The organism is Streptomyces oryzae (assembly GCF_017676365.1).
In the GTDB taxonomy this organism is placed as follows: domain Bacteria; phylum Actinomycetota; class Actinomycetes; order Streptomycetales; family Streptomycetaceae; genus Streptomyces; species Streptomyces oryzae.
This window is the reverse complement of record NZ_JADKMA010000040.1, coordinates 1-42,029: the sequence shown is the minus strand read 5'-3', so window position 1 is coordinate 42,029 and position 42,029 is coordinate 1. Positions and strand designations below refer to the sequence as shown.

Below are 42,029 nucleotides of genomic sequence, written 5' to 3'. Positions count from 1 at the left end.
GGGCTGCGCCCCGAAGGGGCGCGGGGAACTGCGCGACAAGCCACAACGCACCCCGCAGTCTGCAACGGCGAGCAAGGGGCAGCCCCTCGTCAGTTCTCCGTGGTGAGGACCAGCTTGGTGTCGAGCCCACCGGCTTCGCCGGCCGCGTGGGCCCGCGCCGCTTCCGTGAGGGGAAACGGCTCGTGCAGGGGCACGGTGAGGGTGCCGCGACGGTGGAGGGCGAGGGCCTGGTCGAGCGCGGGGCCGGTGCGCTGGGCCTCGCCGCTGGAGAACCGCACCCCGTGCGCCTCCGCGGCCCGCGGGTCGGCGAGGGTGAGCACCCTCCGCGCGCCACCGCTCGCCAGCGCGACGGACTCGCCCAGTACATCGGCGCCCGAGGTGTCCAGCACGGCGTCCACCCCGCGCGGGGCCACGGCCCGTACCCGTTCCGCCCAGCCCTCCCCGTAGCTGACGGGGACGGCACCCAGGTCGGCCAGCCGCTGGTGCACCCGCTCCGCCGCGGTACCCACCACATGCGCACCGCGGGCCACCGCGAACTGGACGGCGAGGTTCCCGACGGCGCCGCCCGCGCCGTGCACCAGCACGGTCTCTCCGGCGGCGACGCCCAGTTCGTCCAGTCCGCGGTATGCGGCCTCCGCGGCAACGGGAAGCCCTGCGGCACGGAAGACGTCCAGACCGTCCGGCCGTACCCGCAGCAGGGCGGTGTCGGCGATGAGGAGCGTGGCGTAGGCGTACTGGGCGCGGCCGAAGACCTCGTCGCCCGGCTCCAGACCGCTGACGCCGTCGCCCACCGCGTCGACGGTGCCCGCGAACTCCAGTCCGGGGATGTGCGGCAGCGGGACGGGCATGACGGCTGCCAGGTTGCCGCTGCGCAGCTTCCAGTCGAGCGGGTTGACGCCCGCGGCGCGTACGGCGACCCGCACCTGGTCCGGGTCGGGCTCAGGGATGTCGATGCCGGTGGGCTGGAGCACCTCGGGGCCGCCGTACGCGGCGAAGGCGATGGCCTGGGGCATGACGAACACCTGCTTCCTGCGCGGGAGGGGGCGTGGGCTCCGGTCCCCGCGTTCCCGGCACGCCCGTTCCCATGCGCGCGCACCCGGTGAGCCCGGCGCGGCTCACTCTTCGTGCCCGGTGTCCCGCAGCCGCCCGAGGTGCCGTTCCTGGATCTCGCGGCTGCGCCGGGCGAAGTCCAGGAGGAGCTCCAGTTCGGGCAGCGAGTAGCGCTCCAGGAGTGCGGCGCCGTCCTGCGCGAGAGGGCCGTAGAGCTCGTCGGCGCCGCGCCGGATCCCGGCGGTGGCGCGGACGACGGACTTGCGGCGGTCGTGCGCGTCGGGCTCGCGGGTGAGGTAGCCGAGCCGGGCCAGCCGGTCGAGCATCGCCGTGACGCTGCCCGTGGTCAGGCCGAGCGCGGCGCCCAGCTGGCTGGGGGTGGCGCTGTCGCGCTGGGTGAGGACGTCGAGGCAGTGCAGGTCGGTGCGGTTGATACCCAGCCGGTCCGCGGTGGCGGCGTCCACGGCGTCGGTCGCGCTCTGCAGGGCGCGGACCTCTTCGCCGAGCTGCCGGCGCAGCTCGGTCTCCTTCGGTTCCTGCGGCGGAGAGACCTGTTCACTTGACATACGAGTATCTCGACTCTCAAACTAATGACTACCCGGTTAGCTTGGCTGCCAAGATAGCCGGTTTCCAAGGCGTTGCCACTATCGGGTTGTTGCCCGGGTTCCAGGAAGGAACACTGCGATGAGCAACCAGCACACAGAGCACATGACCGACCTCCACCCCGAACGCGTCGAAGCCTTCTACACCAGTGTGAAACGGCTGGGCCACTGGACGCGGTCCCGCACCATCGACGTGCGCACCCGGCGCTCCTCCGTCCACCTCGACCTGCGCTCTGCGCAGCTGCCCGACGGCGAGATCGAGCTGCGGCTGCAGAGCGAACGGAGCATGATCAAGCTGCTGCTCCCCCAGGACGCGGTCCTCGATGAGCGGGAACTGGCCCTGGTCGGCCGGTGCAAGATCAAGGACCGCGAGCGGCATGTGGCACACGACGGCCGCGTCATCCGGCTGACGGGCACCCTGCAGCGCGGCGAGATCCGCGTCGCGCGGGGCGGGGTCGCCACGCTGAGCGCGATGTTCTCCCGCGAGTTCATCGAGGACTGCCGCACCGCGCACCGGGACGGCACCTGGCCGGTGCTGCCCGATCCCAGCGGCGTGTACGGGCGGCCGGAGGCGGAGCGGAAACAGCACAAGGCGGCCACGAGCCCGCCCCGGTAAGAGCTCGACGCCTCATCGAGTGCGCCCCCTTAACCTCTCCGCGGATCTCGCTTACCCGGTATGGGGGGCGCCGGAACAGGGGGCGGACCGATGACTCCGGAGCAAGTGCAGTCCTTCTTCATCGGGCTCGCCGCCATCCTGGCGGCGAGCCGGCTGCTGGGCGCCGCCGCGCGCAGGATCGGGCAGCCGCCCGTGGTCGGGGAACTGCTGGCCGGCGTGCTCGTCGGGCCCACTCTGTTCGACGGTGCGCTGGCCCGCTTCCTCTTCCCCGCCGACATCCGCCCGATGCTCTCCGCGCTGGCCGACCTCGGCCTGGTGCTGTTCATGTTCGTCGTCGGCTACGAGCTCGACCTGGGGCGGCTGCGCGGCAAGGAACGCGTCGCGGTGAGCGTGTCCCTGTGCTCCGTACTGGCGCCGCTCACCCTCGGCGGGCTGCTGGCGCTGTACCTCGCCGAGCAGCACGCCACCAGCAGCCGGACCGCTTTCGTGCTCTTCCTCGGCGCCGCCATGGCGGTCACCGCGTTCCCCGTACTCGCCCGGATCCTGGCCGACAGCGGGCTCGGCCGCACCAGGATCGGCGGCATCGCGCTGGCCAGTGCGGCACTGGACGACATCCTCGCCTGGTCGCTGCTGGCCGTCGTCGTCACCGTGGCGGGCGGGGGCGGCCAGTGGCGGATGCTGCTGGCGCCGGTGTACCTCGCCGCGATGCTGCTCGTCGTACGGCCCTGTCTGCGGCGGCTGTTCGCGGGGCGGCGCGGGGCCGCGCGTCGGGCCGGCTGGGAGGGGTGGATGCGCGAGCACGTGACCGCCGACCAGCTGATCGTGGTACTCGGCGGACTGCTGCTCTCCTCGCTGGCCACCGAGTGGATGGGCGCGCACTACGTCTTCGGCGCCTTCCTGTTCGGCGCCGTGATGCCGCGGGACACCTCGCGGCAGTTGCGGCTCCAGATCACCGACCGGCTGGAGTACGTGACCCGGCTGTTGCTGCTGCCCGCCTTCTTCGTCGTGGCCGGCCTCCAGGTCGACCTCTCCCATATGGGCACCCGCGAGCTGGGCGAGCTCGGGCTGATCCTGCTGACCGCGATCACCGGCAAGTTCGCCGGCGCGTACGTCGGCGCCCGGCTGAACCGGGTTCCGCGGGTGCAGAGCGGGGTGCTGGCCGCGCTGATGAACACGCGCGGCCTGACGGAGCTGGTCATTCTCACCGTAGGGCTCCAACTGGAGGTCATCGGGCCTGAGTTGTATGCGCTGATGGTGGTCATGGCGCTGGCGACCACCGCGATGACCGGCCCGCTGCTCTCCGTGCTGGGGCGCCGCCGCGGGGGCGCGGCTGCGCTGGGGAACTTCGCCTTTCCCGCGGAGCTCCGCGGGAGCGCCCCAGTTGCTCGGACTCCCTCCGGCAAGGGCTAGTGGGTGCCCCTGACTGCGGCTCCGTGCGGCACCGGGCTCCCGCCCACCAGGGGCAGGAAGCTCACCGGGCGGGCCGTCCACTCGAAGCGGGCCTCGCCGCACGAGACCGCGAAACCGAACGGCTCGCCGCGGGCCAGCTCCGACTCGGCCGCGCGCGGGTCCGCCGTCAGCCAGTCGAACGCGTACGCCTGTGCGGGACGGTCGAGGGTGGCTGCGATCACGCCGAGCCCGATACGCGCCCACCGCAAGGCGTGCTGCGGAGCAGCGACGGCGAGCGCTTGCAGCCGTTGCGGCGCCTCCGTGGTCCCGCCGTGCGCCCACCACTCGCACCAGTAACCGGTGGCGGCCGGTGCGGCCCCCGTCAGCACGGCTGCTGCGGCCGGACGCGGTCGGAGTCCCTCACATGCACGAACCCGCCTGCATCAGCGAGCGCCTGGCGCCGCCTACGCTCACTCTCGGTGCGCCGGGCCGGAGTCGGCGCCTTCAGGAGTTCACTCTCGATGCTGGTCATGCCCCCATGGTGTCGCCGTCGTCACACATGGTGAAGCGGCCAGTGGTGGGACAGCTACGCGTTGATCCGGCGTCAACTCCTGTGCCCCGTGCGGCTTATGCGACCAACGGCACACCGGTCACTTCACTGAACGCACACCCCGCGCCGTCGAGACCCGAGCTAGCCGCTTGGGGGACAGGGGGTGCGTACGCCTTCGGAGAAGCCGCCCCACCAGGCGCGGAGGCCGCCCCAGGAGCGGGTGCGGGCAAGGGTGAGGAGGGTCCAGGCGGCCAGTAAGGCGGGGACGAGCGGCGCGGGCAGGTGGCGTCGGGCCAGCCGCCGGTCTGCTCCAGCATCCGGGCCGAGAGGGCGTGTCCGCCGCCGAGGAAGGTGGTGACCGGTCCGCCGCGCATCGGGTCAGCGGCCCGCAGCCGGGGCACATGGCGGCGCTGTGTCCGCCCGCGCTCGTCGCAGATCCGGAAGCTGACGATGCCCAGCCGATCGTCCTGCTCGTAGCGGCGGGCAAGGCGGGTGAAGACATCGCGGCTGATCAGCAGGCCGTCATCGTCCAGGTCCACCACCACATCGACGTCCCCGAACTCCGCGAGGCGGGCGAGGGCCGCGTTCCGGCCCCCGGCCACGCCCAGGTTCTCCGGGAGTTCCAGGCCCGTCACCCCCTTGGGAAGTGACGGCTGCGGGGCGCCGTTTCCCACCACCACGACCCGCCGCGCGGACGTCTCCTGCGCGGCAACCGACTCCAGCAGCTCCAGCAGTTCGGCCGGCCGGTTGCCCATCGTCAGGATGGCGACGCCGATGCGCGGGCAGGCGGGGTCAGGAAAGAGCGGCCTCCGCCAGGAGGTCCAGTTGGGCGGGGGCTGCCGTGCAGGGGAAGACGAGGAGTTCGTCGCAGCCGGCCTCGGCGTACGCCGAGGCCGTCTCCCGCAGGGAGTCCGCGTCGGTGATGACGGCCTTGGCGGCCATCTCCGCCTTGGGGCCGATGAAGGCGTAGTAGGCGCGGAGGTAGTGCTCGGCGGTGGCGCGGGCGTCCGGGCCGAGGCAGGCGTAGACGAGGGCGACCAGGCGGGGGCTGTCGGTGCGGCCCTCGGTGTGCCAGGCGGTGCGGGCCTGTTGGGCCAGGTCGGCGTAGGCCGTGGCGGAGCTGCCGCCCGCGATCCAGCCGTCCGCGTGGCGGGCCGCGCGGCGCATGGCCGCGGGAGTGTGGCCGCCGACGATCAGTTCCGGGCCTGGCGGGGCGGGGCGGGGCCCGATGCCCGCGACGCCGGTGTCGGTCTCCTTGCCGTCCCAGATGGCGCGGAGTTCGGTGAGGATGGCGTCCAGGCGGCGGCCCCTGTTCCGGTAGGGCGCGCCGGTTGCCTGGAAGTCGTCCTCGCGGCCGCCCGCCGCAGCCCCGACGGTCAGCCGGCCGCCGGAGATCTGGTGCAGGGTGGCGAGTTGCTTGGCCAGCAGCGGGGTGCCGGGGCGGTAGGCGGCCAGCAGGATGCTGGTGGCGAGGCGGATGCGTTCCGTCACGGCCGCGGCCGCCGCGAGTGCCGTGAGGGGTTCGTAGCTGTCGTAGACGAGCCGGTCGAGTACGCCCAGCGTCGAGAAGCCGTGCTCCTCGGCGCGGGCCGCCCAGTGGACGAGCCGCCGCCCGTCGACGTCCGGCACGGTGGTGGGCAGGCCCACTCCGATCTCCACAGTCGGTCTCCTTACGCGGTGAGGGCTCGGCTCAGGCCGCCCGTTTGCGGGCGATCAGCAGGGTGTTGCCCAGCGGCAGCGGGTGGCTGGTCACGTCGGTGAAGCCGGCCTGCTCCATCCAGCCGGTGCAGTGGCCGGGGTGGTAGCCGGCGCCTGCCGGAGTCATCACCAGCATGTGCAGGCTGGCGATCAGCGAGGCCAGCTCCGGTTTGTCGCCGTTCATCGGGTCGTAGACGAGCAGCGCGCCGCCGTCGTGGACGGCCGCGTACGCCTTCTCGATGAGCGTGCGGCGCTCGTCCCGGGAGAAGTCGGCGAGGACGTGGCCGATGACGACGACATCGGCGGGCGGCAGTGGGTCCTGGAAGAAGTCACCCCCTGAGAAGGTGACGCTTTCCGACACCCCCAGGTCCTTGGTGTGCTCCGCGCACGGTTCGGCGTTCTGCGGACGGTCGAAGACGGTTGCCGTCAGCCCTGGGCGCTCACGGACGATGCGGGATGCGAGGTTGCCGCGGGCCCCGCCCACGTCGGTGAGGGTCGCGTACCCGGACCAGTCGAGCGCGTCCAGCAGGTGCGGGATCAGCGGCTGGCTGAGGGAGTCCTGCATGGCCAGGAACATCCGGCGGGCGTGCGGATCGCTGAGCATGGCCTCGAAGTCGCCCTCGGCCTGCGGCTTTCCGGTGCGCAGTGCCTCGGTGAGCCGGCCCCAGGCCGGGTAGAGGACGAAGCCCGCGCCCTCCAGGAAACCGCCCTGGTAGTCGGGGCCGCGCACCAGATGGCGCTGGGCCGCCTCGCTGTTGCGGTAGCGGCCGTACTGGCGCTCCAGCAGTCCGACGGCGGTCAGCGCGTCGAAGAAGTCGGACGCCGCCCGCGGGTGCAACCCCAGTGCGGCGCGCAGTTCCTCGGCCTCCGCGCTGCCGTCGGCCGTCTCGGCGAGCGCGGTGAACAGGCCCAGTTCGAGAGCGCTGAGCAGCAGCTTGGAGGCGGCGAAGCCGAGCCCGAGCTGGGCGAGGGACGAAGCTTCCGGGGAGTCGAGGGTGGTGGATTCCGGTGCCGGGGACAGGGAAGTCATGCGAGGTCACCTTCCTTGACGGTCGCGGGCGCGGCGTCGGCCTCCCCCTCCGGGGCCAGTCCGCGTGCCACGGTGTGCCGCCGCAGCGCGAGCGTGCCGCCGACGGTCAACGCCAGGACGGCCAGCAGCAGGTAGTACAGCGCCTCGGGGATGACGTCGATCAGCCGTACGAGACCGCTGCCCGCACCGCCGCCGAGCGCGGCGAACAGCCACAGCAGCCCGAGCATGTGCGCGATGAAGCGGCGCGGCAGCACATCGGCGACGGCGGCGATGCCCACGGCGGCGACGATCAGTTCGCCGCAGGCGTGCATCAGATAGACCACCAGCAGCCACAGCGGTGAGACCTTCTCGTCGCCGGAGGCGAGCCCTGCGGCGACCGCCATGATGAGGAAGCTGACGCCGGTCAGCAGCAGCCCGGCGGAGAACTTCGCCGGGACTCCGGCGCGTCCGCCGCCGTGCTTGAGCAGCAGCCAGGCGAACACCGGTGCCAGCACGAGGATGAACAGCGGCGTGGCCGACTGGAGCCAGCTGACCGGTACTTCGAAGCCGAGCACGTCCCGGTCGGTGGAGTGCTTGGCGAACAGCGTCAGGGACGAGCCGTCCTGGGCGATCAGCGACCAGAACAGCGTCGAGCCCAGGAAGATCCACAGGAACGAGCGCAGCCGCCTGCGGTCGCCAGGACCCAGCTCGCGGCTGCGGTAGAGCACGGTGTAGGCGATGACGGGCGCGATGATCGAGGCCATGCCGACCAGGGCGATACCGCTGCCGGCCGTCAGGGCGCCGGCCGCCGCCATACCGCCCAGCAGCAGCGCAAGCGCGCCCGCGACGGTTCCAGCGCGGCGTTTGACGCGGCGCGCGGCCTCCGCCTCCAGCGGCCGGCCAGGCTTCTCACCCACGCCCTGGAACTGCGGCTTGGCCAGTGCTACCTGGATGGTGCCGATGAGCATGGCAGTGCCGGAGACGCCGAAGCCGAGCCGCCAGTCGACGCGTTCGCCGAGGAACCCGGCGATCAGCGGCGAGGTGAGCGCGCTGACCTGGATGCCGACGTAGATCAGCGAGATGCCCGCCTCGCGGCGCCCGTTGTCCTTGAACATCAGGTTGAGCAGCGCCTGGTGGTTGGGCTTGTACAGGCCCATGCCGACTGCCAGCAGGACCAGCGCGAGCGGGGTGAGCCACAGCAGCGGCGTGGCCAGCGCGAAGTGCCCGGCCGTGGTGACGGCGGCGCCGAGCAGCAGCGTACGGCGGGGGCCGAGCAGCCGGTCGGCGATCCAGCCGCCGGGCAGGCACAGCATGAAGGCAAGCCCGATCCAGGCGCCGAACAGCGCGGCGGCGTCCGCCTTGGCGAGCCCCAGTCCGCCCTCGTCGCGGGGCGCGACGGCGAACAGCACGAGGATGGCCTGCATCCCGAAGAAGCCGAAGCGCTCCCACAGGTCGCTCATGAACAGGGTGCGGAACCAGTTGGGCCAGGGGCGCAGCGAGGCGGAGCCGCTGTCCTTCCCCGGCGCCGGAGGGGCGGAGTCGGCGGCGGTCACGCGGGGCCTCCTTCAGCGCCGGTGGCCTGCGTCCTGGCCAGGTGCAGATGCGGACGGAAGGAGAGGTAGAGCCCGCCGACGGCGTTCTGCTCGCTCATGGGGGCCTGCTTCTGCTCGTGGACTTTGTTGAGGTTGGCGAGCGGGTTGGGGTCACCGCTCTCGGCGCCGTTGAGGTGGGCGTGCACGCTCGCGTAGACGTCCTGCGCGTCCTCCATGTCGGCGATGCCGGTGATGATGCGGTCGAAGGCGTCCTGGAGGTTGAGGTTCTCGCGCTGCGAGGAGGTGAGCTTCTGGGCGTTGTAGAAGTGGTGCTCCTTGCCGCGGTAGCTCTCGTAGAAGACGGAGACCAGCACCAGCAGCCGCTCGTAGGCGTGCCGGTAGACGGTGTTGAAGAAGTTCCAGGCTTCGTCCTCCTCGACCTCGCCGCGGATGACGCTGCCGAGGGACGCGCTGGCCAGCATGGCGCTGTAGGTGGCCAGGTGGACGCCGGTGGACAGCAGCGGGTCGAGGAAGCAGGCGGCGTCGCCGCACATCAGATAGCCGGGGCGGCCGAAGTTCTCCGCCGTGTAGGAGTAGTCCTGCTCCACCTTCATGCCGCTGACCTGCTCGGCACCGCCCAGCAGCTTGGTGACGGCGGGGCACTCGGCCAGCACCTGGTCGTAGACCTCCTGGATGCCGCCGAGCCGGTTCCGCTTCTCGTTGAAGATGTCCCGTCCGGTGACCAGGCCGATGCTGGTGGTGCCGTCGTGCAGCGGGATGACCCAGAACCAGCCGTCGGGCGCCGAGCAGACGGCGATGGCGCCCTCGGGCCCGCGGTCCAGCGGCTTGACGTTCTTCCAGTACGACCAGGCAGCCACGTTGCGGAAGATCTCGTGGTACTGGCGGTTCTTCACATGCCGGGCCGCCATGACGCCGCCGCGCCCGGAGGCGTCGATGACGTAGTCGAAGGCGATGCGCCCGCTGGTGGACGGGTCCTTGGTGCCGGCCCACTGCGCGGCGACGGGGCGCTCGCCGTCGAACTCCAGCTCCTTGACGGTGATGTCCTCCACGACCTCGACGCCCAGCGACTCGGCGTGCCGCAGCAGCAGTTCGTCGAACTCGGAGCGGATCACCTGCCAGGCGTTGGTGCCGTCGTCGCCCAGGTTGTCGAACTTGACCTCCCACTCCTCCGGGCCCCAGAAGAAGTAGGCGCCGCCCTTGGGCTGGAAGCCGTGCGCCTCCACCTTGTCCCAGACTCCGAGCAGTTCCAGGATCGGCCGGCACGACGGGAGGATCGACTCGCCGATGTGGTAGCGGGGGAAGCGGTCACGCTCCAGCAGGGTGACCTCGAAGCCCTGCTTCGCCAGCAGTCCGGCCGCCGTGGACCCGGCAGGCCCGCCCCCGATGACGAGGATCTGGGTGGAACCACGCATGAACTTCTCCATTCGTCCTGGGTCCTGGACAGGTCGGGTGCAAGGCGCGGACCCTCCCGGGCACGGTGCGCCGGAGTGCCGGAGCGGCAGTGGAGACGGCCTCGAAACGGAACCGCCCGTACATACGCGGACAGGGGCGCGCCCCGGATCGGGCGCGCCCCTCGGTGGTCGCCGGCTCCCAGCCGCGGCCTGCGCTCAGAGGCCAGTAGCGCTCAGACGCCGACAGCGCTCAGACGCGGGCAGCCGTCACCGGCTCGTCCCACGGCACGCGGTAGGAGTAGACGGGCTCGGTGGCCTTGACGCCGAGCTTGAGGAAGAAGGGGAGCACCAGGTCGCGTACGGCGCGCTGGAAGCCGTTGGTCGCGGCCTTCTGGTTGCCGGTCTTGCGCCCCTCCTTGATGATCTTCTCGACGCGGCCCTTGCGGATCTCCTCGAACGCGGCGAAGGCCCGCTCGGGCGCGGGCAGGTCCCGCAGGCACTTGGCGAGCACGATGGCGTCCTCCATGGCCATGGAGGCGCCCTGTCCGACATGCGGCGAGGTGGCGTGCGCCGCGTCCCCCACCAGGCAGACCCGCCCCTTGTACCAGGTCGGCAGGGACGGCATGTCGTAGATCGGGTAGCCGAGGATCCCGGCCGGGGTGTCCTCGATGAGCTGCGGCACCGGAAAGTGGTCCTTGCGGTGCTTGGCCAGCAGTCGCCGCTGCCACTCCTCGTGGGTGACGGCCTCGATCTCGCCCCGCTCGGGCTCCCGGGCCTGGTGGTAGTTCTCGAACCAGTAGATCTCTCCCCCGGGCGTGGTCTGGTGACCGAAGAACCCGTCGAGGCAGAACGACATCCGCATGGTGCCGTCCTCGGGCGCGCCGTACTTGGAGCGGGTGTAGCCGGCGGTGCCGATGACACCGGTGTACGTCGGCTTGGGCGCGCCGGGCAGCACCGAGTACCGCGTCCTGGAGTGGATGCCGTCGCAGCCCACCATGAAGTCGCCCTCAGCGGTCGAGCCGTCACGGAAGCGCACGGTGACGCCGTCGCCGGTCTCGGTGACGCTCTCGAAGAACTTCCCGAACTCGATCCGGATGCCCCGCTCGACGGCGGCCTCGCGCAGCCCCTTGTTCAGCAGTCCGCGCTTGAGCAGCAGCGTCTCGGCCGGGTTCTCACCGAGCTGTTTCCCGCGGTGGTTGAGGAAGGCCGTGCTGGTGGTGGGCGATCCGTACTGCTCGACGTCCTCCCTGATCCCGAGGGTTTCCAGCACGGCGAGACCGTTGGGTGCGAGGTTGAGGAAGGCACCCACGTCGTCGCGCGGTGCCTCGCTCGCCTCGTGGATGACGGCTTCGACACCGATCCGCTGGAGGAAGAGCGCCAGCACCGGGCCGGCGATCCCGCAGCCGATGAGCAGCGCCCTGCGCGACGGTGCCGGCGCTTGTGGGTTACCCATGCGATTCCTCGCCTCTCGTCAAGCCGGGCAGCGGGGCTGCTGCCGCCGTGCCGGGAGCGTAGGCAAGGGCACTTGCGGACCACTCGAACGCCGGCGCCGTGGGGGCGTACTGTCCAAGCTTCGCCGGGCAGCCATTCAGGGGCGCGGGGAACTGCGCGACAAGCCACAAACGGCCCGCAGTCCGCGACGGCGGGCAAGAGGCAGCCCCTCACCGGAACAAGCCCTCAGTGGTGGCCCCCCGGAACGCGGCGCGGTGCCGAGCGCTCCGTTCCCGGCTTGACGACGGTGAACTGGCCCATCATTCCCTGGTCCTCATGCTTGAGCATGTGGCAGTGGAACATGTACGGGGTGGCCGGGTCGACGTACTCGGGGACCGGCACCGCCAGCCGTACCGTCTCCTGCGGGCGCAGATAGACGGTGTCCTTGAGGCCGCGCAGCCGCTCGGGGGTGGGCCGGCCGCCGTAGGAGACGACGCTGAAGCTGGTGCCGTGCACATGGAAGGAGTGCGGCAGACCGTCGATGCCCTGCACGTCCCACAGCTCGACGGCGCGCGCCGGCGCGACCTGGTCGATACGGTTCATGTCCATGGACCGCCCGTTGATCTGGATGCCGGACAGTTCGAAGCTCCGCCGCTTCGCGGAGTCGGGCGCCGCCACCGGCTCTGGCGCCCCGGACAGCTTCGCGGGCAGCTCGCCGGAGCCGCGGAGCTTCTCCGCGGCGCGGAACTGGATGAGGTCGAAGGTGTCCTCGCCGCCGTCCAGCCGCCCGTTGGGGAAGCCCACGCCGAGGTCCGGCGGGAAGCTGCGCAGCACCACCTTCTCGCCGGGCTCGAAGGGCACCACGATCTCGGCGCGCTCGGCGGGCGCGAGCTGGAGGCGGCGCACTGGCAGGGGCGCGGGCAGCAGGCCGCTCTCCTGGGCGACGAGGTGGAAGGAGCGGCCGTCGGTGAGACCGAGGTTGTAGACGCGGGCATTGGACCCGTTCAGCACGCGCAGCCGCACCAGCCGGGTGGTGACCTGCAGATGCGGGTTGGGAGTGCCGTTGACGAAGATGTTGTCGCCGAGAACGCCGAGGGAGCCGGCGCCGGCCAGTTCTTCCATGAAGGAGACGCCGCGCAGCGACAGCGAGCCGTCGTCGTGGAAGGCGCGGTCCTGGAGGATCAGCGGCACGTCGTCGACGCCGTAGGTGTGCGGCAGGCCGGAGCTTTCGGAGTGCTCGTCCTCGATGAGGAAGAGTCCGGCGATGCCGCGCGTGACGTGGTCGGCAGTCTGGCCGTGCGGGTGAGGGTGGTACCAGAGGGTCGCCGCCGGCTGGTCGAGGCGCCAGGTGGGCCGCCACTCCGCGCCGGGCGCCACGGCCTGGTGCGGACCGCCGTCGAACTCGGCGGGCAGATGCATGCCGTGCCAGTGCAGCGTGGTGGTCTCCGGCAGCGCGTTGCTGAACGCGACGGAGACGGTGTCCCCGCGCCGCGCGCGCAGCGTGGGGCCGAGGAACGGCCCGTTGATGCCCCAGGTGGGTGTCTTCTTGCCGGGGACGAGGGAGCTGGTGCCGGTGCGTGCCTTGAGGGTGAAGTGCCGCCTGCCGCGCTTGTCCTTCTCGGGTTCCAGCAGCCGGGGGATGGCCACTCGGTTGCGGAAGTCCAGCTCGCCGACGTTGGACAGCTTGCGGTCGCGGTAGACCATCGCGAAGGTGACGCCGTAGGCGCCACCGGTCAGCGCGCCCAGGCCCAGCAGTGAGCCCGCGGTGATCAGGATGCGGCGGCGGACGACCCGCTTCCGGCTGCGGGCGGGCGGCCCGTCCTGCGAGCCGGTGGGGTCGGGGGTCGCGCTGTGCGGCGGTCTGGTCATCGCTCCATCATGCCGGAGAGACCTCAACGCTCGTACGAATCCGGGCACTTGACACCCGTACGGTCGAGCGGGACTCCACCGGGACACGGCATGCTGCCGCCGCGGCCTGCGCGGGTCGGTCCGCGTACGCCGGCCAGGCACGGCACGCACGCACAGCACGTTCCGACAACAGGCGGGAGGGCGTTCCCATGGCGGAGGTGTCCAGGACTGCTCTGGTAACCGGCGGCAACCGCGGCATCGGCCACGCCGTGGCGGCGCTGCTGCACGCTCGGGGGCACCGTGTGATCGTCGCGTCGCGGAACGGCGCCGAGGCCCGGTCCGCCGCCGAGCGGCTCGGCGACGGGGCACGCGGCGTGGCGCTGGACGTCACAGACGCCGAAGCGGTGGACCGACTGCCGGCCAGGGTGGGCGAGATCGGCATCCTGGTCAACAATGCCGGGGTGCAGCTCGACTGGGGCGAGCAGCCCACGGGGATCGACCTGGCGCTGGTCGAGAGCACGCTGGAGGTCAACCTGCTGGGCGCGTGGCGGATGGCGCAGGCGTTGGTGCCGGACATGGTGCGCCGGGGGTGGGGACGGGTCGTCAACATCTCCAGCGGCACCGCGTCGTTCGCCCTGGGCCTGCCCGGCGCGTGCCCCGCCTACTCCGTCTCCAAGGCGTCCCTGAACGCGCTGACGGTGCTGCTCGCCCGGGAGACGGAGGGCACCGGTGTGCTGGTGAACGCGATCAACCCCGGGCTGGTGCGCTCCCGGATGCGGCCCGACGCCGAGCAGTCGCCGCAGGAGGCGGCCGGGCACATCGTCCGCGCTGCCACGCTGCCCGACGGCGGCCCCTCGGGCGCCTTCCTGCGGCGGGAGGCCGTCATCGACTGGTAGCGGCCGACGGCACCGCACCGGGGCCCCGACTGTCCCCCCAGACATCTTCGAGGGCCCATCACTACTCCTGGGGCGTCAGCGCATTCCAGCCCTGCGGAGGTACTCCCAGTGATCAATGGCGTGAACAAGATCTTCATCTTCGTGGACGACCAGCAGAAGGCCAAGGAGTTCTGGACCGGGACCATGGGCTTCGGGCTCCACCTCGACTCCGAGGAGTGCCCGGGCGCGGGGTGGGTGGAGGTGGTGACGCCGGACAAGCGGACCATCCTCATCCTGGCGCAGCGCCCCGAGGGCATGCCCAGCACGGCGGGGCAGCGCTCGCACACGGCGTTCTATGTGGACGACATCCACAAGACGGTCGCCGAACTCCGGTCGCGTGGCGTCGAGATCGCGAACGACATCACCGAGGAGCACTGGGGCCTGTCGGCGGACTTCAAGGACCCGCTGGGCACCCTGTTCAACATCGGTGAGCGCACCGCGGAGGTCCAGCCTCCGGCCCCGAACAACTGACAGAGCAGCTGTGCGCCGTTGTGGCGGAAGAGCCCCTTCCGTCACGGCGGCGCTCAGCCACACCGGGGAGCGTCCGGCCGGTCCCGGCGGACGCGATCCTCCCCGGGACACGGGCCCGTATTACACCCGCAGGAGGTATCCATCGTGCCAGGGGACGACACGGCTGCCGGCGCCGACAACGACATCAGGGCCGGCCAGCCGACCCTCTTCACCGGGGAGATCGAGGCGATGGCCGCCTTCTACCGGACCATCGGCTTCGTGGAGACCTACCGGTTCCCCACCAAGGAGGAACCGGTCTTCATCACGCTCAAGTGGAGCGCGTTCCATCTGACGCTGGCCGACGGGGCAGCCGTACGCGACTCGACCGGGCTGCCGGACATCGGAACGTCAGGCAGCCACCGGTTCGACATCACCGTCATCGTCGAGGACGTCGACAAAACCGTCGGCGCGCTCCGCGAGGCCGGAGCACCTGTCGTACTCGAGCCCCGCGACCAGCCCTGGGGGGACCGGCACGCCTATGTGACCGACCCTGAGGGCAACTACGTGCAGATCACCACGCACAGCAACCACGATTTCGGCTGGAGCGGCGTATGACCGGATCCGGTCGCGCTCGAGCCGGACTTGAGGCGCGGTTGGGATCCTGGCCGGTGCGTCCGGTCACATCGCTGCGACCTCCGCACGAAAGAACAGCCTTCGAAGGGAGCCAGCTGTGACCACGACAGGTCGGCAGCCGCCAGCGCAACAGCAGGAACAGCCGCCCCTCGCCTACCCGTTCGGCGAGCCCCCCCGCCTCGACCTGCACCGCGCCTACGCCAGGCTGCTCGCCGAGGCCCCGCTGACCCGGGTGACGATGCCGCACGGCGGCACCGCCTGGCTGGCGACGGGATACGAGGCGGTGCGCGAGGTGATGTCCTCGCCCGCCATCAGCCGTGCCGCGGCGGCGGAGAACCCGGCGATACCCCGGCTGATGCCCGAACCCCCGCCCGCCGGGACGATCATGACGCTCGATCCGCCCGAGCACTCCAGGCTGCGCCGCCTGGTCAGCAAAGCGTTCACGGCGCGCCGGGTTGAGGCCATGCGCCCGCGCATCCAGAAGGCCGTAGACGAACTGCTGGACGGCATGGTGGCGCACGGCGCTCCGGCCGATCTGGTGCGCCATCTGGCGGTTCCGCTGCCGGTGCGGGTCATCTGTGAGGTGATGGGTGTCCCGGTGGAGGACGAGAAGCACTTCCGCGCCTTCACCGAAGGAATCATGGGCACCACGGCCTTCGACTCGGACGAGGTCAAGGCCGCCATGGGCAACTTCTTCGGCTACTTCGCCCAACTGGTCGCCGAGCGCCGCACCAACCCCACCGACGACCTGCTCGGCGCGTTGGTGACCGCGCGGGACGACGACGACAAGCTGACCGAGCAGGAGCTGGTGTGGCTGGGCGTGGCGCTGCTCATCGGCGGCCACGAGACCACCCTGAACCAGATCACCAACTTCACCTACGTGCTGCTGCACAACCCCGCACGCGCTCAGGAACTGCGCGAGCACCCCGAGCTGTGGCCCAGGGCCGTCGAGGAGCTGCTGCGGTACGTACCCACCGGCGCGGGCTCGGCCTTCGCGAGCCTGGTGACCGAGGACACGGTGCTGCACGGGGTGCCGGTCGCCGCGGGCGAGGCGGTGATCGTCGACCTGGGTGCGGCGAACCGTGACCCGGCCGCCTTCGACCACCCCGATGAGCTGGACTTCCACCGGGAGCCCAACCACCATCTGGCGATGGGGCACGGCGCCCACTTCTGTCTCGGCGCCCAACTCGCCAGGATGGAACTGCACATCGCGCTCGGGACCCTCCTCAGCCGCTTCCCGGGGCTGCGGCTCGCGGTGGCGGAGGAGGAGCTCACCTGGCGTAGGGGATCGCTGATACGCGGCCTGGACGAGATGCCCGTCGCCTGGTGACCGATGCCGCCCGACGCCGGCAGCTCGCTCCGAGCCAGCCCCGGCCCCCGACCGCCCACAACCTCATAGCACCCACAGTGCGGAGTTGGAGAAATGACCACCACAGCGGAGAATACGGTGCCCCCGGAATCGGGGCCGTACCCCAAGCGCTGGCTGGCGCTCGGGGTCCTGCTCGCAGCGGCCTTCATGGACCTGCTGGACGTCACGATCGTCAACATCGCCTTACCCGACATCCGCAACGATCTGAGCGCCGGCTATGCGGCGTCCCAGTGGGTGGTGACGGCGTACACCCTCGCCTTCGGCCTCGGGCTGATCACGGGTGGCCGGATGGGGGACCGCTACGGACGCAAGCGGATCTTCCTGCTGGGCATCGGCCTGTTCACGCTCTCCTCGCTGCTGTGCGGTCTCGCGCCCAGCGTCGAGGTGCTGGTGACCGCGCGTGCGGTGCAGGGCATCGCCTCGGCGCTGATGGTGCCGCAGATCATGGCGACGGTTTACGCGATCTTCCCGGGCAACGAGCGCGGTGGCGCCAGCGGTGCCTACGGTGCCGTGACGGGACTGGCCGCGGTGGCCGGGCCGCTGCTGGGCGGCGTGTTCGTCGCCTATGACGTGCTGGGGCTGGGCTGGCGTGCGGTCTTCCTCGTCAACGTGCCGATCGGGGTGGCGGCGCTGTTCGCCGCCTCCGTCCTGGTGCCGGAGACCAAGTCGGACTTCCCGCTGCGGATGGACATTCTCGGTGTCGTCCTGGTCAGTGCCAGCCTGCTGCTCCTGCTGTACCCCCTGGTGCAGGGGCGTACCAGTGGCTGGCCCGCCTGGATGGTCATCGCGCTGATCGCCGCGCCGGTCGTCATGGTCGGCTATGCGCTGCACGCCCGCGCGAAGGAACGAAGGGACCACTCGTCGCTGGTGCCGCTGCGGCTGTTCGGACAGCCAGGGTTCAGCGCGGGCACCATTGTGCTGTTCGTCTTCGACGCCACGATGATCGGGTTCTTCCTGGCGATCTCGCTCACGCTCCAGATCGGGCTCGGCTACAGCGCCATGCGCACCGGTCTGCTGTTCCTGCCGTGGGCGATCGGCGCCGGCCTCACCTCCGGTGCCGCCGACGGTCTGGTCGGCAAGCTGGGACGGCATCTGCTGACCGCCGGTGCGCTGGTGATGGCCGCGGGCATGCTGTGGTTCTCGATGGCGCTGGAGCCGGGCGCGAGCTGGTACGAGCTGGCTCCGGGGCTGTTCCTCGCGGGCATCGGCATGGGCGGCGTGATCGGCCCGGCCTTCACCGTCGCCGGCGCCCATGTGGAGGGCCGGGACGCGGGGGCGGCCGCCGGATCGCTGAGCGCCGCCGTACAGCTCGGCAACGCGACAGGCGCCGCACTGCTGGGCGTCCTGCTGTTCACACCGCTCGCCAACGCCGCACCCGACGCGTATGACGGGCACGACAAGCAGTTGCGATCCGAACTGATCGCGGCCGGCACCCCGGCGGCCGAGGCGCGGGAGCTCTCCGGCGAGCTGCGCCCCTGCTTCCTCGACTACGCCAAGGAGGAGAACCCCGACAAGCAGCCTGCCAGTTGCGGCACGGCGTTCGCCAAGGCCGGCAGCGATCCCAAGGTGCAGCAGGCCGTGGACAAGGCGGTCGACGCCAGTCGCGCCGACATGTTCACCGACACCTTCGGGCGCTTCGTATGGTTCACGGTCAGCGGCCTCGTCGTCGTCGCGCTGCTCGCCCAGACGATGCCGCGCGAGGTGCGCGGCTACGAGAGCTGGGGCGAGGAGGGTGAGGGCGAGGAGAAGGACCGCGCGGAAGCCAAGAGCTGACGCCGCTCCTCACGTACGACCACCTCACCTGGCCAGACGCTCGGCTGGATGCCCCAGCCGAGCGTCTGGCGTGCCTACGACGCTGAGCGCCCGTCACGAAGCCCTCAACTGAGGGGCGACTTTCGGCCTGCTGATCGTTCGCGCTGTGTTTGCCGCTCCATCCGTCAACAGCGGTAAGTGCAGCACTGGATGGCCTTCTTTCGAGGGAGTCGAGAAGAGGGTGGCGCCACACCACCGACCTGCGCCATGATCCAGTCCTTGCGCCAACGGCGTTGCGGTTGGCGCGTTTTCGACTGTCCAAGTGACGGGGGCGCAGGTGAACGTCGATTGAAGCCTGGCATAGATACACACGACACAGCGGGTCACGGCGCGAGCTGCCCGACCGCGGCACTGTCCCGTTCGCCGGGTCAACAGCAGCCTGTCCTCGGAGCGTTCTCGTTGGCGGGGTTTCCAGATGAGCGCACAGGGGTGGAACTCCTCACCGCCTATGCGCGCAGCGGTGCGAGCCTGCTCGAAATCGGCGCTCCGGCGACAGACCCGTGGCTGGACGGCCCGACCATCGCCGCGGCCCATCGCCAGGCAGGACCGGGACACGGCATGGACGTCACGGTCGCCACGGTGCAGCAGGTGACGGCCGTCACCAGCACGCCCGTCATCACGATGAGCTACTGGGCCACCGTCCTGGCGTACGGCCCGCAGCGCACAATTCGCGATCTGGCTGCCGGCGGAGCTGCGGGGTGCTTCGTTCCCGACGTCCCCCCGGAAAGCGTCGCGGCGTGGACGGCCGAAGCCGCCCGTGCTGGAATCAGCGCTCCTCTACTGGCCGGCCGCGAGTCGTCGTCCGCCGAGCTGACCGCCACATGCCGGGCCGCCACAGGATTCCTCTACGCACCAGCGGCCGCCGGACAGCGCACGGGCTGTTCCGCGGAGCTGGACCTCGAAGGCCTCGCCTCCTTCGTCGCGTCACTGCGGCGTGCGGCTCCGGCAACTCCGGTCCTCGCCGGCATCGGGGTCTCCACTCCTGCCCTGGCCGCTTCCATCGTCCGTCGGACGGACGTGGCCGGGGTGGTGGTCGGCACTCCGCTGCTGCGCGCACTCGCCGAGGGCGGCCTGCGCGGAGCCGCCGTTCTGGTGGAGCAGTTCGCCGCCGCCCTCACTCGCCCGGGTTCACCGGCATCGGCACCGTCGCATGGGCGGGCGGCACCCGGGCCGGGCCCGGACGGATTCAGCCCTGGCGGTCATCCCGGCTGTCGAGGAACGAGGTGATGTGCTTGCCGGCCCTGAAGACCGGGTCGGCGACGATCTCGCGCAGCAGCGGGACGGTGGTGTGCACCCCGGGCCCGGCGATACGGAACTCGGCCAGTGCCCGGTCCATGCGGTCCAGCGCCTCGTCCCGTTCGGGTGCCCAGCAGATGACCTTCGCCAGCAGCGAGTCGTACTGCGGCGGCACCTTCCAGCCCGCCCGGCCATGGGTGTCCACCCGCACGAACGGGCCGCCCGGCGGGACGAATTCGTCCAGGGTGCCCGGCGCGGGCGCGAAGTCCCGTGCCGGGTCCTCCGCGTTGACCCGGCACTCGACGGCCACCCCGCGCGGCACCAGGTCCTCCTGGGTCATCCGCAGCGCCTCACCTGAGGCGACCCGGATCTGCTCGCGCACCAGATCGACCCCGTACACCGCCTCGGTGACCGGATGCTCCACCTGAATACGGCAGTTCATCTCCATGAAGGAGAAGCCCTCGTCGTGCACCAGGAACTCGAAGGTGCCCGCGCCGGTGTAGCCGATCGCGCGGGCGCCGCGCACCGCGGCGCGGGCCATGGCCGAGCGCAGTTGCGGATGCAGCCCCGGCCCCGGGCTCTCCTCGATCAGCTTCTGGTGCCGGCGCTGTACGGAGCAGTCCCGCTCGCCCAGGTGGAGCACGGTGCCGTGTCCGTCGGCGAGCACCTGCACCTCGATATGGCGGGCGCTGTCGCAGTACCGCTCCATGTAGACGCGGTTGTCGCCGAAGACGGCCTGCGCGGTCGCCCGGGTCTGCCGGTAGGCGGGCAGCAGGTCGGAGGTCTGCCGTACGACGGTCATCCCGCGGCCCCCGCCGCCGGCGGCCGCCTTGATGATCAGCGGGTAGCCGATCCTGGAGGCCAGATCGGACGCCTCGGCGGCGCTGTCCACCGTGCCGGGGCTGCCCGGCAGCACCGGCAGCCCCGCGTCCGTCATCAGCGACCTGGCCACCGCCTTGTCGCCGAGCCTGGCCAGCACTTCGGGGCGCGGCCCGATGAACGTCAGCCCGTTCTCCGCGCAGATCTCCGCGAAGTCCGGGTCCTCGGACAGGAATCCGTAGCCCGGATGGACGGCGTCGGCCCCGGTGCGCAGCGCCGCCTCGATCACGGCCGGCGCCGACAGATACGACTTGCGGGGTGCCCCCGGGCCGATCTGCACCGCGGCGTCCGCCGCGTGCACATGGCTGCTGTCCTTGTCGGCCGTCGAGTGCACCGCCACGGTGCGGATGCCCAGCTCGCGGCAGGTCCGCATCACCCGTATCGCGATCTCGCCCCGGTTGGCCACCAGCACGGTGCCGAAGCCCATCTCACGCCCCCTCGTCCTGGCTGCCGCCGGTGGCGTCGTCGGGGTCGATCAGCACCAGCGGCTCGCCGTACTCGACGGGCTCGCCGTCGCCGACCAGCACCTCGACCACCCGCCCTGGGCGGGTGGCCTCCAGCGGGTTCATCAGCTTCATCGCCTCGATGATGCCGAGCTGCTGACCCTGCTCCACGTGGTCGCCCGGCTGGACGAAGGGGGGTGCGCCGGGTGACGGGGCCGCGTAGAAGGTGCCGACGAGGGGCGCGCATTCGCGGTGCCCCTCGAGGATGTCGTCTCCGGCGCCCCCCGCGGCGCCGGTTCCGCCTTGCGGCTCCAGGACGACGGAGGACGGCTGGCCGCGGTCCTGTTCCCACTCGACCTCAACGCTTGCCGCGCCGAGTGCGATCCGGACCCTGCGGGGCTTGTCCGGACCCACCCGGACAACCTCCGCGATGCTGCGGCAGATGTCCGCGAGGGCCAGGCCGTTGTTGTCGTAGTCCAGCCCGGAAAATGTGTCGTCGGAGCCCTGTGTCTGGGTGAGCTCACTCATGAGTGCCTCTCGATCGGTAATGCGTACCCCGCATGGGTGCTGCGCTTGCCCACCCTGCGCCCCTGGCGCAGACTGCCCAAGCTTCGCGGGTTCCTTTTAAGGGGCGCGGGGAACTGCGCGCCAAGCCACAACGGACAGGCAGCCCGCAGCAAACGGACCGGGCCACCCCCTCCCCGGACCTCACGCGCCGTCCGCGAGTCCGAAGGACCGGAAACGGCGTCTCCGTGCGGTCACCGACTCCTGACCCGGCGCGGAGCGCAACTCCCGGAGGGCTGCCACAACAGCCCTCCGCACGGAGTCGCTCAGGGTGGCCGTATCCACATGACCGCCGCCCTCGGGCTCGGGGATCACCCCGTCCACCACGCCGAGCCTCAGCAAGGACGCCGCATCAAGTGCCAACTCATCGGCGGCGACAGCCGCCTCCGCGGCGTTCTTCCACAGGATGGCCGCGCAGCCCTCCGGACTGATCACCGAGTAGGTCGCATTCGCGCAGATCAGCACGCGGTCGGCGACGCCGAGCGCGAGCGCGCCTCCGCTGCCGCCCTCGCCGGTCACCACGGCGACCACCGGTACCGGCAGCGACCCCATCAGCCGCAGGTTCTCGGCGATGGCGCCGGACTGGCCGCTCTCCTCCGCGGTGAGCCCGGGGTAGGCGCCGGGGGTGTCGATCAAGGTGACGACGGGCAGGCCCAGCTTCGCCGCGAGCCGCATCAGCCTGGCCGCCTTGCGGTAGCCGGCGGGCGAGGGCATGCCGAAGTTGCGGGCCACCAACTCGGCGGTGGTGTGGCCCTTCTGGTGCCCGATGACCATCACGGGAAGCTCGTCCAGACAGCCGATCCCGCCGACGATCGCCGGGCACTCCTCGCCCGCGCGGTCGCCGTGCAGCTCGACGAAGCCGTCCAGCCAGAAGCCGATGTGCTCGAGGGTGGTGGGCCGGCCGGCCTCGCGGGCGAGCTGTACGCAGTCCCAGGCGGGCAGCTGGTCCAGCAGCTGGCTGTCCCGGACGACCGGATCCTCCTCGGCGCTGCCCCAGGCGGGTGCCGGCGTGTCCGAGACGGCCAGCAACCGCGCGAGCCTGGCCCGCAGTTCGCCGCGTTCCCACACGTCGTCCACCAGTCCGTGGGCGCGCAGGAATTCGGCGGTCTGGAAGCCGTCCGGCAGCTGCTGGCGGATGGTCTGCTCGATGACGCGCGGCCCGGCGAACCCCATCCGGGCGCCTGGCTCGGCGACCACCACGTCCGAGAGGGTCGCGAAGGAGGCGGCGACTCCGCCGTAGGTCGGATCGGTGACCAGGGTGACGGTCAGCAGCCCGGCCTCGTCCAGCTCGGCCAGCGCGTTGCTGGTCTTGGCCATCTGCATCAGCGACAGCGCCCCCTCCTGCATCCGCGCACCCCCTGAGGCGGTGACGAGCAGAAGAGGGGTGCGGTCCCGCAGCGCGTGCTCGGCGGCCGTGGTGACCGCCTCGCCCGCCGCGACGCCGAGGCTGCCGCCGAAGAAGCGGAAGTCCATCACGGCCGCGGTCAGCGGGCGCCCCTCGACGCGGCCCCGCACCGCGAGTACGGCGTCCTGCTGGCCGGTCCTGTGGCGGGCCTGCTGGAGCCGTTCGGCGTACGGACGCTGGTCCACGAAGTCGAGCGGGTTGTGCTGCGTGGAAGGTACGTCGAGGTACTGGACGCTGCCCTCGTCGAAGAGCTGGGCTATCCGCGCGGGTGCGTCCAGGCGGGCGTGTGCCCCGCACTCGGGGCACACGTGCAGCAGCCGCTTGTACCGCTTGCCGTAGACGAGGGAACGGCAGTTGGTGCACGAGACCCAGGAGGGGTGTTCCGTTGTCAGCGTTGCTGAGGTTGTCATGTCAGTCCCTTGGGTTCGCGGCGCGCGGCCGTCAGTAGGCGGCATCCACCTCGTAGATGCCGAACGGCACCGCCAGCCGCGTGTCCCGGTACGGGCGCAGCGGGGCGGTGTCGTCCTTGTGGGTGGCGCCCTCCTCCCACGCGCGGAAGGCCGCCATGCCGGACCAGCGGCTGACGACGACGAGCGCGGTGGGGTCGGCCGGTGAGCGCAGCAGCTCGTTGCCGAGCATGCCGGGCACCTGTGCCATCCGCTTGCTGACCTGGTGGTACGCCGCGCGCACCGCGGCCAGCTGCTCGTCGTCGTACGCCGCCTGGTGGACCAGTACGCGGACCTCAGCGGGCATCCGAGCCCTCCGAGCCCGCCTTGCCGGGTACGTGTGCGACGACCGTCATGGTGTTGAAGGAGCCCTGGGAGCGGTAGGGGTGCAGCCGCTCGCGGTGGGCGAGGTGGGCCTCGCTGGTCTCGAACTCGCGGAAGCCGGGCTCGTCCACCCAGTCGCTGACGATGTAGTAGGTGGACTCCTCGTCGGCGGACTTGGACAGCCACTGGCCCAGGCAGGCGGGGTGGCCGGTGACGGCCTCGGTGCTGCCGCGCCACACCTTCTCGAAGTCGGCCTCCATGCCGGGGTTGATCTGCATCCGCAGCAGCACCCGGAACTGGCCCTCTGTCCTGGCTTCGGTGGTCACGAGATCCCTCCGTCCACGCCGATGGTGGCGCCGGTGACATAGCGGGACAGGTCGCTGGCCAGCCACAGGATGGCGCCGGCGACCTCGTCGGGGGTGCCGAGCCGGCCCAGCGCGGTCTTGGCGCTGTACCGCTCGATCATGAGTTTCTGCTGGTCCTCGGGCATCTTGTGCAGGTTCTCCGTCTCGATGACGCCGAGCGCGACGACGTTGAAGCGGATGCCCTTGGCTCCGAACTCCTTGGCCAGCGAGCGGTTCAGGCCGACCAGTGCGGCCTTGGTGGCGGTGTAGTGGGAGCGCAGCGGGATGCCCGCCTCCACCGCCTTGGAGCCGATGCTGACGACGGACGAGCCCTCGCCCAGCAGCGGCAGCGCCGCCTGGATGACCAGGTGGACGCCGGTGAGGTTGGTGTCGACTATCCGCCGCCACTCCTCCAGCGGCAGCTCGGCGTAGGGGATGTGGCTGATGGCGCCCGCGTTGTTGACGACCAGGTCCAGCCGGCCCCAGCGGGTGCGGGCCTCGGCGATGAGGGCGCCGACGCTGTCCGGGTCCGAGACGTCGGCGCAGACCACGTGGTGGTCGCCGTCGGTCTCCTTGAGCGCTGCCTCCAGCGAGGCGACGGCCTCGCTCTCCTTCTGATAGCAGGTCAGCACATCGGCGCCGGCCTCGGCCAGGGCGAGCGCGATGCCCCGGCCCACTCCCCTGGTACCGCCGGTGACCAGGGCTTTCTTGCCCTTGAGGCCGAGATCCATAAGTTCCTCCGTAGCGGGTCGTATGTCACAGCAGCAGCGTGAGGGCCGCGCAGTTGACGAACAGGGCGAGCACGGTCAGCGCGCTGCGGCGCTGGTTCCAGGCGCCCCAGCGCCGGCGCGGGTCGTGGTCGGCGAAGTCCGCGGGCAGGTTGTCCGGGTCGAGGGTCTGCACCCACTTGTTGACCGGGACGTTCTTGGTGAGCGAGATGACGACGGTGGCCGCCGCCAGTACGGCACCCGCGACGAACAGGCCGCGGGCCACCGCGTGCGGGCTGACCGCCGCCAGCCAGATGTCCCCGGCCAGCGTGCCGAGCAGACAGATCGGCATGGCCGGGTCGTAGCGGGTGGCGAAGAACGCGTGCGCGTGCACGTACCGGTCGGCGGGCAGCACCGCCAGCAGCGGCCAGCCGCCGAGCTGGGTGCCGAACAGGACTCCGGCGGCCAGCCCGTTGAGCAGGACGACGAGCGGGGCGAGATACGCGATCACTGGGCCGCCGCTGCCTTCGCCGCTTTTTCGATCTTCTCCTTGATGAGCTTCATCTGGATGGCCGTGTTGCGGTTCAGATGCTCGGTCATGCCGTCGTCGGTGACCGGCGCGGCCTCCTTCATGTGGAAGTCCTGCACCCAGCGCATCTTCACGCCGTCGCCCTCGGGCAGATACTCCCAGTAGATGTTCATGTACTCGAACGGCCCGGTCTCCACCCGGTGGGCCCGCACCTGGCGTTTGGCGGGGTCGGGGACGCGCTTGGAGACCCAGCTCCAGGCGTTGCCGTCCTCGTCCGGGTGCATGGTGAGCCGGAAGACGATCTCCCGGCCGTGCTCCGAGTCGTTCTCCTCCAGCACCTCGACGGCCGCGTACTCGCTGAACAGGTTCGGCCAGGACTTCAGGTCGTTGGTCATGTCCCAGACCAGGTCCATCGGCGCGTCGATGACGATGCTGTTGTCGGTGTGGCCCGCCATGGCGGTTCCCTCCTCAACTGACGTGGTGTCCCTGCGGATGCCCCAGGACGAGTGCGGCGTTGAAGCCGCCGTGGCCGCGGGCGACGACCAGCGCGGTACGCAGCTCGGCCCGGCGGGGCTCGCCGAGGACGAGGTCGATCTCGTATCCGGGCGCCGGAGCGGCCGGGCCCGCCGTGTGCGGGATGGTGCCGTCGCGCAGCGCGAGCAGCGCCGTTGCCGCGTCCAGTGCCGCTCCCCCGCCGTAGAGCCGCCCGGTGAGCGTCTTGGGCGCGGTCACCGGGACACCGCGCGGCCCGAACACCTCGGCCAGCGCCTCGGCTTCGGCGCGGTCGGCCTCCGGCACGCCGAGCGCGTCCGCGAAGACCACGTCCACGTCGGCCGGGTCCAGCCGCGCATCGGCCAGCGCGGTGCGGACGGTGCGGGCCAGTACCGGGCCGCGGTCGGAGTCCGGCGGCGGGTCGAAGGCGGCGGCGTAGCCCAGCACCCGGCCGTAGCCCTGCCCGGCGCCGCGGGCCTCGGCCGCTTCGGCGTCCTCGACGACGAGCAGCGCACCGCCCTCGCCGGGCAGGTAGCCGGAAGCCTCCGCGTCGAACGGCAGATAGGCACGCGCCGGGTCCTGCACGGTGGACAGCTGCCCGGTGGACAGCTGCGCCGTCAGCCCGTAGGGGCACAGGGAGGCGTCGGTGCCGCCCGTCATCACCAGCTTGGCGCCGGTACGGACCAGCCGCCGCGCCTGGCCGATGGCGTCGAGACCGCCGGCCTGTTCGCAGCACAGCACTCCGCAGGGGCCGCGCATACCGTGCCGGATGGAGATCTGTCCGGTGGTTGCCGCGTAGAACCAGGCGATGGACTGGTAGGCGCCCACCCAGTCGGGGGCGTGCTGGTAGAGGTTCTCCATCTCGTGCTGGCCGAATTCGGTGCCGCCGGAGGAGCTGGAGGTGACCACGGCCATCTCGTACTCGGCCAGTTCGGCGGGGGTCACCTGGGCGTCGGCGATGGCGGCCTCGGCAGCGGCGAGCCCCAGATGCGTCCAGCGGTCGGTCTGCTGGATCAGCCTGCTGGGCACCCGCTCCTTGGCCACGAAGCCGGGCACCTGGCCGGCGAGCCGCACCGGGTAGGGCGCCGGATCGAACAGGGTGATCCGGCCGATGGCCGAGCGGCCCGCCAGCACCGAGCTCCAGTGCTCCTCGGTACCGATGCCGGTCGGTGCCAGCACGCCGAGCCCGGTGATCACGGGGGCGCGGGTGGGGGTGGTGACGCCGGTCGCGGAGGCGGGCGCCGTGGTGGTCGCGGCGGGGCTCATCGGGCGCTCCCCTCGTAGGCCACGGCCCCTGGCCTGGCCAGCACGGTGGCGCTCTGGAAGCCGCCGAAGCCGCTGCCGACGCTGAGCACCACGTCCATGGCGTGCTCGCGCGCGGTGCGCGGTACGTAGTCCAGGTCGCACTCGGGGTCGGGGTTGTGCAGGTTGGCGGTGGGCGGGACGACCTGCCGGTCCAGTGCGAGGGCGCAGGCGGCCACCTCGATGGAGCCGATGGCACCCAGCGAGTGGCCCACCATGGACTTGATGGAGCTGACCGGGACCCGGTAGGCGTGCTCGCCCAGGCTGCGCTTGAAGGCTGCCGTCTCGTGGCGGTCGTTCTGCTTGGTGCCGGAGCCGTGCGCGTTGATGTAGTCGACGGCCGTGGGGTCGAGCCTGGCCCGGTCCAGGCAGACGCGGATGGCCTCGGCCATCTCCCGTCCGTTGGCCTTCAGTCCGGTCATGTGGAAGGCGTTGCTGCGGCCCGCGTAGCCGACGATCTCGCCGTAGATCCGCGCGCCGCGCGCCTCGGCCGCGGCCTTCTCCTCCAGCACCAGCACGGCGGCGCCCTCGCCGAGGACGAACCCGTCGCGTTCGGCGTCGAAGGGGCGGGAGGCGTGCTCGGGGTCGTCGTTGTTGGGCGAGGTGGCCTTGATGGCGTCGAAGCACGCGGAGGTGATCGGCGAGAGCGGCGCGTCGGTCGCCCCGGCGAGCACCACGTCCGAGCTGCCCTCCTCGATCAGCTGTACGCCGTGCCCGATGGAGTCCAGGCCCGAAGTGCAGCCGGTGGAGATGAGCGCGACCGGGCCCTCGGCGCCGACCTCCCAGGCCACTTCGACGGCCAGGGTGGAGGGCACCATGTAGCCGTACAGGTGCGGCACTCCGTAGGTGTGGTCGACCAGCCAGTGCTTGCCGGCGTCGCTGAGCAGGACGTACTCCTCCTCCAGGCCCATGGTGCAGCCCACGGCGCTGCCGATGCTCACGCCTGTCCGGGCCGGGTCGGCGGCGGCGAAGTCGTATCCGCTGTCCTCGACCGCCTCCCTGGCGCTGACGACGGCGAACTGTGCCGCCCGGTCCATCCGGCGGATCTGCCGAGGGCTGAGTCCCTCGGCGACGGGGTCGAAGTCGGCCTCGGCCGCCATCCGGGAGCGGAAGTCGGTGGGGTCGAACAGGGAGATGCGGCGGGTCGCGGTCCGGCCGTCGGACAGCAGCTTCCAGAACGCCTCCCGGCCCACGCCGCCGGGTGCGACCACGCCGACGCCGGTGACGACCGCCCTGCGGCCGGTCGCCGCGTCACGGGTCACGGTCACGAGGCACCGCCGACCGACGGGTTGGGCTGCTCGGGACGGGCCGGCTTCTCGGTGTCCACATGGCCCAGGTCGGGGCGGGGCGCCAGCGGCGAGAGGTGGAAGGCCGCGTGCGCGGGCTCGGTTCCGGTGTTCACCAGCCGGTGCCGTACGCCGATGGGGACCAGCAGCGAGTCGCCGGGGCCGAGCGCGACGACCTGCCCGTCCATCGTCATCTCCAGCCGGCCGGTGACGACGTGCAGGAACTCCTCGGAGTACGGGTGGTAGTGCTCGGTGACGTGCTCGCCCGGCGCCAGGGTCAGCACTCCGCCGAAACCGCTGGTGCATCCCGTGGTCTTCGGGCTGAGCGTGGTCCTGATGTCGCCGCCCCGCCGGGTGTTGGCCTCGACGTCGTCGGCGTGCACCCGGACGGTGCGCGTGATCTCGGTGGTCACTGACCCCCGCCTCCTTCGGTTTCCTTGGCTGGTGTTGGCCCCTCGCCCAGCGCGGGGACCTTCGCAGCCGGCCCTACAACTCCGCTCGAAGCGCCGTTGATGGCCGGGGCCCCCTGTCTCCCCAGTCGGACTCGAGTGCGGGGCGAGTGGCATGCGGCGAGATGGGGCGGCCGTGTCCGCGACAGCGAGGAGCAGCCATGCCGTTCGCCGCCATCACCTACGACATCAAGGCGGGGTACGAGAAGGAGATCTCCGAGATCTTCGGCAACTTCCGGCGGGTGGGCTCGCCTGTCGTGCAGGACGAGGCGGGCGGCGAAGCCGCCCGCATCCTGTCCACCGCCGTCTTCATCAGGGACGACACGATGGTCCGGGTCATCGAGTACGAGGGGGACCTGGACGCCATCGCCCGCCACATGGCCACCCAGCCGGGGGTGCGCGAGGTGGAGGAGAAGCTGGCCCCGTATCTGTCCCGGCCCCGGGCGACCGACACCGTCGAGGGCTTCATCGCCACGTTCCGCCGCTCGCTGCTGACCTGCATGGCGCAGATGTCGGTCCGGGACGCCGCCTGACCGCACCCGATCCGACCGCACCCGACCGCCCGACCGCCCGACCGCCCCGACCGCCCCGACCGCCAGAAGGAACTCTCCGTGCTCACACGCAGAAAAGTGCTCAGGGTCGGTGCGACGGCCGCGGCGCTGGCCGCCGCACCGGCCGGTCTCGTCGTCGGCAGCCGGTCGGGCACTGCACGGGCGGCCGAGTCGCCGTTCACCACCCCGCTGAAGGTGCCCGCCCCGCTGCGCCCGGTGCGGCTGGCCGGCCACGACTTCTACCGGCTCACGACCCGGGAGGCGGACGTCACGCTGCTGCCGGGCACCACGACCCGGATCCGCTCCTTCAACGGGGCGATGAGCCCGCTGATCGTGGCCCGGCGGGGGAGGCCGGTCGTCATCGAGCAGGTCAACAGGCTGAGCGTGCCGTTCTCGATGCATCTGCACGGCGGCCACACCCCGCAGCGCTCGGACGGCCACCCGATGAACCAGGTGAAGCCGGGGGAAAGCAGGCTCTTCCGTTACCCCAACGAGCAGCGCGCCGCCACCCTGTGGCTGCACGACCACTCGCACGAGGACCACGCGGAGAACATCTACCGCGGGCTGGCCGCGACCTACCTCCTCACCGACGACTTCGAGGAGCAACTGCCGCTGCCCAAGGGCCGGTACGACGTGACGCTGCAGTTGCGCGACGCCAAGTTCCAGGGCGACGGCCGGCTCGACTGGGATCTGCACGGCTTCGACGAGCGGCACACCATTCTCGTCAACGGCCGGCCGCGGCCCTACTTCGAGGTGGCCGCCCGCAAGTACCGGCTGCGGCTGGTCAACACCGCCAACGAGCGGCCGTTCCTGCTCCAGCTCGGCGACGGCGAGGAGTTCACCCACATCGCGACGGACGGCGGGCTGCTGCCCGAGCCCGTACCCACCCGGGTGCTCCAGCTGTGGCCGGGCGAGCGGCAGGAGATCGTCGTCGACTTCTCCCGCCACGGCGTCGGCCGGAAGCTGGTGCTGTCCAACACCTACCCGTACGAGGGCGAGTCCGGGGAGGTCATGCGCTTCGACGTGGTGCGGGAGGCGAGCGACCCGAGCCGCGTCCCCGGCAAGCTGCGGCCGGTGCCCGACCTGGGGACGTCGGCCGTCGAGCGCGAGTTCACCATGTCATTCGACGCGAAGACCGGCCAACACCTGATCAACGGCAGGCCGTTCGACATGCACCGGGTGGACATCCGGCCCCGGCTCGGCGTCGCGGAGACCTGGAAGATCGTCAACGGCGACGGCGAGTACGGCATCCCGCACTCGATGCACCCGCACCTGGACGCGTTCAAGGTCCTGGACCGCAACGGGAAGCCACCGGCGCCGGGTGAGGCCGGGCTCAAGGACACGGTGACGGTGCCGGCGGGCGAATACGCCCGCATCCAGGTCCGTTTCACGGAGCACACGGGGCTGTACATGTACCACTGCCACATGCTCAGCCATGTCCAGATGGGCATGATGGGCCAGATGGAGATCACCCGGTAGCGGTGTGGCACTCCCCCTCGGGCCGCTCGGGCAGCCCGGCCGCCGCGGTGTGCAGCAGCGTGAGGGCCTGGGGGAGGAAGGGGTTGGGGTCGGTGGTGCGCCGGGTGGCGTAGACGCGGCGGGTGTGCGTGGGGTCGGTGAGCCGGACCAGGCGGGTGCCGGACGTGTCGGGTGCGGCCGCCGGCGGCTCCGGGACCGCCAGCTCGGGCGCGATCGCCACTCCCAGGCCCTGCCGGACCAGTTCGTAGGGCAGGTTGTAGTCGTTCGTACGGAACAGCACCTCGGGCAGGAAGCCGCCGGCCGCGCAGATGTGGCGCAGACAGCGGGCCGCGTCGGTGTCCTCGTGGTAGCTGATCCAGCGCTCGTTGCGCAGTTCGGCCAGCCGGATGTGCGGCCGGCCCGCGAGCGGGTGCCCGGCGGGGAGCAGCAGATACAGCGGCTCCTCCAGCACCAGCGTGTGCTCCAGGCCCTCGGGCCAGCTGTGCGGCACCACGCCGTACTCGAAGATCACCGCGAGGTCCAGCCGCCCCTCCAGCACCGCCGGCACCGTGACCTGCGGGTCGCCCTCCTCATAGCGGACCTCCACCTCGGGCCGGTCGCGCAGGAACCCCGTCAGCACCGTCGGCACCAGCCGGAACCCCGCTGACCAGAAGCTGCCCAGCCGCAGCCGCCCGCGCTCGGCGGCGGCGTAGGCGCGCATCTCGTTCTCCGTGGCGGAGAGGTCGGCCAGCAGCCGTCCCGCGCGCCGGGCCAGCTGGAGCCCGGCCGGGGTGGGGCGCACGCTGCGCGGTGAGCGCTCGAAGAGCGGCACGCCCAGCGCGCGCTCGACGGTGGAGATCTGCTGCGAGACGGCGGAGGGCGTGTAGCCGAGGCGCTGTGCCGCCGTGCGGAAGGACCCGGCGGCGACGACCTCGCATATCGCTTGCAGCTGCGGCGGAGTCAGCATCAGCTGAACTTAACACCCTGTCCGGCAACGTTCATTCTCTCTGACCTTGCCCGGGCCCCCGCCATCCCGCAGATTGGGCGTCCACCAGCCCAGCACCGGTCGCCTGACCAGCAGCTGAAGAAGGGAGGCACCGTGCCAGTACGGCATCTGCGGGCCCGCGCCACCGCACTTCCCCTCGCGCTCGCGGCGCTGATCACCCCGACCGCGACGGCCTGTGGCGGCACCGCCACCGTCAACCAGTCCAAGGTGCCCGAGCAGCGCACCGACCCCGCGCTCCGCGCACTGCTCCCCAAGGACATCCGCGACAAAGGAACCCTGACATCGGCTGTCGGCAACGACTATCCGCCGCTGTCCCTGCTGGACATCGACAACAAGACCGTCATCGGCGCCGAGCCCGATCTCATCCGCGCCGTCGGCCAGCTCCTCGGCGTACGGGTACGCATGGTGCAGGCGAACTTCGACAGCATCATCGGCGGCGTCCGCTCCCACCGCTACGACGTGGCGATCCAGGCCATGCTCGACAAGAAGGAGCGCCAGTCGCAGGTCACGTTCGTCGACTACATGAAGACCAGCAGCTCGATCCTCGCCTCCGAGAAGGCCGCCGGGAACATCCGCTCCCTCACCAGCCTGTGCGGCAGCCAGGTCGCCGTCGAGCAGGGCACCTCGCAGGTGGACGACGTGGCGGCGCAGGCGAAGAAGTGCGCGGCGGCCGGCAAGCCCGAGCTGGAGAAGCTGGTCTTCCCCGACTCCGTCGGCTGCTTCCAGGCCCTGTCCACCGGCCGCGCCGACGCCTTCGTCGGCGGCACCCCCACCGTCGTCTACCAGGCGGAGATGTCGCACGGCAGATTCCGCACGGCGGGCGAGCCGTACCGCTTCCTGCCCTACGGAATCCTGATCAACAAGGAGGAACGCACCTTGGTCCGGGCCATCCGCGGTGCCGTGCAGAAACTGATCGACAACGGCACCTACGCGAAGATCCTCAAGCAGTGGAACATCTCCTCGGGCGCCCTCGAGCGCGCCACCGTGAACGGGGGCGCGGCATGAGCCAGACCCTCGCCCAGGCGGACCGCGGCAGCGCCGCCGAGACCCTGACCGCCGTGCCGCTGCGCCGCCCCGGGCTGCGCGTCGCCGCGGTCGTCGTCCTCTTCCTGCTGGTCTTTCTGCTGGAGGGCTGGATCACCAACCCGCGGATGCAGTGGGGGACGGTCGGCGAGTTCCTGTTCTCGCCGGTGATCATGGAGGGGCTGCGGACCACGCTCCTCCTGACGGTGCTGGCGATGGCGCTCGGCATCGTCGGCGGCGTCGTCCTAGCCATCCTGCGGATGTCCAAGAACCCGATCCTGTCCCAGCTGAGCTGGTGCTACATCTGGGTCTTCCGCGGCACTCCGCTCCTGGTCCAGCTGCTGTTCTGGTACTTCCTGTCCGCTGTAGTGCCCACGGTCGGCCTCGGCATCCCCTGGGGGCCGACGTTCGTCCAGGCCGAGACCAACACCCTCATCACCCAGCTCACCGCCGCCGTGCTCGGCCTCGGGCTGCACGAGGCGGCGTACATGGCGGAAATCGTCCGCGCGGGCATCACCTCCGTCGACGACGGCCAGAACGAGGCGGCCCAGGCGCTGGGCATGTCGCGAGGGCAGACGCTGCGCCGCATCGTGCTGCCGCAGGCGCTGCGCATCATCATCCCGCCCACCGGGAACCAGGCGATCTCCATGCTGAAGACCACCTCGCTGGTCTTCGCCATCGCCGTCCCCGAACTGCTGACCTCGATCCAGGGCATCTACTCGCGCAACTTCCAGCAGGTCCCGCTGCTGGTCGTCGCCTGCTTCTGGTATCTGGTGGCGACCTCGGTCCTCAACGTCGGCCAGTTCTACCTGGAGCGGCGCTTCGGCCGCGGTGCCGGCCGGGGCCTGCCGCCCACCCCGCTCCAGCGGCTGCGCGCCGCGGCCCGGAACCACCGTGAGGAGACGGCACGTTGACGACCACGACCACATCGGCCCCGGTGATCAGAGCCGAGAGCGTGCACAAGAGCTTCGGCCGTACCGAAGTGCTCAAGGGCATCGACCTGACCGTCTCCCCCGGCGAGGTGATGTGCCTGGTCGGCCCGTCAGGATCTGGCAAGTCCACCTTCCTGCGCTGCATCAACCACCTGGAGACCATCGACCGCGGCCGGCTGTACGTACGCGACGAACTCGTCGGCTACGAGGAGCGGGACGGGAAGCTGCACGAGCTGAGCGAGAAGGCCGTCGCCCGGCGCCGCCAGGGCATCGGCATGGTCTTCCAGCGCTTCAACCTCTTCCCGCACATGACCGCGCTGGAGAACGTCACCGAGGCTCCCGTCCAGGTCCGCAGGGAGCCGAAGGAGAAGGCCAGGGCCCGCGGTGTCGAACTGCTCGACCGCGTCGGGCTGGCCGACAAGAAGGGGAGCTATCCCGCGCAGCTCTCCGGCGGCCAGCAGCAGCGGGTCGCCATCGCCCGTGCCCTGGCGATGGAGCCCGAGCTGATGCTGTTCGACGAGCCCACCTCGGCGCTCGACCCCGAACTGGTCGGCGAGGTGCTGGAGGTGATGCGGGCGCTCGCCGAGGACGGGATGACCATGGTCGTCGTCACCCACGAGATGGGCTTCGCGCGGGAGGTCGGCGACTCGCTGGTGTTCATGGACGACGGAGTCGTCGTCGAGACCGGCCGGCCCGCGGATGTACTGGGCGCTCCGCGCCATGAGCGCACCCGCGCCTTCCTCAGCAAGGTCCTGTGACCCGTCTTCTCCCGGACCCGTCTTCTCTCGAAACCGCCACCCCCCAAGGGAGTTCCGTCATGTCCCGAGCCGTCGTCATCGGCGCCGGAGTCATCGGCGCCGCCACCGCGCACCGGCTCGCCGAAGCAGGCGTAGACGTCACCGTGCTCGAGGCCGCAGGCCGTGCGCCGGGCACCTCGAGCGCCACCTTCTCCATCGATGTCACCCATCTGAAGACCCCGCACTCCTACTTCCTGCTCAACCAGCGCAGCGCCGCGCTCCATCGTGAACTGGAGGCCGAGATACGCGATCAGGGCGGGACCGCGGGGTGGCGGCACTCCGCGCCGCTCGTCCAGTGGGGGCACACCGAGGAGGAGCAGCGCACCCTGCGGGTGCGGGCCGCGCGGCTCGCCGGGTGGGGGCACCCCTGCCGCACCGCCGACCCGGGCGAGCTGCGCACGCTGGCGCCCGGAGTCGATCCGGCGGCGTGCGAGGCGTCCGAGCTCGTCGTGCACGACGAAGCGGCCTGGTACGACGCGCCGCTCCTCGCCCGTGCGCTGCTCGACCGGGCCGCGGCGCTGGGCGCCGACATTCGCTACGACACTCCCGTCACCGCGCTGCTGATGGACGGCGGTGGGCGGGTACGGGGAGCAGAGGCGCGCGGCCGGCGGTTCGGGGCCGACCATGTCGTCAACTGCGCGGGGCCCGACGCGGGGCGTATCGCCGAACTGGCCGGTCTGCGGTTGCCGTTGCGGCAGATTCCCGGGCTGGTTGGTGAGTCCACGCCGCTGGCCGAGCCGTTGCGGGCCATCGTCGCGACGCCGGGAGTGGATCTGCGGCCCGCGCCGGGGAACCGGGCCTGTGCGATCTCTTGGCCTCTGGATGCGGTGCTGGCTCCCTCTGCAGAGGCTTCGGTGCCGCCTGAGGTTGACCTTCTCAGGCGGTGCTCCGCGGTGTTGCCCGCGTTCCGCGCTTTGTCCGGTACGCGGATCGGGGTCCGGCCCGTGCCAGAAGACGGGCTTCCCCTGGTCGGCCCGCATCGGCAGGTTCCTGGTCTGTACACCATCGTCACGCACAGTGGGGTCACCCTCGCACCGCTGCTGGGCGCTCTTGCCGCGCGGGAGATCACGGGCTTCGGCCCCGTTTCCGAGCTGGCTCCCTATCGCCCCGACCGCGACATGTCCCACCCGATCCGCGATGAGAGTCTCGCGGTGATGAGTGGGCGCCCTCTTTCTTGATTCGATGAGGGGGTGCCACTGGCTGTTGTTTGCGGACTGCGGGTGGGGTTGTGGTTGCTCGCGCAGTTCCCCGCGCCCCTGATGGCTAGCCGCAAGCTACAGCCGCGGCATTGAGCACCAGGGCGACAAGAGAAAGCGCGGTGCGCAACATGTGCCAGCGGCGCCACAGGGGGCGGGGGTCTTCCCAGTCGTCCGGCAGGGCCGTGGGGTCCGCCACGGCCTTGACCCGCCGGTTGATGGGCACGTTGCACAGGTGGGAGACCGCGGAGACGCCCAGCAGCAGCACGGCAGCGACGGCGAAAAGGGTGCGGGGCACGGTGCCGTCGGCCGCGAAGGCGAGGACCGCGGCGAGCACGGTGGAGCTCAGCACGACAACCGGCATGGTGGGGTCCCAGTTGCGGCCCAGCAGCTTGTGCGCATGCACATAGGTGCCCGTCTCCATGGCGAACAGCGCAGGCAGCACGCTGAGCGCCACGGCGAAGAGGACCCCCGCCGTGACGCCGCTGCCGAGGAGAACGGCCACCCCGAGGACAGCGTCCACCCGCATCGGTCAGCTCCCGGCGGGGTGCGTGTCCACGGTCAGCTGGGCGACGGACCGCATGGTGGCGTCGCGGAAGTAGGCGGCGAAGGCCGCCGGCGATGAGGTGTCGCGCTCCTCGGCGAGGTAGGGCTGAAGCTTCTCCTCCAGGATGTGCACGCCCTTCTGCTGTGCCATGTGCTTGCCGACCGCAGCGAAGTCGCCCTCGTAGTGGATGACGCGCACCATCACGTCGTCCTTGATGAACACGCCGGTGCCCAGCAGCCGTCCGGCCGCCTGACCGTCGTCGCCGGTCAGATCGGGGGTGTCGACGCGCTTGAAGTTGGCGAAGATCTCCGCGATCTCCTCCTCGTGGCCGGGCTTGACCCGGTAGGTGATGGCCGCGTAGGGCATCAGATTCCTCCATCGACTGTGAGCGTGGCGCCGGTGATGTAGCGGGAGGTGTCACCCGCGAGGTAGAGGACCGCGCCCGCCACGTCCGCCGCCGTACCCAGGCGGCCCAGTGCCGTCATTCCGGCGAGGCGTTCGACGAGTTGGGGCGGCAGCCCCGCGCCCGGCTCGTCCTCGGTCGCGGTGACGCCGGGGGCCACGGTGTTGACGCGGATGCCCCGGCTGCCGACCTCCTTGCACAGCGCCCGTCCGAAGCCGACCAGCGCCGCCTTGGAGGCGGAGTAGTGAGTGCCAAGGGCCCGCCCCCGCAGGGCGACCGAGGCGCCGACGTTGACGATCGAGGCGCCGTCCGCCAGCAGTTCGTGCACTGCCCGGGTGACCAGATAGGCGGAGGTGACGTTGGAGTCCATCAGCCGGTGCCACTCGGTCTCGTCCAGGTCGGCGAACTTGCTGTGCCCGTCGACGCCGACGTTGTTGACCAGCACGTCCAGGCCGCCCAGGTGCGTCCTGCACTCCTCGGCGAGCCGGGCGGCGTCCCGCGACTCGGTGACGTCGGCGCGCACCAGGTGATGATCGGCGCCGATGGCTGCCAGCGCCTCGGCCAGGGTGCGCGCCTCGTCACCGGCCGTGCGGTGGGCGACGACCAGGCGGGCGCCCGCCTCGGCGAAGGCCAGGACCGTGGTACGGCCGATGCCCCGGGTGCCGCCCGTGACCAGGACCCGCTTGCCCGCGAGCCCCGGCTCGGGCAGCACACCGGTTCCCGTACCGGCGGCGGCGCTCATGCCGCATCGGACAGGTTGGCGTTGATCATCTTGAGCAGCAGCCGCGGCGTCTCCGCCTCCACCACGGCGTCGTCGGACAGTTCGACGCCGTACTCGCGCTTGATGACCCCGGTCACCTGGAGCAGCGCGAGCGAGTCGTAGCCGAGTTCGAGGAACGGCACGTCCAGGGCCGCCTCGTCGGTGATGTCGACGTCCTCGGCCTCGCCCGCGCACTCCAGCAGCTTCTCGGCCAGCTCGCGCTGGGTGAACTCGCTCACTGGATCCTCCCTCCGTCTTTCGTCCATACGTAGAACGGGTTGGCCATCGCGTCCTTGGGCTCCTGCCAGTTCGGGTCGTAGGGCGACACGCACTGCGCGAGGCGGGTGTTGATGTCGTCGTAGAGGGGGTGGCTGCGGGCGCGGTAGAGGTTGGGGGTGATGTCCTCGTCCGCCTCGACGAGGTGGAAGTACAGGTCGTGGAAGGTGAAGAGCGTCCGCCGCGCCACCCCCACCATGTGGGGCAGTTCGGTCCCGTCCGACTCCTCGAAGATCCGCGCGATGGAGTCGGCCTTGCCCGGCTCCATCCGCGCCACAATGAGCGTCCGGTGTGCCACCGTCGGCCTCCTTCGGGAAGGTGTTCGCCTCCAGCGCAGCGTGCCAGCGCCCTCTACAGCCCCACTCGACCGCGCCCCGAAGCGGACCTACCGCAGCGGCCCCGTGATCACGGAACGCTGCTGCGCGGCTTCCCGCGAAAGCAGCAGCGGCCTCCCCAGAAGCACCCCTTCACGGCGCACACCACTCGCGTGCACCCCGTACCCGCCGCACGGCTGGTTGCCGTCCTCGACGTCGAAGGGCGTGCCGTCCCGGAGCACGACGGCCGTACCGAGGGTGCGGCCCGTTAACCGCGGCTCGCCCAGCACCGACGCGTACATCCCTCGCTCCAACTCCCGTGGATTACGCGCCCACTCGCGCAGCAACTCGGGGTCCTCGTAGGGGACGACGCAGAACAGCGGCCCCGCCAGCGCGGGCGGGTGGAAGCCGGGGTCCTCGTCGAAGACCAGCAGCGACGGCTCGATCTGCATCCGCTCCGGGTCGGTACCGCCACCGGTGACCAACCGGTCGGTATGTGCGGCGAGGAAGCGGGCCGCACCCTCCACGGCCTCCCCGTAGGCGAGCGCGGTCAGGACGGCGTCCGGCCAGCCGCGGGCACCGACCGTCAGCACGGACAGCTCGGCGCGCAACTGCTCGACCAGCGCGTTCAGCCGCAGCCGGTGGACGAACAGCACATCGGGACAGCGCCGGTCCTGCCCGGAGTTGTACAGCCGGGCGCGCAGCACGGTGCGGCAGGCCGCTGCCGGTTCGGTGCGCGGGCCGACGATCAGCGGGTTGGGCGCGGGCCCGGAGAAGAGGAAGAGCGGCGCGTCGCCGATCCCGGTCATCAGCCGGTTGCCGGCCTCGACGGAGCCGGTGTGGACGACGGCGTCGGACTCGGCGCATACGGGCATGAAGTCGCTCTCGGCGGCGTCGGTGAAGCGGATGCGCGAAGCCAGCTGCGGGTCCAGCCCGCGGCTGATGATCTGGTGCACCGCGCAGGCGGTCTCCCGGATCCGGGGCGTGGGCCGCACCACCACCTCGTCGCAGTAGAGCGCGGGCACCAGGCAGTCGCGGACGTAGGAGTAGAGGGCGGAGTGCTGCGGGAGCACGACGGAGATCCGGGACAGCTGCGGCACCCCCGTACGGGCCAGCTCCCAGGGTGCTCCGGCCACCGCGCGCAGCGAGCGCAGCAGTTCGTCACGGGCGCTGGCATAGGTGGCCAGCCGGGTGAGCACGCTCAGCAGTTCGGTACGGCTGCGCAGCAGCGCGGCACCGGCGTCCGTGGCCCTCTCGTGCGCGGCCTCGAGGTCGGGCCAGGTGCGGGTGACGGATTCCAGCACGGGCATGGAGGGCTGGGTCATCGACGACTCCTCGGGCGCGGGCGGGGCTCGCTCCGACCGGCTTCGACCGGCCCTCGACCCCACCGGGTTACCTTTCCTGCGGCTCACCGTCGCATTTCCGGGGAATCACCGATGTACTTCAACGACATACCAGTAACGGTGATTTCACCATAAGCAGGCAGGGGCGGGATGTCGAGAGGGCCGATCCGGAACCGGAGCCGGCCACGAGGGGGGACAAGCCATGACTCTCACCACGCACACCAGACGCGCCACGGACACCGGCCTCGCCGTCCCTCTCGGTCAACCGGCGCCCTCCGGACAGTCGTTGGCCGACCACTGGGAGACCGTCCGCGCTCTCGTCCGTGCCCTGCACGAGCAGGCGACCGCCGCCGCACCGGGCGATCCGCAGGACCCGGCGTCCTTCACCCCGGACGGCGATCTGCCGCCCCTCGACGGCCAGTTGCGCTCGTATCTGGCCCCCGCGGCAGCACGCGTCGTACCGCTGCCCGACTACCGCGGTACCAGGCTGCACCTGCTCGACCTGTGTCACGGCCCTGGAGCGCGTGAGGTCCAGCCCGGCGGGGCGCTGGTGATGGTCGCGCGCGCCGTGCAGCACGCACGGGCGACCGGCCGGCCCGTCACGCTGCTGGCACCCTCGTCCGGCAATCTGGCCACCGCGCTGCGCGACGCCGTACTGCGCGCCCAGTTGTGCGGGCTGGCAGGGCCTGACCAGGTGCGGGTCGTCAGCCTGGTGCCCGCCTGCTCGCGGCACAAGGTGGCGGACTCGGCGCTGGCCCGGCACCCGCAGCTGCGCCGCCGCAATCCGCTGGTCGTCTACCACGGTTCGGAGCCCGGTGCCGTGCACGAGCTGGCCGCCGACTACTGCCGGGAGCGGGCGAGCGCGCTGCGCACCGGTACGGGCAGCGCGCTGTGGTACGTACGCGATCCGGTCGACCAGCGCGCTGTGGACGCGCTGCGCGCTTTCGTGGAACGGAAAGCGCTGGGTGCGGCTCCGGCCGCCGGGCGGGTGCACGCGCAGGCGGTCGCCACCGGATCGGGGCTGCTGGGCCACCGGCTGGGCAGCACACTGGTGGACCCGGACGGTGCGGCAGCGGCAGGCCCGGCGCGCTATCTGCTGGTGCAGCAGCTGCGCACCCCCGACCTGGTGCTCCATCTGCTGACCGGATCGTTCTCCCGCGCGGGCGTGCCGCCGTATCGGTACGACCGGGCGCGCCGCGTACACCTGCAGCCGCCCGCGAGCACGGACCCGCACTTTCCGCGGACCACGCACGCCCCCGAAGAGATCCTGGAGCCCACCTTCTTCACCCGCGCCCCGGCGACCGCGCCCGCGACCAGCGCGCTGGTACGCACGCACGGGGGCGACGGGATCGTCGTCTCGCGCTACGAGTGCCTGGCCCGCTATCCGTCCGTACGCGCCATGCTGCGCCCCGCGGGGATCGAGCTCCCCTCCGACCCGGCGCGGCTGGCCGAGTGGTCGCTGGTGATGACGCTGACGGGGGTGATGAACGCCGTGGAACGGGGCCTGCTGACCGAGCCGGAGGTGGTGGTGCACGGCACCGGCTCCTACGGCGCGGACGACGAGGGCCGCGCTCCGGTGCCGGACGCACTGGCGCGGTACGCCGACTCCGTCGACGAACTGCACGCCGCCGTCACCCGGGCACTGGACCCGCACGGGCGGCGGCCGTGAGAGCGGCACCCGACCGGCCCGGCGCCCGCCCGCTGCCCGCCGGGAGGCTCGTGCTGCCCCGGCACTCCTACGACGAGCTGTTCGAGGTCGCGGCGAAGTTGCTGGCACTGGTGCGCAGAGCGGTGCTGTCGCTGGCGCCGACCTGGCCGGAACGGCTGGTCGCACTGGGCGCCGACCCGGCCGACCACCTGCCGCCCACAGGGCTGGAGAGCACGGAGACGGACTGCTGCACGATGCTGGCCGGCGCTGATTTCGTGGTCGGCGAGTCGGGCCCGTGGCTCGTGGCGCTGGACACCAGCGCAACGCTGGGCAGTGTGCGGGGCGGGGCGGTGCTCGCCTCGGCCGACGGCCTGGAGAGGGGCCAGGAGGTGCTGTTCGGTTACGACCCGCGGGCCGTACGCGCCGACGCGCTCGCCGAGTTATGCGCCCGCCGGGGGCTGCCCCGCGCCGTGGCCCTGATCGGCCCCGGCTTCCACGCCGACGATGTGCACGACCTGCGGCAGCGCGGCTTCACCGCCGACGTGCTGCGCCCCGGAGGGCTGCCCGGCGCCTTGGGCCGCCCGGGCAGCCCGCGCTATGCGATGGGCCTGCTGAGCAGCGCCCGGCAGCGAGGCCGCACCGGTCCTGCGCCGGTGCACCCGGCCGCCGTTCGCGACGCGCAGCGCGCCGGGCTCCTGCTGCTGCCGACCCTCAGCGGCGGGCTGCTGGCCGACCGGCGAGCGCTGGCGCTGGTCTCCGAGGGGCTGCCCTGGATGACACGGGCCGAGCAGGCACTGGTGGAACGCCGGCTGCCCTGGACGCGGCTCTCCCTGGCGGGCCGCACCCAATGGCACGGCACCGAACAGGAGCTCCCCGGGCTGCTGCTGGCCCAGCGCGAACGGTTCGTCCTGAAGCGCGCCGTCGCAGGCGCGGGGCCGCTCGTCGCGGGCCACGAGACGGACGAGCACACCTGGACGGCGGCAGTGCTCCGCGCCTTCCGGGACACCGACAGCGTGGTGCAGGAGTACGTCCC

Annotated in this window: 43 protein-coding genes and 1 pseudogene; 16 read left to right on the top strand and 28 right to left on the bottom strand. The window is 71.4% G+C overall.

Annotated elements, in window-relative coordinates; genetic code table 11:
* Positions 1–89: 89 nt before the first annotated feature.
* Together ITI46_RS10650 and ITI46_RS10645 are read right to left on the bottom strand one after the other, a co-directional pair.
* The gene (locus tag ITI46_RS10650; RefSeq protein ID WP_209239215.1) at positions 90–1,013 is read right to left on the bottom strand and encodes an NADP-dependent oxidoreductase; all 924 of its coding nucleotides are present in this window, start codon (positions 1,011–1,013) and stop codon (positions 90–92) included.
* A 102-nt stretch (positions 1,014–1,115) separates the two neighbouring features.
* The gene (locus tag ITI46_RS10645) at positions 1,116–1,616 is read right to left on the bottom strand and encodes a MarR family winged helix-turn-helix transcriptional regulator (RefSeq protein ID WP_209239214.1); all 501 of its coding nucleotides are present in this window, start codon (positions 1,614–1,616) and stop codon (positions 1,116–1,118) included.
* Between the two features lie 118 nt (positions 1,617–1,734).
* Between ITI46_RS10645 and ITI46_RS10640 the strand changes: the two genes are divergently transcribed.
* Complete coding sequence (locus tag ITI46_RS10640; RefSeq protein ID WP_209239213.1) at positions 1,735–2,268, top strand: hypothetical protein; 534 nt, start codon at positions 1,735–1,737, stop codon at positions 2,266–2,268.
* A gap of 90 nt (positions 2,269–2,358) precedes the next feature.
* Positions 2,359–3,678 (top strand): cation:proton antiporter, encoded by a 1,320-nt coding sequence (locus ITI46_RS10635; RefSeq protein ID WP_209239212.1) that lies wholly within the window; start codon positions 2,359–2,361, stop codon positions 3,676–3,678.
* Here the strand turns inward: ITI46_RS10635 and ITI46_RS10630 are convergent.
* From ITI46_RS10630 to ITI46_RS10595, 8 genes and pseudogenes are all read right to left on the bottom strand, one after another.
* Positions 3,675–4,046 carry a hypothetical protein gene (locus ITI46_RS10630; protein ID WP_209239211.1) on the bottom strand — a complete coding sequence of 124 codons (372 nt, stop codon included), beginning with the start codon at positions 4,044–4,046 and terminating at the stop codon, positions 3,675–3,677. The two genes, ITI46_RS10635 and ITI46_RS10630, sit on opposite strands and share 4 nt — an antisense overlap.
* 317 nt (positions 4,047–4,363) lie before the next feature.
* Positions 4,364–4,962, bottom strand: a pseudogene (locus tag ITI46_RS10625) (glycosyltransferase family 2 protein); the annotation flags it as partial.
* Positions 4,963–4,999: 37 nt separating this feature from the next.
* Positions 5,000–5,866, bottom strand: a complete 867-nt coding sequence (locus tag ITI46_RS10620) for an LLM class flavin-dependent oxidoreductase (protein WP_209239210.1) — start codon at positions 5,864–5,866, stop codon at positions 5,000–5,002.
* 31 nt (positions 5,867–5,897) lie between these two features.
* Positions 5,898–6,935 (bottom strand): methyltransferase, encoded by a 1,038-nt coding sequence (locus ITI46_RS10615; protein ID WP_209239209.1) that lies wholly within the window; start codon positions 6,933–6,935, stop codon positions 5,898–5,900.
* The gene (locus ITI46_RS10610; RefSeq protein WP_209239208.1) at positions 6,932–8,467 is read right to left on the bottom strand and encodes a peptide MFS transporter; all 1,536 of its coding nucleotides are present in this window, start codon (positions 8,465–8,467) and stop codon (positions 6,932–6,934) included. The genes ITI46_RS10615 and ITI46_RS10610 overlap by 4 nt, the downstream gene beginning before the upstream one ends.
* The gene (locus ITI46_RS10605; RefSeq protein ID WP_209239207.1) at positions 8,464–9,879 is read right to left on the bottom strand and encodes an NAD(P)/FAD-dependent oxidoreductase; all 1,416 of its coding nucleotides are present in this window, start codon (positions 9,877–9,879) and stop codon (positions 8,464–8,466) included. Before ITI46_RS10605 ends, ITI46_RS10610 begins: the two co-directional genes overlap by 4 nt.
* Before the next feature lie 229 nt (positions 9,880–10,108).
* Positions 10,109–11,311, bottom strand: a complete 1,203-nt coding sequence (locus ITI46_RS10600) for an FAD-dependent oxidoreductase (RefSeq protein WP_209239206.1) — start codon at positions 11,309–11,311, stop codon at positions 10,109–10,111.
* A 224-nt stretch (positions 11,312–11,535) separates the two neighbouring features.
* A complete protein-coding gene (locus tag ITI46_RS10595; RefSeq protein WP_209239205.1) occupies positions 11,536–13,158 on the bottom strand; it encodes a multicopper oxidase family protein in 1,623 nt (540 codons plus the stop codon).
* Between the two features lie 188 nt (positions 13,159–13,346).
* Between ITI46_RS10595 and ITI46_RS10590 the strand changes: the two genes are divergently transcribed.
* From ITI46_RS10590 to ITI46_RS10565, 6 genes are all read left to right on the top strand, one after another.
* A complete protein-coding gene (locus ITI46_RS10590; protein WP_209239204.1) occupies positions 13,347–14,033 on the top strand; it encodes an SDR family NAD(P)-dependent oxidoreductase in 687 nt (228 codons plus the stop codon).
* Positions 14,034–14,141: 108 nt separating this feature from the next.
* Complete coding sequence (locus tag ITI46_RS10585) at positions 14,142–14,543, top strand: VOC family protein (protein WP_209239203.1); 402 nt, start codon at positions 14,142–14,144, stop codon at positions 14,541–14,543.
* A 144-nt stretch (positions 14,544–14,687) separates the two neighbouring features.
* Entirely contained in the window at positions 14,688–15,137 is a 450-nt protein-coding gene (locus ITI46_RS35475) for a VOC family protein (protein ID WP_209239202.1), read from the top strand.
* Positions 15,138–15,252: 115 nt separating this feature from the next.
* A complete protein-coding gene (locus tag ITI46_RS10575; protein WP_307808121.1) occupies positions 15,253–16,485 on the top strand; it encodes a cytochrome P450 in 1,233 nt (410 codons plus the stop codon).
* Between the two features lie 93 nt (positions 16,486–16,578).
* Entirely contained in the window at positions 16,579–18,297 is a 1,719-nt protein-coding gene (locus tag ITI46_RS10570; RefSeq protein WP_209239201.1) for an MFS transporter, read from the top strand.
* Positions 18,298–18,486: 189 nt separating this feature from the next.
* Positions 18,487–19,563 carry a tryptophan synthase subunit alpha gene (locus tag ITI46_RS10565; protein ID WP_307808122.1) on the top strand — a complete coding sequence of 359 codons (1,077 nt, stop codon included), beginning with the start codon at positions 18,487–18,489 and terminating at the stop codon, positions 19,561–19,563.
* Here ITI46_RS10565 and accC read toward each other — a convergent pair.
* The 11 genes from accC to ITI46_RS10510 all read right to left on the bottom strand — a co-directional run bounded on the left by accC (position 19,523) and on the right by ITI46_RS10510 (position 28,706).
* Positions 19,523–20,878, bottom strand: a complete 1,356-nt coding sequence (gene accC, locus ITI46_RS10560; RefSeq protein WP_209239199.1) for an acetyl-CoA carboxylase biotin carboxylase subunit — start codon at positions 20,876–20,878, stop codon at positions 19,523–19,525. The two genes, ITI46_RS10565 and accC, sit on opposite strands and share 41 nt — an antisense overlap.
* Position 20,879: 1 nt before the next feature.
* Positions 20,880–21,422, bottom strand: a complete 543-nt coding sequence (locus ITI46_RS10555) for an acetyl-CoA carboxylase biotin carboxyl carrier protein (RefSeq protein ID WP_209239198.1) — start codon at positions 21,420–21,422, stop codon at positions 20,880–20,882.
* Positions 21,423–21,602: 180 nt separating this feature from the next.
* Positions 21,603–23,273, bottom strand: coding sequence for an acetyl-CoA carboxylase carboxyl transferase subunit alpha (accA, locus tag ITI46_RS10550; RefSeq protein WP_209239197.1), 1,671 nt, complete (start codon positions 23,271–23,273; stop codon positions 21,603–21,605).
* Between the two features lie 31 nt (positions 23,274–23,304).
* A complete protein-coding gene (locus ITI46_RS10545) occupies positions 23,305–23,616 on the bottom strand; it encodes an antibiotic biosynthesis monooxygenase family protein (protein WP_209239196.1) in 312 nt (103 codons plus the stop codon).
* Positions 23,606–23,959, bottom strand: coding sequence for an antibiotic biosynthesis monooxygenase family protein (locus tag ITI46_RS10540; protein WP_307808120.1), 354 nt, complete (start codon positions 23,957–23,959; stop codon positions 23,606–23,608). The genes ITI46_RS10545 and ITI46_RS10540 overlap by 11 nt, the downstream gene beginning before the upstream one ends.
* On the bottom strand, positions 23,956–24,708 hold the full coding sequence (locus tag ITI46_RS10535) for an SDR family NAD(P)-dependent oxidoreductase (RefSeq protein WP_209239195.1): 753 nt from the start codon (positions 24,706–24,708) through the stop codon (positions 23,956–23,958). Before ITI46_RS10535 ends, ITI46_RS10540 begins: the two co-directional genes overlap by 4 nt.
* A 25-nt stretch (positions 24,709–24,733) precedes the next feature.
* A complete protein-coding gene (locus ITI46_RS10530) occupies positions 24,734–25,195 on the bottom strand; it encodes an anthrone oxygenase family protein (RefSeq protein WP_209239194.1) in 462 nt (153 codons plus the stop codon).
* Positions 25,192–25,668 carry an SRPBCC family protein gene (locus ITI46_RS10525; RefSeq protein WP_209239193.1) on the bottom strand — a complete coding sequence of 159 codons (477 nt, stop codon included), beginning with the start codon at positions 25,666–25,668 and terminating at the stop codon, positions 25,192–25,194. Before ITI46_RS10525 ends, ITI46_RS10530 begins: the two co-directional genes overlap by 4 nt.
* Before the next feature lie 13 nt (positions 25,669–25,681).
* Entirely contained in the window at positions 25,682–26,971 is a 1,290-nt protein-coding gene (locus ITI46_RS10520) for a ketosynthase chain-length factor (protein ID WP_209239192.1), read from the bottom strand.
* Entirely contained in the window at positions 26,968–28,275 is a 1,308-nt protein-coding gene (locus ITI46_RS10515) for a beta-ketoacyl-[acyl-carrier-protein] synthase family protein (protein ID WP_307808119.1), read from the bottom strand. The genes ITI46_RS10520 and ITI46_RS10515 overlap by 4 nt, the downstream gene beginning before the upstream one ends.
* A complete protein-coding gene (locus ITI46_RS10510) occupies positions 28,272–28,706 on the bottom strand; it encodes a cupin domain-containing protein (protein ID WP_209239191.1) in 435 nt (144 codons plus the stop codon). The genes ITI46_RS10515 and ITI46_RS10510 overlap by 4 nt, the downstream gene beginning before the upstream one ends.
* Positions 28,707–28,903: 197 nt before the next feature.
* Between ITI46_RS10510 and ITI46_RS10505 the strand changes: the two genes are divergently transcribed.
* Together ITI46_RS10505 and ITI46_RS10500 are read left to right on the top strand one after the other, a co-directional pair.
* Complete coding sequence (locus ITI46_RS10505; RefSeq protein WP_209239190.1) at positions 28,904–29,275, top strand: SchA/CurD-like domain-containing protein; 372 nt, start codon at positions 28,904–28,906, stop codon at positions 29,273–29,275.
* A gap of 78 nt (positions 29,276–29,353) precedes the next feature.
* Positions 29,354–30,772, top strand: a complete 1,419-nt coding sequence (locus ITI46_RS10500; RefSeq protein ID WP_209239189.1) for a multicopper oxidase family protein — start codon at positions 29,354–29,356, stop codon at positions 30,770–30,772.
* Here ITI46_RS10500 and ITI46_RS10495 read toward each other — a convergent pair.
* Positions 30,762–31,718 (bottom strand): LysR family transcriptional regulator, encoded by a 957-nt coding sequence (locus tag ITI46_RS10495; RefSeq protein ID WP_209239188.1) that lies wholly within the window; start codon positions 31,716–31,718, stop codon positions 30,762–30,764. The two genes, ITI46_RS10500 and ITI46_RS10495, sit on opposite strands and share 11 nt — an antisense overlap.
* A gap of 132 nt (positions 31,719–31,850) precedes the next feature.
* Here ITI46_RS10495 and ITI46_RS10490 point away from each other — a divergent pair, with 132 nt between their 5' ends.
* From ITI46_RS10490 to ITI46_RS10475, 4 genes are read left to right on the top strand one after another with little or no spacing between them, the layout of a single operon-like run.
* Positions 31,851–32,762, top strand: coding sequence for an ABC transporter substrate-binding protein (locus ITI46_RS10490; RefSeq protein WP_209239187.1), 912 nt, complete (start codon positions 31,851–31,853; stop codon positions 32,760–32,762).
* On the top strand, positions 32,759–33,694 hold the full coding sequence (locus ITI46_RS10485; RefSeq protein WP_209239186.1) for an amino acid ABC transporter permease: 936 nt from the start codon (positions 32,759–32,761) through the stop codon (positions 33,692–33,694). The genes ITI46_RS10490 and ITI46_RS10485 overlap by 4 nt, the downstream gene beginning before the upstream one ends.
* Positions 33,691–34,470, top strand: a complete 780-nt coding sequence (locus tag ITI46_RS10480; protein WP_247745774.1) for an amino acid ABC transporter ATP-binding protein — start codon at positions 33,691–33,693, stop codon at positions 34,468–34,470. The genes ITI46_RS10485 and ITI46_RS10480 overlap by 4 nt, the downstream gene beginning before the upstream one ends.
* A 59-nt stretch (positions 34,471–34,529) precedes the next feature.
* Positions 34,530–35,687 carry an NAD(P)/FAD-dependent oxidoreductase gene (locus ITI46_RS10475; RefSeq protein ID WP_209239185.1) on the top strand — a complete coding sequence of 386 codons (1,158 nt, stop codon included), beginning with the start codon at positions 34,530–34,532 and terminating at the stop codon, positions 35,685–35,687.
* Positions 35,688–35,772: 85 nt separating this feature from the next.
* Here ITI46_RS10475 and ITI46_RS10470 read toward each other — a convergent pair whose 3' ends face one another.
* The 6 genes from ITI46_RS10470 to ITI46_RS10445 all read right to left on the bottom strand — a co-directional run bounded on the left by ITI46_RS10470 (position 35,773) and on the right by ITI46_RS10445 (position 39,330).
* Positions 35,773–36,234 (bottom strand): anthrone oxygenase family protein, encoded by a 462-nt coding sequence (locus ITI46_RS10470; protein ID WP_209239184.1) that lies wholly within the window; start codon positions 36,232–36,234, stop codon positions 35,773–35,775.
* Between the two features lie 3 nt (positions 36,235–36,237).
* Complete coding sequence (locus tag ITI46_RS10465) at positions 36,238–36,618, bottom strand: SchA/CurD-like domain-containing protein (RefSeq protein WP_209239183.1); 381 nt, start codon at positions 36,616–36,618, stop codon at positions 36,238–36,240.
* On the bottom strand, positions 36,618–37,397 hold the full coding sequence (locus tag ITI46_RS10460; protein ID WP_209239182.1) for an SDR family NAD(P)-dependent oxidoreductase: 780 nt from the start codon (positions 37,395–37,397) through the stop codon (positions 36,618–36,620). The genes ITI46_RS10465 and ITI46_RS10460 overlap by 1 nt, the downstream gene beginning before the upstream one ends.
* Positions 37,394–37,654: an acyl carrier protein gene (locus ITI46_RS10455; RefSeq protein WP_209239181.1), complete on the bottom strand. Its 261-nt coding sequence runs from the start codon at positions 37,652–37,654 to the stop codon at positions 37,394–37,396. Before ITI46_RS10455 ends, ITI46_RS10460 begins: the two co-directional genes overlap by 4 nt.
* A complete protein-coding gene (locus ITI46_RS10450; RefSeq protein ID WP_209239180.1) occupies positions 37,651–37,989 on the bottom strand; it encodes a TcmI family type II polyketide cyclase in 339 nt (112 codons plus the stop codon). The genes ITI46_RS10455 and ITI46_RS10450 overlap by 4 nt, the downstream gene beginning before the upstream one ends.
* Before the next feature lie 87 nt (positions 37,990–38,076).
* Positions 38,077–39,330 (bottom strand): aldehyde dehydrogenase family protein, encoded by a 1,254-nt coding sequence (locus ITI46_RS10445; protein WP_209239179.1) that lies wholly within the window; start codon positions 39,328–39,330, stop codon positions 38,077–38,079.
* Positions 39,331–39,550: 220 nt separating this feature from the next.
* Here ITI46_RS10445 and ITI46_RS10440 point away from each other — a divergent pair, with 220 nt between their 5' ends.
* Entirely contained in the window at positions 39,551–41,017 is a 1,467-nt protein-coding gene (locus tag ITI46_RS10440; protein WP_209239178.1) for a DUF6002 family protein, read from the top strand.
* The coding region (locus ITI46_RS10435; RefSeq protein WP_209239177.1) for a hypothetical protein at positions 41,014–42,029 on the top strand (1,016 nt) is incomplete at its 3' end. The genes ITI46_RS10440 and ITI46_RS10435, both read left to right, overlap by 4 nt.

Coding starts and splice junctions, on each gene's coding strand:
- ITI46_RS10615 (WP_209239209.1), bottom strand. CDS start 6,935: ATGACTTCCCTGTCCCCGGCACCGGAATCCACCACCCTCGACTCCCCG.
- ITI46_RS10485 (WP_209239186.1), top strand. CDS start 32,759: ATGAGCCAGACCCTCGCCCAGGCGGACCGCGGCAGCGCCGCCGAGACC.
- ITI46_RS10520 (WP_209239192.1), bottom strand. CDS start 26,971: ATGAGCCCCGCCGCGACCACCACGGCGCCCGCCTCCGCGACCGGCGTC.
- ITI46_RS10640 (WP_209239213.1), top strand. CDS start 1,735: ATGAGCAACCAGCACACAGAGCACATGACCGACCTCCACCCCGAACGC.
- ITI46_RS10545 (WP_209239196.1), bottom strand. CDS start 23,616: ATGCCCGCTGAGGTCCGCGTACTGGTCCACCAGGCGGCGTACGACGAC.
- ITI46_RS10650 (WP_209239215.1), bottom strand. CDS start 1,013: ATGCCCCAGGCCATCGCCTTCGCCGCGTACGGCGGCCCCGAGGTGCTC.
- ITI46_RS10525 (WP_209239193.1), bottom strand. CDS start 25,668: ATGGCGGGCCACACCGACAACAGCATCGTCATCGACGCGCCGATGGAC.
- ITI46_RS10645 (WP_209239214.1), bottom strand. CDS start 1,616: ATGTCAAGTGAACAGGTCTCTCCGCCGCAGGAACCGAAGGAGACCGAG.
- ITI46_RS10440 (WP_209239178.1), top strand. CDS start 39,551: ATGACTCTCACCACGCACACCAGACGCGCCACGGACACCGGCCTCGCC.
- ITI46_RS10495 (WP_209239188.1), bottom strand. CDS start 31,718: ATGCTGACTCCGCCGCAGCTGCAAGCGATATGCGAGGTCGTCGCCGCC.
- ITI46_RS10600 (WP_209239206.1), bottom strand. CDS start 11,311: ATGGGTAACCCACAAGCGCCGGCACCGTCGCGCAGGGCGCTGCTCATC.
- ITI46_RS10555 (WP_209239198.1), bottom strand. CDS start 21,422: ATGAGTGAGCTCACCCAGACACAGGGCTCCGACGACACATTTTCCGGG.
- ITI46_RS10635 (WP_209239212.1), top strand. CDS start 2,359: ATGACTCCGGAGCAAGTGCAGTCCTTCTTCATCGGGCTCGCCGCCATC.
- ITI46_RS10475 (WP_209239185.1), top strand. CDS start 34,530: ATGTCCCGAGCCGTCGTCATCGGCGCCGGAGTCATCGGCGCCGCCACC.
- ITI46_RS10460 (WP_209239182.1), bottom strand. CDS start 37,397: ATGAGCGCCGCCGCCGGTACGGGAACCGGTGTGCTGCCCGAGCCGGGG.
- ITI46_RS10595 (WP_209239205.1), bottom strand. CDS start 13,158: ATGACCAGACCGCCGCACAGCGCGACCCCCGACCCCACCGGCTCGCAG.
- ITI46_RS10565 (WP_307808122.1), top strand. CDS start 18,487: ATGGCCTTCTTTCGAGGGAGTCGAGAAGAGGGTGGCGCCACACCACCG.
- ITI46_RS10605 (WP_209239207.1), bottom strand. CDS start 9,879: ATGCGTGGTTCCACCCAGATCCTCGTCATCGGGGGCGGGCCTGCCGGG.
- accC (WP_209239199.1), bottom strand. CDS start 20,878: ATGGGCTTCGGCACCGTGCTGGTGGCCAACCGGGGCGAGATCGCGATA.
- ITI46_RS10465 (WP_209239183.1), bottom strand. CDS start 36,618: ATGCCCTACGCGGCCATCACCTACCGGGTCAAGCCCGGCCACGAGGAG.
- ITI46_RS10570 (WP_209239201.1), top strand. CDS start 16,579: ATGACCACCACAGCGGAGAATACGGTGCCCCCGGAATCGGGGCCGTAC.
- ITI46_RS10505 (WP_209239190.1), top strand. CDS start 28,904: ATGCCGTTCGCCGCCATCACCTACGACATCAAGGCGGGGTACGAGAAG.
- ITI46_RS10445 (WP_209239179.1), bottom strand. CDS start 39,330: ATGACCCAGCCCTCCATGCCCGTGCTGGAATCCGTCACCCGCACCTGG.
- accA (WP_209239197.1), bottom strand. CDS start 23,273: ATGACAACCTCAGCAACGCTGACAACGGAACACCCCTCCTGGGTCTCG.
- ITI46_RS10590 (WP_209239204.1), top strand. CDS start 13,347: ATGGCGGAGGTGTCCAGGACTGCTCTGGTAACCGGCGGCAACCGCGGC.
- ITI46_RS10470 (WP_209239184.1), bottom strand. CDS start 36,234: ATGCGGGTGGACGCTGTCCTCGGGGTGGCCGTTCTCCTCGGCAGCGGC.
- ITI46_RS10535 (WP_209239195.1), bottom strand. CDS start 24,708: ATGGATCTCGGCCTCAAGGGCAAGAAAGCCCTGGTCACCGGCGGTACC.